Origin of the sequence: Vibrio genomosp. F10 str. ZF-129 (genome assembly GCF_000287055.2) — a bacterium.
In the GTDB taxonomy this organism is placed as follows: Bacteria; Pseudomonadota; Gammaproteobacteria; order Enterobacterales; family Vibrionaceae; genus Vibrio.
The window spans coordinates 1-43,205 of record NZ_AJYQ02000012.1 but is presented as its reverse complement, the minus strand read 5'-3'; the positions used below and the strand labels follow the sequence as shown (position 1 = coordinate 43,205).

Genomic DNA, 43,205 nt, shown 5'->3' with positions numbered 1-43,205 from the left:
TCGTGGCGGACGTAACGATTACGATTCACTCATTGAAGATGCGAGCGATCAATTGCGTGCGGCCGGTCTGCAACCTGATGAGATTTTCATCCGTGATGCTCAAACTCTGCAAACCATCACAAATGACACCGTTCAAGCTGTCATTCTGATGTCTGCCTTCTTAGGGCAAGCTCGACTCATCGATAATCAAGTTGTCGATTTAGTCACAGAGACCAAAGCAGACAACAAGTCCATTAACAAAGATGAGCAAAGCCAAGATACTCAGACTGCTGAATCAGAATAAACTGCCTGAAAGCACTCAAAAAGGTCGACATGTTATGTCGACCTTTTTCATAGAAGCAGAAGATACCGATGGAAAAAAGCCAGCTCTAGCTTCTTAAACCAATGCCTCGAGTCACCAGGTAATGCGCTACCGCATAAAGCCCAATAACAAACGCGATTAAAACCCCAAAAGAAGTCACGATATCAACGTCTGACACCCCTAAGAATCCGTATCGAAATGCATTAACCATATACACAATTGGGTTTATTTTTGACACGCTTTGCCAAAATTCGGGTAGTAAGCTGATGGAATAGAATACCCCCCCTAAATAGGTTAATGGCGTCAAAATAAAGGTTGGGATAATCGAAATATCATCAAAGGTTTTAGCAAACACGGCATTGATCAATCCGCCAAGAGCGAACACCACCGACGTTAAAAACACCGTCATGACAATGATCCCCCAATGTTCAACCTGTAAATCCACAAAGAACAGAGAAACAAAAGTCACAATCGCACCCACTAATAGCCCACGGGTGACTCCGCCCATCACGAAGCCCGCGATAATGACATAGTTTGGTACAGGCGCGACTAATAGCTCTTCAATGTTTTTTTGAAATTTGGCACTAAAAAACGACGAGGCAACATTAGAATAGGAATTGGTAATGACCGACATCATAATAAGCCCAGGAACGATGTATTCCATGTAGCTAAAGCCATTCATTTCACCAATTCTCGCACCGATAAGATTACCAAAAATGATAAAGTACAGTGTCATTGTTATTGCAGGCGGTACAAGCGTTTGCACCCAAATTCGGGTAAAACGATTCACTTCTTTGGTCACTAAGCTGCAAAACGCTGTCCAATAAATCTGATACATGATTATTGCTCCTTAGCTTTAGCTTTAGCTGAAGCTTGAGATTGAAGTGAAGCTTGGTTTTGCGATGACGCTTTCGATTGATCTTTCACGATATTAACAAAGAGCTCTTCTAGACGATTTGCTTTATTGCGCATAGAAAGTACTGTGATACCTTGTTCGGTCAGCTGACTAAAGACATGATTCAAACCCTGAGACTTATCCAGTTCGATCTCAAGTGACCCATTGTCTAATCGTTGTGAATTAACACCACTCAAAGGATCTAATGCCGTGACACCTTCAAGGTCGAGAATAAACGTCTCGACTTGGAGCTGATTTAACAACGCCTTCATCGTGGTGTTTTCTATCAACTCACCTCGGTTAATGATGCCAATATTACGACACAGCATTTCCGCTTCTTCCAGGTAATGCGTGGTCAAAATAATGGTAATACCCTGCTCTTTGTTGATGTTTTTTAAGAACTCCCACATGGAGCGACGCAGTTCTATATCAACCCCCGCGGTCGGTTCATCGAGTATCAGTAACTGTGGCTCATGCATCAGCGCACGGGCAATCATTAGTCGGCGCTTCATGCCTCCCGATAGGTTTCGTGCACGTTCGCTGCGTTTTTCCCATAAATCGAGTTGAGAAAGGTACTTTTTCGCTCTTTCTTTGGCGAGTACTCTTGGAACACCGTAGTAACCCGCTTGCTGTAGAACGATCTGCTCTACGGTTTCAAATGGATTAAAATTGAATTCTTGAGGAACCAAACCCAGGTTTTGCTTAGCCAGCTCTAGATCGCTATCGATATCAAAACCGAAGACTTTGACCTTACCTGAGGTTTTATTCACTAGCGATGAAACCACACCGATGGTGGTTGATTTGCCAGCACCGTTGGGACCAAGTAAGGCGTAAAAATCCCCTTTTTTGACATTTAAACTGATGCCTTTTAGAGCCTCAAACCCACCGGCATAAGTTTTTCGCAACTGTTCTATTTCTAATGCGTACATAATATGACATTGCTCTTTTGGTTTTATGGCTAACACATGACGCCGATGCGTCTGTTTTTCAACCCAACACCCAATATAAATTATCACTCTGCATAAGAAAACAAAGGCGCTGCAATAATATCGCAGCGCCTTGTAATTAATCAGTACAATCTTCTGAAATAAACCACTTATCTAAACGAGAGACACTGAGGTTTCATCAACATCTACATGCTTTAACGCGGCCTTTAGAGCCTCATACCTGAACGAATAGGTATTGTTTTGAGAGACCAAATCAAGCACATGAAACTTCTCTAATTGTCGGCGCGTGTGTTCGTTAGGACAAAGCAGTAACACTTCACATTCGGCGTCTTTTGCATCTTTAATTGCGTTTTCAAGAGCCAGTCCTACCGTGACATCAATCATTGGGACGTCGGTAAGGTCCAAAATCATCACTTCGTAATCAGAGATACTATTGTGCTGGCGAGAGATCGCTTTTGATACGCTGAAGATCATCGGTCCTGATAGATAAAAGAACAGAACCTTACCATTCGCTCGGTCAAGCAACCCTCTTTCACTATCGGTCAGTGGTACATCATTTTCATCGGCATCACTGATCGCTTTAACTTGTCTTGCTTGCTCTAGACTTAACCGCTCAATAATAAGGATATTGGAGATAAATACACCTAAACCCACCGCAACAATCAAATCAACAAATACCGTGAGTAACATGACGCCATACATGATCGCCATGCCCTGTACACTGACTTTGTGGGCGCGCTGAATGAAACTCCAGTCGAGAATATTAAATCCGACATAAACCGCAATACCCGCTAATACGGCCATCGGTATAGGTTCTGTCAATCCACCAGCCACCAGCACGACCAACATCAGTACCAGAGCTCGAATAATGCCAGAAAGCGGTGAACGAGCGCCAACCTGAATGTTCGTCACAGTCCCCATGGTCGCTCCCGCGCCAGGCAATGCGCCAAACAAGCCTGAAATCATGTTCGCCAACCCCTGACCTCTTAGCTCTTTGTCTGAGTCATGATCTTTACGCGTTAACGAGTCGCCAATAACCGCAGTAAGCAAGGTATCAATACACCCTAGCGTTCCCAATACTAAGGCATCAATCACCATTTCCATGAAGATGTCAGCGTTAATATGAGGAATGACCAGGGAAGGCAAACCAGCAGGAATCACACCAATACGTCGAATGTCATCGGCATCAAATAAAACCACTGAAACTAGGGTAACCGCAATCAGCGCCACTAGCTGAGCCGGCACGTATTTTCGATATTTTTTTGGAAAAAAGAACAAAATCGCAAGCGTTGCAAGGCCTAAAAATAGCTCACTGAATTTTAAATTGGCGAACGTTTCAGGAAGCGCATTTAAAGTGCCTATCACCCCACCAGAAGGAGCGGCATACCCCAATAATGGAGAAAGCTGCAAGATGATTAAAATAACACCTATGCCTGACATAAAACCTGAGATGACGCTGTAGGGCATTAAAGTAATGTATTTTCCAAGTTTCAATGTCCCTAACAAGATCTGAAATGCCCCTGCCATCATGACAACGGTAAATGCCATCGCCATTCCGGTTTCTGGGTACTTCGCCATCATACTGGTCAAAACGGCTGTCATGATCACCGTCATTGGCCCGGTAGGCTCTGAAATTAAACTCGTAGAACCACCAAACAATGCGGCAAAAAAACCAACAAAAATCGCTCCCCATAAGCCAGCCTCCGCGCCAGCGCCTGAAGCGACACCGAATGCCAACGCTAAAGGAAGTGAAATGATAGCGGTGGTGACACCACCAAATATGTCGCCTTTTAAGCGCATGTCTTCAAATCGATTTCCAAACAAAATTCAGATCCCTGCTGATACAAAAACAATTCACATCACTTTATCAAATAAAGTTAGTATTTTTCACCTTTATTAACATTAATCTTAATAATCCTTCCGCACCTGCCTTTTATAAGTATGTGAAATTTCTTGATTTAGCTCATTAGACAAGTCGGTATGACACTATTTTAACAGATAGAAATTGTAACATTGTGTATAGTGTGGCGAATGATAGAAGGGAAGTAAGATGCCAGAAATAAAACAGCTCTTTGAAAACAATTCAAAATGGTCGGATTCCATCACCTCAGAGCGCCCCGAGTATTTCACTAAACTCGAAGAAGGACAAAACCCCGGCTTCTTGTGGATCGGCTGCTCAGACAGTCGCGTTCCCGCCGAGCGATTAACCGGATTGTATTCCGGCGAGTTATTTGTTCACCGAAATGTTGCCAACCAAGTTATTCATACCGATTTAAACTGCTTATCCGTTGTTCAATACGCTGTGGATGTTTTGAAAGTGAATCACATTATCGTTTGTGGTCATTATGGCTGTGGCGGTGTTAATGCCGCTATCGATAATCCTCAGCTTGGTCTCATCAACAACTGGCTACTGCATATTCGTGATTTGTACTTAAAGCACCGTAACTGGTTAGGTGAAATGCCCCAAGCCGCACGAGCAGATAAGCTGTGTGAAATTAATGTAGCAGAACAAGTGTATAACCTTGGGAACTCAACGGTATTACAAAGCGCTTGGGAACGAGGCCAGCATGTAGAAATTCATGGGGTGGTTTACGGCATCGGAGATGGAAAACTCTTGGATTTAGGCGTTAGATGCTATAGCCGAGAAACGCTTGAGGTGTCGTATCAAGCAGCAATGGCCAAGATACTCAACAATGGTCACAAAACAAACGGATAAATGAACAATGCTCATCAATAAAATGCTCACCAAATTAGGTGAGCATTTCTCGTTCTGATCAATTATTCCTGCGGAACAACCTTACCAATATACGGAAGGTGGCGATATTTCTGTGCGTAATCGATACCTACACCCACCACAAATTCATCTGGGATAGCAAAACCAATCCATTTAGCATCAACTTCAATTTCACGCTTTACTGGCTTGTCTAGTAACGTGCACACTTCGATTGAGTTTGGCTCGCGTAGCGACAAGATTTCAATCACTTTGCTTAGCGTATTTCCGGTATCAATGATGTCTTCAACGAGAAGAACATCTTTACCTTTAATATCATCATCCAGATCTTTCAAGATTCGAACATCGCGGCTACTTTCCATCGTATTGCCATAGCTAGACGCCGTCATAAAGTCGACCTGGTGCGTAATATCAATGGCACGAGCAAGATCAGCCATAAAAACGAATGATCCGCGCAACAAACCAACCATAACCAAGTTTTCACTGCCTTGGTAATGCTCGGTAATTTGCTTGCCTAGCTCTTTTACTCGTTTCTGAACTTCCAATTCAGAAATCATAGGTTCAACTGTATGTTTCATAGCATTCTCAATTAATCGGTGATGACAGAATGACAAAGCCTTTTGGCCCACATCAAACGCTGAATTTTGCCGCTATAGTACCACTCCTCTCTTTGTGAGTTAAATTTTTCATTCTTTCTCATTTATTAGAGGGTCTATAAAATTAAGCACATTGAATCTAATCACTATCCACATTATTGACTATTATATAAGCATAAATCATTGACCAACCTCATATGCACCATTACACTCATTGTGTTATTTAAATAACAAAAACAACATTAGAGCAAAGACTCTAAGTGCAACTTTAATAAATACAATACGTCAATTGGTAAGGAAAAAACGATATGGACTCTATAGCAAAAAGACCACGAACAAGGCTGTCTCCACAAAAGCGTAAATTACAACTAATGGAAATTGCATTAGAAGTATTTGCAAGGCGCGGAATTGGGCGTGGGGGGCATGCTGATATAGCAGAAATCGCGCAAGTCTCTGTCGCAACGGTCTTCAACTACTTCCCAACACGTGAAGATCTTGTCGATGATGTACTCAACTACGTAGTACGTCAGTTTTCAAACTTTTTAGCTGATCACATCGATTTAGATTTACACGCAAAAGATAACTTACGTAACGTTACCGGTGGAATGGTGAATCTTGTTATCCAAGATTGCCATTGGTTGAAAGTATGGTTTGAATGGAGTGCGTCAACCAGAGACGAAGTATGGCCTCTGTTTGTGTCATCCAATCGTACTAACCAAATGTTAGTCAAAAATATGTTCATCAATGCAATCAATCGTGATGAAGTGTGCAGTGACCACGATCCTGATCATCTCACTAATCTATTTCATGGCATCTGTTATTCATTATTTGTTCAATCAAACCGCCTCCAAAGTGAGGCTTCGATGGAACAACTCACCAACAGCTATTTAGATATGTTGTGTATTTACAACCACGACAACCAACAATAAGTTACGGCTAACCATAAAAAAACCGCTGAATCCATCAGCGGTTTTTTTATTATTTAAAGCGCTGATAGATTCAGCGCCTTAGTGTTATTTTCTTTTCACTGCTTTGGCATTTGGTAGGTCAGTAATCGTACCTTCAAACACTTCGGCTGCTAAACCAACTGATTCATGCAACGTTGGGTGAGCGTGAATCGTTAACGCGATATCTTCCGCATCACAACCCATCTCAATCGCTAGACCAATCTCGCCCAATAGTTCACCACCATTAGTACCAACGATAGCACCACCAATGACACGGTGAGTTTCTTTGTCGAAGATAAGCTTAGTTACACCATCTGCACAATCTGAAGCGATTGCACGACCCGATGCAGCCCAAGGGAATGATGCAGTTTCGAAGTTAAGACCTTCTTCTTTCGCTTCTTTCTCTGTTTTACCAACCCACGCGACTTCTGGCTCAGTGTACGCTATAGAAGGAATTACTTTAGGATCAAAGTAGTGCTTCTTACCTGAAATAACTTCAGCGGCCACATGCCCTTCATGCACACCTTTATGTGCAAGCATTGGTTGACCAACAATATCGCCTATCGCATGAATATGAGGAACGTTAGTGCGCATTTGCTTATCGACATTAATGAAACCACGTTCATCAACTTCAACACCCGCTTTCTCAGCATCCATCAACTGACCATTTGGTACACGACCGATAGCAACAAGAACGGCATCGTAACGTTCAGCTTCAGCTGGCGCTTTCTTGCCTTCCATTGAAACGTAAATGCCGTCTTCTTTTGCTTCAACAGCCGTTACTTTGGTCTGAAGCATTAAGTTAAATTTGTTTTTGATGCGCTTGGTGTAGACTTTAACAATGTCTTTATCAGCCGCAGGAATCAATTGATCGAACATCTCAACAACGTCAATCTTAGAGCCTAGAGAGTGATAAACCGTTGCCATTTCAAGACCGATGATGCCGCCACCCATGATAAGCAGTTTCTCTGGTACTTCTTTTAACTCTAGCGCATCCGTTGAATCCCAAATACGAGGATCATCATGCGGAATAAATGGCAGTTTAATTGGACGAGAACCTGCGGCAATGATGGCATTGTCAAAGTTCACCGTCTTCTTGCCGTCTTCGCCATCAACTTCGATAGAGTTAGGGCCAGTAAACTTACCGAAGCCATTCACTACCGTGACTTTACGCATCTTAGCCATACCACCAAGACCGCCAGTCAATTGGCTAATCACTTTTTCTTTCCACAAACGAATCTTATCAATGTCAGTTTGAGGCTCACCAAATACGATACCGTGCTCTGCAAGTGCTTTTGCTTCTTCGATAACTTTTGATACGTGAAGCAGTGCTTTTGATGGGATACAACCCACATTCAGACACACACCACCAAGAGTGCTGTAACGTTCAATAAGAACGGTTTCTAGACCTAAGTCTGCACAGCGGAATGCAGCCGAGTAACCAGCAGGACCTGCGCCAAGTACTACCACTTGGGCTTTAATTTCGTTGCTCATGTTGACCTCTTGTAGTCATAATCCCTAACAGGCTAAGTAGGTATTGATTTTAATTATTTAACATTGGTGCATTTAAACCATGATTTTCAGACCACAAACAGTTTACAGAGATGTTAATGATGTGAAAAGTAAATCAATTTAGCCTGTGAGCTAGACAACAATTCATTTTTTTCAGGCCGAGATTTATGCTCAAAACCTGTAATAAATTGTCATTAATTTGTAGCAAGAGCGACACTAAGGCCGCTCTTCTATTGTTATCGTTCTATAGTACCAAGCGACGGATGTCGGATAGAGCACCATTTAAGAAGGTAATAAAGCGAGCGCCTTCTGCACCATCGATCACTCGGTGATCGTATGACAGTGATAATGGCAACTGTAGGCGCGGTTTAAACTCTTTACCGTTCCATACTGGCTTCATTTCAGACTTAGATACGCCTAGGATACCGACTTCTGGCGCATTGACGATTGGCGTAAATGCCGTGCCGCCGATACCACCAAGGCTAGAGATGGTGAAACACCCACCTTGCATATCTGCCGCTGTTAGCTTACCAGAACGTGCTTTCTTAGAGACAGCCATTAGCTCTTCAGATAGCTCGTAAATGCCTTTCTTGTTCACGTCTTTGAAGACTGGAACAACAAGACCATTTGGCGTATCAACCGCGATACCCACGTTTACGTATTTCTTAAGAATGATGCTTTCACCATCGTCAGAAAGAGAAGAGTTAAACGCAGGGAATGCTTCTAGTGCCTTAGCAACTGCCTTCATGATGAACACAAGTGGCGTGATCTTCATGCCAGTATCTTTCTTCGCTTCGATTGCGTTCTGTTCTTTACGGAATGCTTCTAGCTCAGTGATGTCAGCGTTGTCCCACTGTGTAACATGAGGAATCATTACCCAGTTACGGTGCAGGTTAGCGCCAGAGATCTTCTTGATCTTAGAAAGTTTCTGAACTTCCGTTTCGCCAAACTTGCTGAAGTCAACTTTTGGCCATGGTAGTAGACCAAGAGCAGAACCGTCACCGCCTTTGCCAGATGCTGCAACGCCAGACTCTAAACGCTTCAGTGCATCTTTCACGTAAGACTGAACGTCTTCTTTTAAGATGCGGCTCTTACGGCCTGTGCCTTTGACCTTAGCAAGGTTAACGCCAAATTCACGAGCGATACGACGAACAACCGGTGAGGCGTGTGCATACTCATGGTTATCTTGGAAATCGCCGGTTGCTGCTGGAGCCGCCGCTTCTACTTTAGGAGCCGCTGCTGGAGCTGGAGCTGCCGCTTGTGTAGGAGCGGAAGCTGCTACTGGAGCCGCGCCTTCAACAACAAACGTCATGATTAGAGAGCCCGTTGACACAGTATCACCAGCGGCAATCTTGATTTCTTTAACCGTACCAGCGAATGGTGCAGGCACTTCCATTGATGCTTTGTCGCCTTCAACAGTAATCAGAGATTGCTCTTCTTCTACTGTATCGCCAACCGCTACCATGATTTCAGTGACTTCTACTTCGTCACCACCGATATCAGGAACGTTCACTTCTTTTTCAGCCGATGCTGCTGGAGCCGCTGCAACGGGTGCCGCCGCTGCTGCAACTGGAGCGCCTGAACCCGCTGCTTCACCTGTTTCTACAGAGAAAATCATGACTAGAGAACCAGTCGATACTGAGTCACCAGAAGCGATCTTGATTTCTTTAACGATGCCAGCGAATGGTGCAGGAACTTCCATTGACGCTTTGTCGCCTTCAACAGTAATCAGAGATTGCTCTTCTTCAACGCTGTCGCCGATAGCTACCATGATTTCAGTGACTTCAACTTCATCACCGCCGATATCTGGAACATGAACTTCTTTCAGTTCTGTAGCCGATGCCACAACAGGAGCAGCAACAGTTGCCGCCGCTTCAACTGCTGGAGCAGCCGGTGCTGCTGCAGCACCTTCCGCTTCGAAGATCATGATTAAAGAACCAGTAGACACTGAATCGCCTTCAGAGATCTTAATTTCTTTAACAACACCCGCTTGAGACGCAGGAACTTCCATTGAAGCTTTATCGCCTTCAACAGTGATCAGTGACTGTTCTTCTTCAACCTTGTCGCCAACGTTAACTAGAATCTCAGTAACTTCAACCTCATCAGCACCAATGTCAGGTACATTAATTTCGATTGTCATGTTTTGCTTCCTTAACTAATGTCAGTCTTATGCGTATTGCGGGTTAGTTTTGTCAGTGTCGATACCGAACTTAACAATCGCTTCTGCAACAACAGATTTTTCAATATCACCACGTTTAGCCAATTCAGTCAGTGCCGCAACAACAACGTAGCCAGCGTTAACTTCAAAGTGACGACGCAAGTTTTCACGGCTATCAGAACGACCGAAGCCATCAGTGCCCAGTACTTTGTACGACTCAGCAGGAACGAAAGCACGGACTTGTTCAGCGTAGTTTTTCATGTAATCCGTAACGGCAATAGCTGGCTCGCTGCCAAGAACTGTCGTGATGTACGGTACTTTATCTTCTGCTTCTGGATGAAGCATGTTGTCACGCTCAACGTTTTGACCATCGCGAGTCAGTTCGTTGAAAGAAGTCACAGCAAAGACGTCTGATGCTACATCGTATTCTTCGCTTAGAATGACAGCAGCTTTACGTGCTTCATTCATGATAGTACCAGAGCTCATTAACTGAACTTTAGACTTAGAACCTGCGTGAGATTCAAGCTTGTAGATACCTTTACGAATGCCTTCTTCAGCGCCTTCTGGCATTGCTGGCATTGCGTAGTTCTCGTTCATTACTGTTAAGTAGTAGTACACGTTCTCTTGCTCAGGACCGTACATGCGACGAATACCGTCTTGCATGATAACCGCTAGCTCGTAAGCAAACGTTGGGTCGTAAGAGATACAGTTAGGAATCGTATTCGCTTGAATGTGTGAGTGACCATCTTCGTGTTGCAGACCTTCACCGTTTAGCGTTGTACGACCGGCAGTCGCACCTAATAGGAAACCACGTGCTTGTTGGTCACCTGCTAGCCATGCCATGTCACCAATACGTTGGAAACCAAACATCGAGTAGTAGATGTAGAATGGAATCATTGGCAGATCGTTGGTGCTGTAAGACGTTGCCGCAGCCACCCAAGAAGCCATTGAACCAAGTTCATTGATACCTTCTTGTAAAACCTGGCCCGATGTTTCTTCTTTGTAGTAAGAAACAACGCCGCGATCTTCTGGTGTGTACTCTTGACCATCTGGGTTGTAGATACCAACCTGACGGAACAGACCTTCCATACCGAACGTACGCGCTTCATCACAGATAATAGGAACAATGTTTTTACCAATGTTCTTATCTTTAAGTAGGATGTTTAACGTACGGACATAAGCCATCGTTGTAGAGATATCACGTTTCTGCTCACCCAGTAGAGGGGCAAATGCGTCTAGCTCAGGAACTTTGAACTCTTGAGTGAACTTAGGCAGACGCGCTGGTGTGTAACCGTGAAGTGCCTTACGACGAGCATGCATGTATTCATACTCAGCGGTGCCTTCTTCAAGCTTCAAGTAAGGAAGCTCAGACAATTTCTCATCTGAAAGAAGGTCTTCTAGGCCTAAGCGATCGCGTAGGTGTTGGATATGTGTCATATCCATTTTCTTCACACCGTGTGCAATGTTCTTACCTTCTGCTGCATCGCCCATGCCGTAACCTTTAACCGTCTTAGCTAGGATTACCGTTGGCTTACCGCTTGTCTCTTTCGCATTGTTGAATGCCGCGAACAGTTTAGACGAGTCGTGACCACCACGCTTAAGTGCGAAGATTTCATCATCGGTCATGTCAGCAACAAGCGCTGCTGTTTCTGGGTACTTACCAAAGAAGTGCTCACGGACATAAGCGCCATCTTTAGATTTGAATGTTTGGTAGTCACCATCAACAGTTTCGTTCATCAGTTGAAGAAGCTTACCTGTGGTGTCTTTTGCTAATAGAGCATCCCAGTTACTACCCCAGATAACTTTAACAACATTCCAACCTGCGCCTTTAAATAGACCTTCAAGTTCTTGAATGATGCTACCGTTACCCATTACCGGACCGTCTAGACGCTGTAGGTTACAGTTGATGAGGAAACATAAGTTGTCCAGTTTTTCACGAGAAGCGAAAGAGATCGCACCGCGTGATTCTGGCTCATCCATCTCACCATCACCTAGGAAAGCGTAAACTCGTTGAGCCGTCGTATCTTTCAAGCCACGACCGTTCAAGTATTTCAAGAAACGCGCTTGATAGATCGCAGAAATTGGACCAAGCCCCATAGATACGGTAGGGAACTGCCAGAATTCAGGCATCAATTTAGGGTGTGGGTAAGAAGGAATACCTTTACCATCCACTTCTTGACGGAAGTTATCTAGCTGCTCTTCAGTTAGACGACCTTCAACGAATGCACGAGAATAGATACCTGGAGATATGTGACCTTGGTAATACACCAAATCACCGCCGTCCGTCTCATTTGGAGCACGGAAGAAGTGGTTGAAACATACTTCGTAGAATGCCGCTGCTGACTGGTAAGAAGCCATATGACCGCCAAGGTCTAGGTCTTTCTTAGAAGCGCGCAATACAATCATGATTGAGTTCCAGCGAATGATTGAGCGAATACGACGCTCAAGTGTTACATCACCTGGATAAGCGGGCTCTTGCGCTGCTGGAATAGTGTTGATGTAGTTCGTGTTAATGCCCGTTGGCATATCTACACCGTCTAAACGTGCTTTATCTAAAACTTGCTCTAATAAAAACTGAGCGCGCTCTACACCTTCTTCACGAACAACTGATTCAAGGGCCTGTAGCCAATCTTGAGTTTCTACTGCGTCTACGTCATGCTTCATGTCAGACATGGCGATCTATCCTTCTATTGGTTGGATTTTAGATAAACTGTCAAAAAGCCGTACTATGACGACTCTTTGCCTTGTTGAATTCTGCGTAATGAACGCTCTCTTCGAGATTCTTCACGCGTGATGTCCAACAATGTTTCTTCGATATAAGCTAAATGTGAATGAGACATCTCACGTGCCATTTCAGGCTCACCAGAGACAATAGCATCCACAATATTCGCTCTATGTTTACTTACTTTTTCGACCACTTCATCGCGGCGATGTAACAACTCTAAATTCTGTAAAATATTCTGTTCTAGCAACGGGCCAAGACTACGAACAATGTGCAACAACACCACATTATGGGCCGCTTCCGTCAAAGCCACTAAAAACTTCATAACGGCACTGGCTTCTGCTTCAATGTTTTTGTTGCTTTGTTCTTTGGTGATTATGGCTAAACATCCCTGAATTCGCGCAAAATCTTCATCGGTTCCGCGCAACGCAGCAAAGTAAGCTGAAATCCCTTCCATTGCATGCCTTGCTTCAAGCAAATCCAGCTGAGTTTCAGAATGACTCGATAGTAAATTTAGCAGAGGATCCGAAAAGCTCTTCCAAATACTTTCACTAACGAACGTTCCCCCGCCTTGACGACGAGTTAATAACTGGCGTGCTTCAAGACGTTGAATCGCTTCTCTAACCGAAGGTCGAGACACATCGAATTGTTTTGCTAATTCACGCTCAGGAGGCAGTTGCTGCCCTGGAGTTAAAGAGCCTTCTGCGATCAAACGCTCTAGTTCTTTCTCGATAACATCAGAAAGTTTTGGCTGACGAATCCTTTGATAAGCCATATTGATTGCTACCCTTAACTCCAAGTAAATTGGTATTACCAATTATTTATTGGGGTGAAAATTAACATATCAAAAACGTCACTGTCCAGCACTTTATTGATTCAGGTCAATAAACAGAGGTAGTGGTAACAAAACCATAACTTGCAATATTCATTTACAAAAACTATCTGAACAATATTGGTCAGACCAATTAAAGATTAACCAAATTAGCGTTGTACCAATAAACCGAGTGGGTGATTGAATGCCGACAAAAGAGCATTAAAAGCAGTATCAAAGACGAGAAAAAACGAAGGAAACAGAAGGAAACAGAAGGAAACCAGAGCAACATTGATAACAATCACTCTGGCATAAGTTCAGGTTAGTTATATAGCTTCAATATAATCAATCATTAACTGAAGAGATTGGTTCCCTCTAAATTCATTGATATCGAGTTTAAACGCCACTCTTGCTGTTTTTACCGATGCATCAGGCCAACGCTTAAGATCAATATTAAAGGCAATGCCATCAACCATGATGTTTGTAGGGTGCCCTTTGTAAAGAGGTTCCAACATCAGTTTTAGGTGTTTTTCCCCCACCAGCTTCTGGTGCAATATTTTAAACTCACCATCAAACATGGGTTCAGGGAAGGCTTGCCCCCAAGGCCCACCAGCCCGTAATGATTCAGCCGTGTGCATAGAAAATTGCTCAGGCAGCAGCTCCCCATCAGACAAAATCACCCCTTTTAATGCGTTATCATCGAGTTCTTGTTTCACCACTTGATCAAACAAACGGGAAAAGCGTTCAAAGTCCGCTTCAGCAATACTCAAACCGGCCGCCATAGCATGACCACCAAACTTAGCAATCAAACCTGGGTTCTGCGTATCAATGCGGTCAAGAGCGTCTCTCATGTGTAATCCCGGAATCGAACGACAAGATCCTTTGATCATCCCTTCTCCGCCATCGGCGAAGGCAATCACGGGTCTATGGAATTTCTCTTTAATACGAGAAGCCAAAATGCCGATCACTCCTTGGTGCCAATCTCGCTGGAACAGAACTAAACCATGGGGCAATTGCGTATTGTCACCAAATTGTAAGCGCTCACAAAAGGCCATCGCCTCTTGCTTCATTCCCTCTTCAATCTCTTTACGAGTTTGATTTAAGCCATCCAACTCACTGGCCATGCGTCTTGCTGCGTGAATGTTGTTACACATTAATAGCTCAACACCAAACGACATATCATCTAAGCGCCCTGCCGCATTGATTCTTGGCCCTAAGGCGAAGCCAAAATCGGTGGCAATCAGTCGATGTGCGTCTTTTTTCGCCACTTCAATGAGTGCTTGAATGCCGGGTCTGGCTTTACCTGCTCGGATACGCTGGAGCCCTTGGTGAACCAAAATTCGATTGTTTTCATCCAAAGCAACCACATCCGCGACCGTGCCCAGCGCCACTAAATCGATCAGCTCCATCAATTTAGGCTCAGCCATGTTGTTCGCATTAAACCAGTCTAGCTTTCGCATTTGTACGCACAGGGCCATCATCAGGTAAAAAGCCACCCCAACACCCGCTAACGATTTAGAGGGAAAATCGCAGGATTCTAGATTGGGGTTGACCATCGCGTCAGCAATTGGGAGTTCATGACCGGGTAAGTGATGATCCGTCACCAGCACTTGAAGACCTTTTTCTTTGGCATAACGAACCCCTTCTATTGAAGAGACACCGTTATCCACCGTCATGATCACTTCGGCCCCCAGCGTTATCGCCTGATCAACCACTTCAGGGCTTAATCCGTAGCCGTCTTCAAAACGGTTAGGCACCAAGTAGTCGACATTACTGCAACCGAGCATGCGAAGGGCCAAAACCGATAACGCTGAGCTGGTCGCGCCATCGGCATCAAAATCTCCGACAATGATAATGCGTTGATTGTGTTTAATCGCGTCAAACAGCAGCTCAACCGCAAGCTGAATACCATCCAGTTTCTGATAGGAATGGAGAGCTTTGGCGGTTTTATCTAATTGCTTAGCCGAACGAATGCCACGATTAAGATAAATTTTCTTAAGCAGTGGATCCATGGGTTCAGCAAGAAGAGAGAGATCAACATCAGGGCGACGAAGAATTTCGATCATAGATACGCACTTAGCAGGCGATGATTCGCCTGCTCCTTGTTATAAATGAATAGACTTAGCGTTAATGAGATAATGATTACTGAGCTTGTAACTGCTCTAGCAATTTAGCGGGTGGTAAGTAGCCGCCAATCATTTCTCCACTCGGAAGGAATATCGATGGTGTTCCGCTGATGCCTAATGATTTTCCTAGTGTGAAATGCTTCACCACGGTGTCTAAACACTGACCAAAGTTGGCGTTTTTTTCAGGGAAACTGCGGTTAATTTTAGCGTCGTGCATCGCGGCTTTAGGGTCATCAGCACACCAAACAGCGGCCATTTGCTCGCCAACTTCTGAACGAGGCCCCTGACGTGGGTACGCCATGTAACGCACCGTGATGCCTAGATCGTTATAGCCATTCATTTGGCTATGTAATCGTACACAATACCCACACGTGGTATCGGTAAAAATAGTGACCACGTACTTCTCGTTATCGGCCTTAAACTCAATAACGCTGTCACTGAGTGCCGCAAGTTTTGCTGCATTCAATGGCGCTTGACGCTTGGCAAGGACATCTTCATACCCGCCACCGGCTTTGTGCTGGTAGAGCGTCCCAGACATAAAAAATTCACCATCGACAGAAGAATACAACACCCCGCCACTGGTTTGAACTTCGTATAGCCCCGCAATTTGAGTCGGTAAAATATCCAACACCTTCAGCTGTAGTTTGGCGAAATTGTTGATGATCTTCTGTTTCGATTCATCCGTTAAGCTTGTTTCTTCAGTCGCTAGCGTTGGTTCTAAAGCCACTGCTTGTTGAACTTCCGCTTGAACGGTTGATGCTTCTTCGGTCTTAACCACTTCTTCAGCATTACAAGCCATCACAAAAAACGGCAGTGTCAGTATAGATAGTCGGCGTAATACGCTCATTAAAATCACCTTTATATTAAGCCCTAGGATGGTGCTCACTATGAATTTTTTTTAGCCTTTCAGTGGCGACGTGGGTATAGATTTGCGTCGTCGATAAATCACTGTGGCCCAATAGCATTTGTACAACGCGTAAATCGGCCCCGTAGTTGAGCAAATGAGTCGCGAAGGCATGCCTTAATACGTGCGGAGACAAAAGCTCGGTATCAATCTCTGCGATCACCGCATAATGCTTTATCCTATGCCAGAATGTCTGACGAGTCATCTGTCTCGCACGGTTACTTGGAAAAACAACGTCTGATGTTTTCTCACCAAGTAGTGTAGACCTTCCTTGCTCTATAAAAGTTTCAATCCAATCAACAGCATTTTCTCCCATCGGCACCAAACGCTCTTTTCCGCCTTTGCCTGTTACGCGCACAACCCCTTGGCGTAAACTGAGATTTTCCATCGTCAGACTCACCAACTCTGTAACACGTAAACCTGTCGCGTACAGTAACTCAAGCATCGCTTTGTCTCGAAGCTGTATCGGATCATTAGGATCCGGCGCTTCTAATAACGCATCCACTTGTGCTTCCGAGAGATCTTTGGGTAAACGCTGCGGCAACTTAGGGCTCACCAGTAACGCACTGGGATCATCTGCTCTCACTTTTTCACGATGTAAATATTGAAACAGACGTCGAATAGCAGACAGCATACGTGCCCGTGACGTCTGTTTATATTCCTTGCCCACCAGCCAAGCTTGGTACTCTTGTAGACCTGACAGATTGATCGCATTCAAGCGGTAATTGTGTTCATCCATCCAATGCAGCAGCTTTTGTACATCCGTCCGATACGACAGTAACGTATTTTCAGACAATCCTCGTTCCATCCACATAGCGTCGAGAAACTGCTCGAGAATACCCTGTTCTGGCGATTGAGGGCCTTGATTAGTCGAGTTTAATTTTGACACGGTAAACCTCTTTAACAACAACACGTTCAGGTTATGTGAGTCCTGACATTAAAGCCACAAATTTGTCCATTTGATGAAATTCTAACTGCATTACTGGTGTGTTTATGGTTAAAATCCCTCATCGCACATCAAGACTATAACATTATGAAGATTGGTTTATTTTACGGCTCAACAACTTGCTACACCGAAATGGCAGCGGAGAAAATACGCGCTATTATTGGAGAGGAGCTTGTGGATATTCACAATATCAAAGAGAGCCCTATCTCGCTGATGGCTGATTACGACCTGTTAATTCTCGGCATCTCCACTTGGGACTTCGGTGAAATCCAAGAAGATTGGAGCGAAATATGGCAAAAAATCGCTGGCGTGTCGTTAAACGGCAAGTACGTAGCACTATTCGGCTTAGGCGATCAAGAAGGCTATGGCGAGTGGTATCTCGATGCGATGGGAATGCTTCATGATGAAATACAACAAGTGGGTGCGAACCTCATCGGATACTGGCCCAACCAAGGTTATGAGTTTGAAGCCTCTAAGGCTCTAACTGAAGATGGCTCCCACTTTGTTGGGCTAGCGCTTGATGAAGACTCTCAATACGAATTAAGTGATGAGCGTATTGCTACTTGGGTCGAGCAAATCCTTGTTGAGTATCAAGCCGCACTGTAACTAGGGCGTGTTGATCAACGCTGCTAACTTTCTCCAATCGAATGACAATCCAGGATCGGTTTTTCTCAACGGGGCGATATATTGATGCCCCGTTATTCTCTGTTTGGTGATATTTGGATAGCTCTTCATGAGTTCTTTGGTGAGCAAAGCCAGCGACTGGTACTGTGCCTCGGTATAAGCACTGTAATCATCGCCTTCTAATTCAATGCCAATGGAGTAATCATTACACTTGCTCCTTCCTGCAAACGACGAAACGCCTGCATGCCATGCACGTTGTTGAAAAGGCACAAATTGAATCACCTTTCCTTCGCGATCAATCAAGCAGTGCGCAGAGACCCTCATGTTCTCAATCACTTTGAAAAATGGATGGTGTGACGCGTCTAATTTACCAGTAAAAAACTGCTCTATATAGCCACCGCCAAACTGGCTAGGCGGTAAGCTAATATTGTGGATCACCAGTAACGATATATCACTGGGATCTTCTCGGTGATCGCAATGAGGCGATGGTAACGACTTGGCCTTTGCATACCAGCCTTGCTGATCAATCATTGAGCGTTCCTTATTTAACGATTCTCCCTTCGATTTTATCCATTCCGAGATGAAAAGCGAGATTAATGGCTGAATTTCATTCCGACTCCGAGTATCATGCCCCCTCCCCTAAGCCAACGATTAAATTTGCGATGAAAAACACACATAACAGCCAACAACGTCTTGATTATTTAAAAACGCAACTGCCGACAGAAATCACTCGCGCAGTCGCAGAAACACTCAAAGAAGATTTGGGTGGTTCGATTGATGTCAACGCTGATATTACCGCAAGTTTAATTCCTGAAGACGCGCACAATGTGGCCACGATTATTACTCGTGAACACGGTGTATTTTGTGGTCAAGCATGGGCTGACGAAGTCTTCAAGCAAATTGGTGGCACCGTCAATATTGAGTGGCACGTAAAAGACGGCGACACCGTTGAGCCAAATCAAACTCTTTGTACTCTTTCTGGCCCATCGCGCGCATTGTTAACGGGCGAACGTAATGCTATGAACTTCATTCAAACACTGTCGGGATGCGCAACGGTAACGGCAACCTACGCCAAACAATTGGAAGGTACGGATTGTCGTTTGCTTGATACACGAAAAACCATTCCTGGCCTGCGCAGCGCACTAAAATATGCCGTCGCGTGTGGTGGCGGCTACAACCATCGTATTGGCGTGTTTGATGCATATTTGATCAAAGAGAATCACATCATCGCCTGTGGCGGGATTGAACAAGCCGTAAAAACAGCCAAACTGCTCAACCCGGGTAAGCCTGTTGAGATCGAAACTGAAAGTTTAGCCGAACTGCAATCGGCGATTGATGCGGGTGCTGACATCATCATGTTAGATAATTTCACCACCGATATGATGCGCGAAGCGGTCAAACTAAATGCAGGACGTGCAGCACTTGAAAATTCAGGCAACGTAACACTAGACACCATTCGTGAGTTTGCTGAAACCGGTGTTGATTATATTTCCGTTGGCGCGCTGACGAAACATTTAGTGGCATTGGATTTATCAATGAGATTCCAAGCTTAGTCGTTATTTAAGTTCCATCGATTTAATATCTATGACGTATTGTTAAAGAGAGGCTTTGTCTCTCTTTTTCCGTTTATTATCCGCGTTCAATCTCACCCCTCTCACTTTATATGCCACTCGTCGAACATTTCTGCAGTGTGAATGTAATACAGGTTTAACTTCAACTATTTGCCTCGCGCTAGCCTTTTTAGTTTATTTCTAGTTCTCCGGACTCTCTTTACTCTTTCTGCACCCTTATACATCGCAATAATGGAGAACATAATGAAAGCGATTAATAAGAAACAGAAAGGCTTTACCTTAATTGAATTGATGATTGTTGTGGGAATTATTGGAGTGTTGAGCGCAATTGCCGTCCCTGCATATCAAAGCTATCTTTTAAAAACGGAAGCTAATACAGCCGTAAGCATACCTAGAGCTCTACTAACAAATATTGATTTATATATTCAAGAAAATGGTAAATTCCCAACAACTGCTCAAATGGATAAAGTCGGGGCTGCCAGTAATATGAGTGCTATGGGAACAATCGGATTTACGCCAACAGCCGATGATTCAGCTACAGGGGATGTATTATTTACTATAGGAAGCACTGCTTCTTTAAAAGATAAAAAAGTCAAATTTGCTAAATTAGATAGTGGGTGGAAATGTACTCATGATACAGGACAAACGTTAAAAGGATGTGAGCAAGGCACAATCAATTAATGCTTACCAACCTCCCTGCCATCTTGCGCCAGGCTGACTTAATCAGCGTGGTGCAAGAGCAAAATATCATCGAACACGTGATCGCTTCGGGCATGTCGGTACCCGAAGCACTGCTTGATCTCGAGCTGTTCGACCACCATCAACTCACTGGCCACCTAAGTGCACTCTTTGGCCTAACGCCCACACCATTATCTCAATTCGACTACGCTACGTTGTGTCACTCGTTGGGGCTTAGGGCACTGATCAGCCGTTATCAAGCCCTGCCCCTACAAAGTGATGGGATGGTGCTTTCTTTGGCTGTTTCAGACCCCACCCGCAGCGAAATAGAAGATGAATTTCGCTTTGCGACAGGGTTGCAAGTTGACTTGGTATTGGCCGACTTAAACGACCTTAAATCCGCGATTCGTCGTTTATACGGTCAGACAATGACCACATCCACCTCATCAACTAAAGACATCAGTCAGGACGAACTGGCCAGTCTGGTCGATGTCACAGAAGATGAAATACAAACGATAGAGAACCTCAGTCAAGACGATGCGCCTGTGAGCCGCTTCATCAACCAGATACTGCTCGATGCGGTGAGAAAAGGCGCTTCAGATATTCATTTTGAACCTTACGACGAGAGCTATCGCATCCGCTTACGTTGTGATGGCCTATTGGTGCAAACCCAAGCACCCGCAAATCACCTCAGTCGCCGCCTTTCTGCACGGCTTAAGATACTCGCAAAGTTGGATATCTCTGAACGTCGTTTGCCACAAGATGGGCGAATCAAGCTTCGGCTCAATGAAACAACGGCCATTGATATGCGCGTTTCGACATTACCCACGTTATGGGGTGAAAAGATTGTATTGCGCCTACTCGACAGCAGCAGTGCTAGCCTTAATATCGATAAACTGGGCTACAGTGACCAACAAAAGCAGCTCTACCTCAAGGCACTCAAGCAGCCACAAGGCATGATCCTCATGACGGGGCCAACGGGCAGTGGCAAGACCGTTTCTCTGTATACGGGGCTGAGCATCCTCAACACCCCTGAAGTGAACATATCAACCGCAGAAGACCCCGTTGAAATCAATCTATCGGGCGTGAATCAAGTTCAGGTTCAACCTAAAATTGGCTTTGGTTTTGCTCAGGCACTTCGATCTTTCTTACGACAAGACCCTGATATTGTGATGGTGGGTGAAATTCGTGATTTGGATACCGCACAAATAGCAATAAAAGCCGCCCAAACTGGCCACCTAGTGCTCTCCACATTACACACAAATTCCGCCTCTGAAACCATTGTTCGCCTCGGCAACATGGGCATTGAAGGTTTTAACCTGGCTTCTTCGTTAAGCCTAATTATCGCCCAACGCCTTGCTAGAAAGCTTTGTTCCCATTGTAAAATACCGCATTACCAACCCGCTGAGTTTGACGTATCTCGGTTTGAAGCATCTCAGTTTAAAGCATCGTCGTTGGACACATCGTTATTTGAAACACTCAACCTCTCCCCAAACGATACCCTCTTTAAAGCTAATCCTGATGGCTGTAACGAATGCAACGCTGGATATTCAGGAAGAACGGGAATTTACGAAGTGATGCCATTCAACCATGAATTGGCTGATGCGGTGATAAAAGGCGCATCCATGATTGAAATTGAATCACTAGCAAAATCACAAGGTATGCAAACGCTGCAACAATCTGGCATAGAAAAACTGAAACAGGGCATTACCAGCTATGCCGAATTGCAAAGAGTGCTCTACTTCTAAACTATTTGGTAAAAAAATTTAGGCTTTAAATAATTCCATTTAAGTCATTCTTTTCCGAGTAGTTCAATTCCAAGCATCCAGTTCCATACCGTTTAAGCTATGTACAGAAAGAGGCCATCGATGATAAAAATCAAACAAATGCAATTGAAAAACTATCGTTGGAAAGGCCTGAATACGTCCGGAAAGCGCGTGTCGGGGCACATGTTGGCTCTGTCGGAATTGGAAGTGCGAGATAAGCTCAAAGATCAGCACATTCAAATAAAAAAAATTAAGAAAGGCAGTATCTCTGCTTTTACACGAATATCCCACCGAGTCAAAGCCAGAGATATTACGGTCTTGACCCGTCAACTTGCAACCATGTTAGGGACAGGCGTTCCTATCATACAAGCGCTCAAACTGGTGGCCGACAACAATCGAAAAGCAGAAATGAAGTCGATATTGTCTCAAGTGAGCAAAGGTGTTGAGGCTGGCACTCCGATTTCGAAAGCACTTCGCACAGCCAGTACTCATTTTGATTCATTGTACGTAGATTTGGTCGCAACAGGTGAGCAATCAGGGAATTTATCCGAGGTTTTTGAAAGGCTCGCGACGTACCGAGAAAAAAGTGAGCAGCTCAGAGCCAAAGTCATTAAAGCGTTGATCTACCCGACTATGGTTGTACTGGTGGCTTTAAGTGTCTCTTACCTGATGCTCACGGTCGTTATTCCAGAGTTTGAGAGCATGTTCCAAGGATTTGGCGCTGATCTTCCTTGGTTTACCCAACAAGTACTATTGCTTTCCCACTGGGTCCAAGCGTATGGCTTAACCCTGGTTTTAATTTCTATTGTCTTAGTGCTACTGGTAAAAACCCTACGAAAAAAATCGTTTCGAGTGCGCTTGTCGACCAGCCGACTCGGGCTTAAAGTCCCTATTATTGGCGGCGTGTTTTCTAAAGCGGCTATTGCTAAATTCAGTCGCACACTGGCAACCAGTTTTAGTGCCGGCATTCCAATTTTAACCAGCTTGAAAACCACCGCTAAAACATCTGGAAATATCCACTACCAAACCGCTATCGAAGCCGTGTACAAAGACACCGCCGCTGGCATGCCGATGTACATTGCCATGCGAAACACCTGTGTTTTTCCTGAAATGGTTTTACAAATGGTGATGATCGGAGAAGAGTCCGGCTGCCTAGACGACATGCTCAACAAAGTGGCGACCATCTATGAATTTGAAGTCGACAACACGGTGGATAACCTAGGTAACATTCTCGAGCCATTAATCATCGTATTCTTGGGGACAGTGATTGGCGGGCTTGTCGTTGCAATGTATTTACCAATTTTTAACTTAATGAGTGTATTAGGGTAGTATTAAGCTTTAGTATTATGAAGCCTGAGATACGATCAGCGTTCATCCACTTTACATAGATAGCATTGCATCACTGATCGTTAAATTTTATTGTCTGTACCGACAATCTTCATCGTTCCACGACTGAGTAAAACTATGCAAGTGCTTGAGCTATACCCTTGGTTATTTACCACTTTTTCTGTCGTTTTTGGCCTGATTATTGGTAGCTTTTTAAATGTAGTGATCCATCGGTTGCCAATCATCATGGAGCGCGAGTGGCGCCAGGAGTGTGCCGACTCCTTCCCTGAATACAAGATTACACCGCCAGAAGGGCATTATTCTCTTAGTATTCCTCGCTCAACCTGCCCAAAGTGCCAGACCCAATTACGCCTCATCGATAATATCCCAGTTCTCAGCTGGCTCGCTCTCAAAGGGAAATGTCATAAGTGCAATAATGCGATTTCTGCTCGGTACCCGCTGGTCGAACTGTTGGCCGCCTTAATGAGTGGCGCTGTTGCAGCTGTTTTTGGCCCTAGCTACTTTACGATTGCACTTATCCTGTTCACTTTTGTTTTGATTGCTGCCACTTTTATCGACTTAGATACGATGCTGCTACCGGATCAACTGACACTTCCTTTGGTTTGGTCTGGTATTACACTCGCACTATTTCAAATAAGTTCTGTGCCTTTGCAAGATGCCGTGATTGGGGCCATTGCTGGATATCTATGTTTATGGTTGGTTTATTGGGGTTTCAAACTACTTACAGGCAAGGAAGGCATGGGGTATGGCGACTTTAAGCTCCTCGCTGCCCTTGGTGCCTGGCTTGGTTGGCAATACTTACCCATGATTATTCTACTCTCTTCATTAGTCGGACTCGTGTTTGGCGTTATTCAGTTAAGACTTCAACAAAAGGGAATAGACAAAGCCTTTCCGTTTGGCCCTTATCTCGCCATTGCTGGGTGGGTGAGTTTAATGTGGGGTGAACAGATTATGGCGTGGTACTTTCGTTCATTTTTAGGCATATAGCTATTTTCAGAATGTTGTATGTAAGCGCGTGGTTCTTTTTCAGTATGATCTTTTTTGTCGGTATTTAACTGACTTATAGAAAAGTTCGGTCATAGAGAAATTCAGTTGTGGGGAAGGTAAAATGGCCTATGTAGTCGGGATAACAGGTGGCATCGCCAGTGGAAAGACCACGGTGGCGGATCTGTTTCATCAGCATTTCGATGTTGATATTGTAGATGCTGATATCATTGCGCGAGAAGTCGTTCGACCTGGTAGTGAGGGCCTACATGCCATTATCGCTCATTTTGGACCCGACATCGTAAATAGCAACGGCGAGCTAAACCGTTCTCAACTGCGCACCAAAATCTTCTCTCAACCCAATGAAAAACAGTGGCTCGATGATCAACTTCACCCGTTGATTCGCAAAAAAATGGAGAAAGCCGTCAATGCAGCCAACTCTCCTTATGTGCTGTTGGTAGTGCCATTACTGGTAGAGAATAGCCTTCAATATATGACGGATCGAATCCTTGTTATTGACGCTGAAGAACACACTCAAATTGAACGCACGATGAAGCGCGATGGTGTTTCTAGAGAACAAGCCCAATCGATCCTATCCGCACAATCAAGTCGAGAGAAACGACTGAGCTTTGCCGACGATGTGATTAAAAATGATGCAGAAAACAAAAAAATTATGCTTCAAATCACAGAATTACATCAAAAGTATCTAGCTATTAGCACTCAAAATCGTGAGAATAACAAAGAGACACACGAAGGCGATAGTAATGACCACCCATAGATTTGAACATCCTCTCAATGAGAAAACGCGTATTTATTTGAGAGTAGAAGCCCTGCTCAACCAACTCAAAGTGTCCTCTCAGTTTTCAGACGATCTTCAGCATTTACTTTTCTTTCGTTCTCTTTTCGACTTGTTGGAAATCTTCGAGCAAATTCAGTTAAAAAGTGAGCTAGCAAAAGACATAGAAAAGCAGCGACTGGCTTATAAAAGTTGGCTCAATGTTGAAGGCGTCGACCAAGCTATGCTGCGTGATGTACTCAATGAAGTTGACGAGGTTCATGGCAGCTTAATGACCGCGGAACGGTTTGGTCAATCCTTAAAAGAAGACCGATTCATTAGTACCATTCGTCAACGTTTCAATCTGCCAGGAGGATCATGTTGCTTTGATTTGCCTGCATTGCACCATTGGCTCCATTTGCCTGCCACCCATAAAGAAAGTGATACTCATGCTTGGCTCAAGACGCTGGCTCCTCTCTCTGATGCCTTAACTCTCTGGCTCAAGTTGGCAAGAGAAACGGGCTATGCTAAATCTCAACTGGCGACGAATGGGTTCTTTCAAAGTGATGCTGAAGATGCCAACATTCTAAGGCTTGAAATCCCATTACAGTATGGGGTTTACCCAATGATATCGGGCCATAAAAATAGATTTGCGATTAAGTTTATCGATTTTAAATCAGGTCAGGCTTGCACTCAGGATATTCAATTCTCCCTTGCCGTCTGTAGCTAGCCATCGAGTTATCTAGTAATTAAGATCAGCGGAAGCTCGCGTTCTCTCAATCATTTTTGAGTCTAGAATCATCGACCTAAAATCAGGTTGCAATTACACGATCAACGCTCGACAATAACCAAGTATCAATAACCACATAACAATAATAGCAAACACTTTTATATGAGACTGACCCATGTCTAAAAAAATCACGGTAGTAAAATGTCCAAAATGCAGTACGGACGTTGAATGGGGAGATCAGAGCCCATTTCGTCCATTTTGCAGTAAACAGTGTCAGATGATTGATTTTGGCGAATGGGCCGATGAAGAAAATGCGATTGCAGGCGCGCCAGACATGTCAGACAGCGATGGATGGTCGGAAGATCCATATTAAAACGAACGGCTAACGGCTAACGGCTAACGGCTAACGGCTAACAAATTTTGAAGGTTGGTACTATCTGTATCAACCTTTTTTGTACGTTCGAATACCCTCACTAGAGGATATTTTACATTTGAGCGAAGGGATTATTCTTTCTGCTGAGAAGGTAGTGTGGTGTTTATAAGCATAAATGAGCACTGACGACGAAAGCGGAAAGAAAAGTCGCCAACACAAACTGGAAATATAAAAAAACGGAGCCCATGAGGACTCCGCTTTTCTTATGAGAACGCTAGTTATAGCATTACTTCTTAGTAAGTTTCTCGCGGATACGAGCTGACTTACCAGAACGCTCACGTAGGTAGTACAACTTGGCACGACGTACTGCACCACGGCGTTTAACTTCGATGCTATCAACCATTGGAGAATGTGTTTGGAATGAACGCTCAACACCTTCACCGTTCGAGATTTTACGAACAGTAAATGCAGAGTGTAGACCACGGTTACGAATAGCGATTACAACGCCTTCGAAAGCCTGTAGACGCTCACGGTCGCCTTCTTTTACCTTAACTTGAACTACTACAGTGTCACCTGGAGCAAATTTAGGTAGGTCTGATTTCAGTTGCTCTTCTTCAAGAGCCTTGATGATGTTACTCATTTTTTAAATTCCTAGAATAAACTGATACTTAATAAAATAGGTTACTGCTTACTTTTTACTAGAGCGATACGCCTTAATAAATTCGGCCAGTAATTGTTCCTGTTCGTCAGTCAGAGCTAGGTTTTCCAAGAGCTCTGGTCTTCTAAGCCAAGTACGGCCTAGCGATTGTTGTAATCGCCAGCGACGAATGTCCTTGTGGTTACCCGACATCAATACCGAAGGCACTGATTTATCGTCTAACACTTCAGGGCGCGTATAGTGAGGGCAATCTAACAGGCCATTAGCAAAAGAATCCTCTTCTGCTGACGCGAAATCACCCAATACACCCGGTATAAACCGCGATACTGAGTCAATCAACGTCATGGCTGGAATTTCACCACCCGTCATTACAAAATCACCAATTGACCATTCTTCGTCAACTTCAGATTGTATAATACGCTCATCTACCCCTTCGTATCGGCCACAAATAAGAACGAGGTTCTCATTGGTTGCCAATTCTTCAACCCCTTTTTGATCGAGTTTTCGACCTTGAGGTGAGAGGTAAATAACTTTCGTCTTTCCCGGTGAGGCTTTCTTAGCGTTATGAATGGCATCGCGCAAAGGCTGAACCATCATAAGCATTCCTGGGCCACCACCGTAAGGTCTATCATCTACAGTGCGATGTTTGTCGTGAGTGAAATCACGAGGATTCCATGTCTCTACCGACAAAAGACCTTTTTTAACCGCTTGACCTGTTACTCCAAAATCCGTAACGCTGCGGAACATTTCAGGAAACAGGCTTATAATGCCAATCCACATGTTTTCACCAATATAAACTTGGTTCTATTCGCTCAGTTACTTAGAGTTAGAATCCAGGATCCCAGTCAACTTCGATCCGTTGAGCTTTGCGATCAACTGATTTGATCACTTGCTCTTCAAGAAACGGGATTAATCGTTCCTTTTGTCCGAAAGCATCTTTTAGATTTGCCTTCACTACAAGAACATCATTTGAACCGGTTTCCATGACATCAGTCACTTTACCCAAATCGTAACCTTTCGTGGTGACAACTTGCATTCCAAACAATTCACGCCAGTAGAATTCTTCTTCTGACAATTCTGGTAACGATGCCGGGTCAATAGCAATTTCGAAATTAGTCAGTAAGTGCGCTTCTTCGCGAACTTCCAAACCAGCTAGTTTTGCTACCATAGCTTTACTATGACGCTTCCAGCTTTCTACTTTGTATTCTACCCACTCGCCCTTTTGTTTAATAAACCAAGGACTGTAATCAAAAATACTCTCAGCATTGTCTGTGTAGGAAAAAACTTTAAGCCAGCCGCGAATGCCATAGGTAGCACCAAACTTGCCCATAACAATTTTTTCGTTTTGCTCACTCATTGTTTCTTTTCCTTTCATCGACATAAGCTAATTTTCTAATAATAAAAATTATAGAATTAAGCCGCTTTTTTAGCGTCTTTTACTAGCTTAGCTACGCGGTCAGATACAGATGCGCCTTGACCAACCCAGTGGTTAACGCGATCTAGATCTAGACGTAGGCCTTCTTCTTGACCAGTAGCAGTAGGGTTAAAGAAACCTACTTTCTCGATGAAACGGCCAGTTGCTGCATTGCGGCTGTCCGCTACTACGATTTGATAGAATGGGCGTTTTTTTGCGCCGTGACGTGCCAAACGAATGGTTACCATGTCGTCCTCTTTGCTTTCTCAAAAATAAAATTAACCCCAATAACCGTACACAAAAGTGACAGTTTGGGGTCTCGTGCCAAAATAAAGCCTCGGAATTTTACTCTTATTCCGAGGCTTTGCAAGACATTTAGCTACTTTTTCGCCACCACAAATAGTCAACAGAATTTGTGATTTAGATAACAGCTTGATAATAAAGTTGGCTTAAAGTTTTGTTTGGTGAAAAAGAGACTAACGACCAAATGGATTGAAGCCACCGCCTCCGCCCATTCCACCCATGCCGCCCATTCCACCACCGCCCATCATGCCTTGCATATTGCGCATCATGCCTTTCATGCCGCCTTTTTGCATTTTCTTCATCATTTTCTGCATTTGAGTAAATTGCTTCAATAAGCGGTTTACGTCTTGCACTTGAGTACCAGAGCCGGCTGCGATGCGTTTTTTACGTGAACCTTTGATAAGTTCTGGGCGTTTGCGCTCTTTCATCGTCATTGAACAAATGATCGCTTCCATTTGCTTAAACATTTTATCGTCAACTTTATCTTTAACGTTGTCGGGTAAGTTACTCATTCCTGGTAACTTATCCATCATTCCCATCATACCGCCCATATTTTGCATCTGGCCTAGCTGTTCACGGAAATCTTCTAAATCAAAGCCTTTCTTCTCTTTAAACTTCTTAGCTAGCTTTTCCGCTTTATCGGTATCAACATTACGCTGCAGATCTTCAATGAGAGATAATACGTCTCCCATTCCTAGAATACGTGAAGCAACACGATCCGGGTGGAAAGGTTCTAGTGCATCCGTTTTTTCGCCAACACCTAAGAATTTAATCGGCTTGCCAGTAATATGACGAACAGACAGCGCTGCACCACCACGGGCATCACCATCAACCTTGGTTAAAATAACCCCGGTCAGCGGTAACATGTCACCAAACGCTTTAGCCGTATTGGCTGCATCTTGACCCGTCATCGCATCGACAACAAATAAGGTTTCGACTGGATTAATGGCCGTATGGAGATCTTTAATCTCAGCCATCATCTCTTCATCAATCGCTAAGCGACCTGCGGTATCGACAAGAAGCACGTCGTAGAACTTTTTCTTGGCATGATCAATAGCAGCATTCGCGATATCGATAGGCTTTTGATCTGCTGAGGATGGGAAAAAATCCACGCCCACATCACCCGCTAGCGTTTCTAGTTGCTTGATCGCCGCTGGGCGATAAACATCGGCTGATACGACCAAAACTTTCTTTTTATCTCGTTCGCTCAGTAGCTTCGACAGCTTACCAACACTGGTTGTTTTACCTGCACCTTGTAAACCGGCCATCAAAATAACAGCAGGAGGCTGAGCGGCAAGATCAAGGGCTTCATTAGACTCCCCCATCACGGCTTCAAGTTCTGCTTGAACGATCTTGATGAACTCTTGACCAGGAGTGAGAGATTTAGATACCTCTACACCTACCGCCCCTTCTTTAACGCGCTTTACAAAGTCACGAACAACAGGAAGCGCTACGTCAGCTTCCAATAGCGCCATACGAACTTCGCGTAGCGTCTCTTTAATATTATCTTCGGTCAGGCGACCTTTACCGCTGATATTTTTCAGCGTTTTGGATAATCGATCGGTTAAATTCTCAAACATCTCTCTACTCTTCGCTATCAGGCGACAAATTATCACGAGTATACATTAGCCATGGATGGAGTCATACCCGTTGTCATACCCTTCTTTGGTTTTGATATCTCATCTATTACAATTCGATCTCACTATACGATAGCCCACGCGCTTGATGCAGGTTATAATTCCTTAATTCAACGACAAAACTTGTGGTATTGATGGATAACTTAATCGCGGTTACCTCTGCAATTTTATATGCACTTTCGATCGCAACGATTGTTCCTGGATTGGTGCAACAAACTGGCATTCGTTCCAAAACTGTTTTTATAAGCGCAGCAGGCGCACTGGCCTTTCACGGCTTGTTATTAAGTGATCTTATTCTTGATGGCGGCGGCCAAAACCTCAGTATTCTTAACGTTGCCTCATTAATTAGCTTTATTATCTCTCTCGCGATGAGCGTCGCTATGCTCAAAACAAGACTGTGGTTTTTACTGCCTGTCGTCTATAGCTTTTCAGCCTTAAACTTAATGGCGGCGACGTTCTTATCCAGCGCCTTTATTACGCATCTAGAAAATGATCCAAAGTTACTCTTCCACATTTCATTAGCGTTGTTTGCCTACGCCACACTGTCCATTGGAGCCTTGTACGCGCTTCAACTAGCCTGGCTTGATCATAAACTCAAAACGAAAAACGCTTTTGCTATTAACCCTAATTTACCGCCTTTAATGATGGTAGAGCGCCAATTATTTAAGATTATCTTAATTGGAACATTACTATTAACCGGCACACTCGTTACTGGGTCCATCTTTGTTCAAGATATGTTTATTCAAGGCAAAGCGCACAAAGCGGTTCTGTCTTTTATCGCTTGGGTGATATATTCGACACTGCTGTGGGGACATTACCAAAAAGGCTGGCGAGGACGAAAAGTCACTTGGTTTGCCGTCGCTGGCGCAACGCTATTGACGCTAGCCTACTTTGGAAGCCGTTTCGTCAAAGAAATCATTCTTACTTAACTAGAGTAAGTTACTCTTCTCACTACTTTTAAACCGAATGACATGTTTTTTGCTTAATTGACATTCTACGTATCTTCGGTCATAAATTAATCTAGGCACAAAAAGGGAAAATTTAGTTTGGACGACATCTCCACTGTTTTTTTGTTCACGTTACTTGGCTGTTTACTGCTTATCTCAGGATACTTTTCAGGCACAGAAACGGGAATGATGTCCCTTAACCGCTATCGGCTAAAGCACTTAGCAGGTACCGGACACAAAGGCGCAAAGCGGGTTGAAAAACTGTTAAACCGACCCGATAGACTCATTGGTCTTATCCTGATTGGCAATAACTTAGTCAACATTCTGGCTTCAGCCATCGCCACAATCATAGGAATGCGCTTATATGGTGATGCTGGTGTCGCTATTGCAACGGGCTTACTGACTTTATTCGTCTTAGTGTTTGCTGAAGTGACCCCGAAAACCATCGCAAGTCTCTACCCTGAGCGAGTCGCATTTACTAGCAGTATCTTCCTCTCAATTTTAATGAAAGTTCTTTCCCCTCTGGTCATTTTAGTTAACTTTATTACCAATGGATTCATCCGATTATTAGGGGTAAGAGCTGATCATAATAAAGAAGAACACCTCAGTTCAGATGAATTACGTACGGTCGTCAATGAAGCGGGTAACCTTATCCCACAGCGACACCAAGATATGTTGGTCTCTATCCTGGATTTAGAGCACGTAACCGTAAACGACATTATGATTCCAAGGAACGAGATCACAGGCATCGATATCAACGATGACTGGAAATCCATCGTGCGTCAGCTGACTCACTCTCCCCACGGAAGAGCGGTACTCTACCGAGATCAAATCGACGAAGTCGTCGGGATGTTGAGACTTCGTGAAGCGTACCGTTTAATGCTTGAGAAGAATGAATTTAATAAAGAGACATTGTTACGAGCCGCTGATGAAGTCTATTTCATTCCAGAAAGCACGCCACTTAACGTCCAACTGCTTAAATTTCAGAGAAACAAACAGCGGATCGGCCTTATCGTTGACGAATACGGTGATATTAACGGACTTGTGACACTTGAAGATATTTTAGAAGAAATTGTGGGGGAGTTTACTACCTCAATCGCACCAAGTTTATCTGATGAAATCACGCCTCAAGTCGATGGTAGCTTCTTCATTGAAGGCAGTACCAACATACGTGATATAAATAAAGGGCTGCAATGGAAACTTCCAACCGATGGGCCTAGAACACTAAACGGTTTGCTTCTTGAGCACTTAGAGGATATCCCTGAAAGCCACATTAGTATTCAGATATCAGGGCACCCGATGGAAATCATCGAGCTGGAAGAGAACCGAATTAAATTGGTTCGAGTGTTTCCCAAATTACGCAAATAGCTTTTAACCGCAAATAGCTTTCAACATTGCGATAGAAAATAAAAAGCCTTGAGACAACCTCAAGGCTTTTTTTTACGTAAGAATGTTGGTATTAGTCTACTTTCAGCTCTTTTAGCATCGCTTCTGGCAACGCTAGCTCATCATTTTTATTGACTAAGATGCCTGCTGCAATGATGTTTTTTGCAATATCTTGGGCTTGAGATAGTGAATGCATTGCCGCGGTACCACATTGGTACTCATTAAGCTCAGGGATCTTGTTTTGATCAGTGACCTTCAATACATCTTCCATTGCCGCTAGCCAAGCCGTAGCAACCGCATCTTCACTCGGTGTACCTATCAGGCTCATGTAAAAGCCCGTACGACAACCCATTGGAGAGATGTCAATAATCTCGACAGAATCACCATTCAAGTGATTACGCATGAAGCCCGCGTAAAGGTGCTCTAATGTGTGGATGCCTTCTTCTGAAAGAATATCTTTATTGGGTGCAGTAAAACGTAGATCAAACACCGTAATCGTGTCGCCTTTAGGCGTCTGCATTGTTTTTGCAACACGCACTGCAGGTGCATTCATGCGAGTGTGGTCGACGGTAAAACTATCTAATAACGGCATTACTTTTTCCTCTGTCATTATGGTGTACAAACGGTTTTTCGTTCGTATCACTTATTTGTTCTTTATGTTTTGCTTACCAGCGTTGAGCGAGGTGAGAGCATTACACTATTTTAAATATGAGAAGTAATTCTCTAAATACTCATCAAAGCTCTCTGTATCTAGGCTCTCTTGATCGCGTTGAGCTTGTACAGAGCGAATGACTTCCTGCTCCATTAACTCTTGTGAGTATACTTTATATTGATGCTGCTGGTACTGCTCTCGATATTTCATGCCAAGACTACACCCAAGCTGACCAAGCCCACCCTGCTGTTTTGTCTGTTCAAGTAATTGGCCTGAAATCGTTAGCTCAGGGTTATCAATCCACTTAATCAACTTTTCACAAACATCTTGATATGCACGACCGCCTTGAGCGCTATCCATAGACTCGGCAATCAAAATGAGATCATCAAATACGCGCTTAGCCCATTCTTGCAGCTGTAAACGTTCTCCACGGCAACCTATCTGTAATTCGAGACCGGTTTTACGCCCTTCTAGAATGACTTTGTTCCAGTTATCTCTCCAACATTCCAGCTCACAGTTATCCATTGGCTCAGAATCGGTTAACGTTGCCCAAGTCAGGAAGAGGTCTAAAAAGCGCACTTGCTCTTCAGTAATACCAACAGAACTGAACGGGTTTACATCTAATGATCGGACTTCAATGTATTCAACCCCTGCTCGTGCTAACGCTTCAGACGGTTTTTCATCACTTTTGGCCACTCGTTTCGGACGAATAGGAGCATAAAGCTCATTTTCAATCTGTAGAACATTGCTGTTTAACTGTTGGTACTTACCATCCACTTTTACACCAATGTCAGCAAACTCGTCTGAAGGGGTGCGTATCGCTTTATTCAGCCCTTCTAAATACTGGTCTAAGCTATTAAAGCCAATTCTAAGTATGCTTTGCGCGCTGTTGGTATAACCTAGATCACTGAGTCTCAATGCGGTTGCGTGGGGCAAATACAGTGTTTGGTTAATATTTTCAAAAGGCAGCTTCGTTTCTCGACCTTTTAAGAAAGATGAGCATAACGCTGGAGAAGCACCAAAGAAATATGGTATTAGCCAACCAAATCGGTAGTAATTACGGATTAAACCAAAATAAGCATCTGATTTACTGGCTTCACGTTCTTGCTGTGGTTGCTCACCAAACAGAGCATCCCAATACGATTCAGGGAATGAAAAGTTGAAGTGTACACCCGAAATAATTTGCATCAGGCTACCATATCGATGCTTCAAACCTTCTCGGTATAAGGTTTTCATTTTTCCTGAGTTTGACGTTCCATAGTACGCTAAGTTTATGTCGTCTTCAGAGCTGACGTAGCATGGCATTGAAAGAGGCCACACTTTTTCATCACCAAGTTTAGTTTGAGCAAAATGATGAATGTCTTCCAGTTGATACAATAACGTAGAGACGTCATTTGAGACCGGAGTAATGAACTCGAGTAACGATTCAGAAAAATCGGTTGTAACCCATTTATTTGAATACGCTGATCCTAATCCTTCGGGGTGTGGCGTTGTCGCAAGGTGGCCATCAAGGCGATAGCGTAACGTCTCACGCTCTACACCACGTCCATATTGCTTAAACACTTCCGGTTTTTTAGCTATTAATTCTAGCCTAGCAGCAAAATCAGTCAAAATAAGGGTCGCTTATGTTCATATTTAACACACCAAAGGGTAAACCCATTACGACTCTGGCGCTAAATAAGTGATTAGAATTAGAGCGGAGATATCCGCCCCTTATTAATGTGTACTCTAACGGATGATTTCAAGCTCTTCTATCGGAATATCCAATTTTTCTAACTCCGATTTCAGGCTTTTCGCATCACCGACAACAATTATTTGATAATCGCTTGGGTCAAACCATTTCGCTGCCAATGTGTTCAGCGTTGCTTTATTCACCGTATCTACGATTTGATTTCTCTGCTCAAGATAATCTTCATCAAGACTGTACGTTAATATGTTTCTCAATAGCGCCGCTTTTTGGGAAGGCGTTTCATATTTAAGTGCGTCTTGTTGGCCCACCGCTAAACGAAGAAACTCCAGCTCATTTGCCGTCATACCTTTGTCGCTATAGAGCGCTAACTCTTTTTGCATCTCTTGAATGGAAGCCAAGGTGGTATTGGCTCTGACTTGAGCACTGAACACGATGACACCGACTTCTCTGTTGGAGGCTAAATAACCACTCGCACCGTAGGTATACCCTTTATCTTCACGTAAGTTTTGATTGATACGGCTGTTAAAGTTTCCAGCTAAATTAAAGTTGGCCAATTGAGCCAAATAAGCTTCGCCGGTAGCATCAAATGACATGCCCTTTCTTACCAGTCTGACAAGACTTTGAGGAGCATGTGGTTTATCAACTAAATAAAGCTTCTGTTCAGTTAGAGGGGTAACGACCTGAGGTCGAAGAAGTGGAGAGGCTTCCCCTTGCCAGTTTGATAAAAATGCTAACTCTCGTTTGATCTCTTTCTTCGTAACATCACCCACTACCACAATCTGAGCGCCATTCGGAGTGTAGTGTTTTTGATAAAACTCAGTCACATCCGCCAGCGTTATACTCGATACAGACGCTTCAGTTCCATCGCTAGAGCGAGAAAAAATGGATCGTCCAAAGACCACTTGTCGTGTCGCTTGTGATGCCAGCCAATTAGGTGTCTGATGACGATAAACGATCCCTTCCATCATCTGCTGTTTGATTCGATCAAAGTCCTCTTGAGCAAACTTAGGGGAAAGCAACACTTCTTCCACGATCTTGAGTGTGGGTGTGAGGTTTTTCGTTAACGTTGAAATACTCAGAGTGGTCGAATAAGTGCCGGCACTAACGCTGATATCGCTCCCCAGTTTATCCAGTTCAGCCTGAAGTACCTCAAGAGTCCGGTATTGCGTACCTTCTCCCAGTAAGGAAGCCGTTAGATTAGCCAACCCTTCCTTTCCTTTGGCAACATGCCTTTCACCCGCAGGCAAATAAATTTCGATCTGCACAGTCGGTGTTTCACTGGTCACGGTGCCTAGCAGCTCAGACCCATTGTCAAAATAGAGCTCATACAAACTCGGCATTTGGGCTTTCACTCCACCCGCGACTAAAGGCATGACTGAGCGATCAAAGTTATCTTCTGCTTTGCGCAGCTCTAGTTCATTGTCTGAGATTTTTTGGTAACCTGGAAGCGTACGTTGTGCCGGTGTAAAATCGGCCTCTCTGACAGTTAAGTCCATTTTGCCTTTCGGGATAACACTCAAAGTCACCTTCGGCTTGCCTTCGATGTAGTCTTTAAAGGACGCCATTATGGATTCAGGAGACACCGCATTAATTTGCTGTAATCGAGTTTCAATGCGATCTGGCTGGCCATAGAAGGTTTGGTTCGAGGCAAGCTGAGTGACTTTCCCGCGCACACTTTCGAGTGCGAACACCGCATTCGCTTCAGCCATTCCTGTAATCTGATCTAACCTTGCTTGTTCAACACCTGTCTTAGCAAATTCATCAAGAGTCGCCAGTAATTCCTCATAGAGAGGGGTTAAATCACCATTGTCGCCCGATGTACCCATTGCATACACGTAGAACGTACACGCCAACTCAGCACAATCTTGAAATGAGCCAGCATCAACCGCTTTTTGAGTTTTAACTAAGCGTTGATATAGCAGGCTATTTGCGCCACCGCCGAGCACATTAGCTAAAGAATCGAGTGAAGCTTGCTGAGCATGGCCTCGGTACTCGGTAGGCCACCCTATAACGACCATAGGTTGCTGAATACGATCCTCAAGGGTCAAGTATCGATCTTCCGTCAATATGGCCGGTTGTTTTTCCGCTTTTTTGACCTCTGGTCCTTTGGGAATTGAGCCAAAATACTGAACGATCCACTCCAGAGTCTCATCTTGATCAATATCACCACCGATGGTGATCACCGCATTATTCGGGCCATACCAACGCAAAAAGAAGTCTTTGAGATCATTGACATCCACACGATCAAGGTCTTCGACATACCCGATAGGTTGCCACGAATATGGGTGTCCTTCGGGATAAATGGCTTCTCCCATTCTCTCCCACATCAGGCCATATGGGCGATTATCGTAACTCTGTGCTCTTTCATTTTTTACTGTATCACGTTGAATTTCAAACTTTCTTTGGGAAACTGCATCCAGTAAAAAGCCCATTCGATCCGACTCTAACCAAAGAACTTTCTCAAGTTGATTGGACGGAACGGTTTGAAAATAATTCGTTCTATCTCGATTTGTTGTACCGTTTAACGTTCCCCCTGCCTCAGTAATGATCCTAAAGTGCTCCTGATCACCGACATTTTCGGAACCTTGGAACATCATATGCTCAAAGAAATGCGCAAAACCCGACTTACCAACATCTTCACGGGCTGAGCCAACGTGGTAGGTCACATCTACGTGTACAAGCGGATCAGAATCATCTGGGGATAAAATAACCGTTAACCCGTTCTCCAATTGATACTTAGAATACGGAATCATCACCTTGCCCGATGTCGGTTCGACTTCTTCAATGAGAGTAACGCCTTCTGGCAATGACGAGAAAAAAGGAACGGAAGGAATTGTATAGCTCGAACAGGCTGTAATAGTAAGGAGTGAAAGCGCCCCTAACCAAATGTTTCTCATGACATTTCCTTAAAAAAAACCAAAATAAATGGCGGATAATAGGCTATAACGAAGCGCTTTTCCGATCAAAATGAGTGCAAAGCAGGGCAAGAATCGCATTCTTAACCACCCCGCAGCCAAGCACAAAGGGTCGCCAATAATGGGCAACCAACTAAATAATAACGTCCAGTAGCCATAACGATTCAACCAGCGAATGGCTTTATGACCATGTTTTTCTTGTTGAGTTCGATTGGGTAGCCATAAACCTAGCCAATAGTTCGTCATCCCTCCAAGAGTATTACCTACAGTGGCAACCAAAATGATCACTAGAGTGGAATATTGATTAAGGCTTAACGTAGCAATTAAACCCGCTTCAGAGCCTCCGGGTAATAGTGTGGCACTAAGAAAACCACTGATAAAAAGCACCCATAAGGCCGAATCAGAAAACCACAGAGCAAAGCTTTCAAAGACACTGGTAAAGATGTCTAACACTGCATATCAAGTAGCACCTTGCCCCGCGTGCGCCCGGTTTCAACCTGCAAATGGGCATCTTGCGCTTGGGTATAAGGGAAAATTTGTTGAACCTCTGTTTTCAAGAGCCCAACACTGACCATATAGAGCATGGTATCGAGTTGTTCAGGGTTTGGATCCACAAGCATTCCTGTTGCTTTGAAGCCTAATAGCTGAGCTTTCTCACAAATCAGTTCCGCACTCAATGTTGGAACAGTCACCACTCTGGCACCGTCTTTTAAGCACTTCAAAGCATCAAGCGCTGCATCACCACCGACGAGGTCAATCAACACATCGACTTCTTCCACTCTCTCTGACACGGGAGCAAATTCATAGTTGATGGCATGGGCGCCCAGTGTCGCCAAATAGTCAAGATTAGCTTCACTGCATGTGGTAAACACTTCGGCTTTTGCGGCTACAGCAATTTGCACCGCTATGTGTCCAACCCCGCCAGCACCAGCAAGAATGAGGACTCTGTCTCCTTCAGCAACTTCGGCTTTATTCAATGCTTGAGCTGCCGTTTGCCCCGCCAAAGGAAGCACGGCTGCGGCTTCAAAAGTTACCGCATCGGGCACTAGGCTTAGTTCGCTTTCTGGAACACTGATATACTGGCTATAGCCTCCCCCTCTAAGTGGGAAACCAATAAACCCAGCAACCGTTGCCCCTTCTTTAAATCGAGATGCACCTTCTCCTAATGCGGTGACTTTACCTGCAATATCGTAACCTGGCACCCAAGGGAGATTATCTTTATTTTCCGCGGCAGCCCAACCCAGCCCAGCGCGTGTTTTAACATCAATAGGGTTTACGCCAGCAAAGGCAACTTTAATCACCACCTCTCCAGGCTGAGGCTCAGGCACTTGAGACGTAATGGTAGCGAGAACCTCTGCTCCACCAAAACGGGTAATTGCGATTTGCTTGTTTTCCATCTGTACTATCCCCTATTGAAAAAAGAAAAGGATGCCGAAGCATCCCTTTGAATATATAACATTTCTTTCAATTAAGTGAACTATTAGCTCGCAATTTCACCATCAATTGACTCAGTGATGACTTCTTAGTCTGCTAATCTAGCTCATCCACTGAACTAGCCAACCAATGCCAGTAGAATACCTGCCGCAACCGCAGAGCCAAGAACACCAGCAACGTTAGGACCCATGGCGTGCATTAACAAAAAGTTTTGCGGGTTTGCTTCCAAGCCAACTTTATTCACGACTCGCGCAGCCATAGGAACAGCCGAAACACCAGCTGCGCCAATAAGCGGGTTAATGTCTTCTTTAGAGTATTTATTCAGCACTTTCGCCATTAAAACGCCGCCTGCCGTACCAATACTAAATGCCACCGCGCCAAGTCCAAGAATCCCTAATGTTTCAAGGTTCAAGAACTCTTCAGCTTGCAATTTAGAACCGACACCTAGCCCCAAGAAAATGGTCACAATGTTAATCAGTTCGTTTTGAGCGGTCTTAGATAAGCGGTCAACCACACCCGCTTCTCTCATTAGGTTACCCAAACAGAACATGCCGACCAGCGGTGTTGCCGATGGAAGGAACAAGATCGTCATTAACAGTACCGCGAGTGGGAATAGCACTTTCTCGGCTTTACCCACATGACGTAACTGTGCCATTTTAATCTTACGCTCTTCTGGCGTTGTCAGCGCTTTCATTATTGGTGGCTGAATGATTGGAACCAGCGCCATATAACTATACGCAGCGACCGCAATAGCGCCCAGTAAGTCTGGTGACAGTTTACTTGCTAAGAAAATCGCAGTTGGGCCATCCGCTCCACCAATAATCGCAATAGACGAAGCATCGGCCATCGTAAATTCCATACCAGGAATATAGTTCAGTAAAATGGCACCAAATAGGGTAGCGAAAATACCAAACTGAGCGGCTGCACCTAACCAAAGCGTTTTAGGGTTCGCAATCAGAGCACCAAAATCGGTCATTGCGCCTACTCCCATGAAAATGAGTAGTGGGAAAATCCCTGTTTCGATACCAACGTAGTAAACGTAGTAAAGCAACCCGCCCGGATCGGTAAACCCAGCGTTAGGTATGTTAGCCAGTACAGCACCAAATCCGATAGGCAACAGCAATAGAGGTTCAAAACCTTTACGAATGGCTAAAAATAACAACAAGCAACCAATGAGCATCATGCACAGTTGACCGAACTCGAAATTTGCAATCCCTGTTTCAGACCATAAGGTCATCAATCCTTCCATGGTACTCCCTTACGCCAAGCTTAATAATGGTGAGCCTACAACGACAGAATCACCTTCTTTAACATGAAGATCTTGGACGATACCACCACGTGCAGCTCGTACTTCTGTTTCCATCTTCATCGCTTCTAGGATCAATAACACATCCCCTTCAGCCACTTGAGCACCCGCTTGAACGTTGACTTTAAAAATATTACCCGCCAGAGGCGCAGGAACGGCTTCAGCATTACCAGAAGGAGCACTTGCCTGTGCTGCTACTGGAGCCGCCACGTTAGAAGCAACAACAGAAGTCAACTCACCTTGAGGGCCCACTTCGACGTCATAGACTTGACCGTCAACTTTTACGCTGTATGTCTCTATGCCACCTTGAGGCGCGCTAGCGACAGCTTTAGGTTGTGCCGACTCTAAAGTTGGAGCAGGTTCAAAGGCTTCTGGGTTACGACGGTTTTTAAGGAACTTCAAACCCACTTGAGGGAATAGAGCGTAAGTTAAAACATCGTCCACCGTGTCTTCAGCGAGAGAGATACCTTCAGATTTCGATTTCTCTAAAAGCTCAGTAGTCAGTGATTCCAGTTCATTATCGAGTAAATCAGCAGGGCGACAGGTGATCGGATCTGCACCGTCGAGAACTCTGGCTTGCAAAGCTTTATCCACTTCAGCAGGCGCTGCACCATACTCACCTTTGAGTATACCTGCCGTCTCTTTGGTAATGCTCTTATAGCGCTCTCCAGTCAATACGTTAATGACGGCCTGCGTACCAACAATTTGCGAGGTTGGTGTGACAAGAGGGATATACCCTAGCTCTTTACGTACGCGAGGAATCTCTTCAAGCACTTCGTCCAGGCGATCCGCTGCGCCTTGTTCTTTTAGCTGACCTTCCATGTTGGTGAGCATGCCGCCAGGCACTTGAGCAATTAGAATGCGAGAATCCACACCTTTAAGTTGCCCTTCCCACTTCGCGTATTTTTTACGGACTTCACGGAAATAAGCAGCAATAGGTTCAATTTGATCGAGTTTTAAGTTTGTATCGCGATCAGTGCCTTCAAGCATAGCCACTACCGTTTCGGTTGGGGTATGCCCGTAAGTACAGCTCATCGAAGAAATCGCAGTATCTAAAATGTCGACACCCGCTTCAACCGCCTTAATAGCTGTCGCGGTTGAAAGACCCGTTGTTGCATGACAATGCAACGCCAACGGCACATCACAAGACGCTTTGATACGTGATACAAGTTCTTCCGCTTCATAAGGTTTCAGCAGGCCAGCCATGTCTTTAATACACAGAGAGTGACAACCTAGGTCTTCTAAGCGCTTCGCCAAATCAACCCAAGTATCCGTGTTGTGCACAGGGCTAGTCGTGTAAGACATGGTACCTTGTGCATGCGCACCTACATCAACCGTTGCTTTAACGGCGGCTTGGAAGTTACGCACATCGTTCATTGCATCAAAGATACGGAACACGTCCATGCCGTTGGTATGAGCACGCTCAACAAACTTCGCAACGACATCATCACCGTAATGGCGGTAGCCCAGAAGGTTTTGCCCACGCAATAACATTTGCATAGGGGTATTTGGCATCGCTTTCTTTAACTCTCGTAAGCGTTCCCAAGGGTCTTCACCTAAGAAACGAATACAAGAATCGAACGTTGCACCACCCCAAGTTTCTAGGGACCAGTATCCGACTTTATCCAACTCTGCCGCAATAGGCAGCATATCTTCAATACGCATACGCGTAGCGAATAGTGACTGATGGGCGTCACGAAGGACCACATCCGTAATTGCTAGTGGTTTAGACATGCTCATTAACTCCTTTTAATCCTTTAAAAAAACCTATTTTGCTGTAGAAGTCCGATATTGATGTACTGCCGCTGAGATTGCCGCAACAACCTTAGGACTAATCGCAGAAGGATTTGATTGAACTGTATTATTTTGATTGGGCGTAGCGAATGATTCTGGCACTTCTGTTGGCACCAGTTTAGACATCAAACGAACGAGATATACTAGAATAGTTAGGAAAATAAAGACGACAGCCATCCCTGTTAGCATAAGGGTTGCAGCGTCTCCTAGCAGGCTTCCAATGTTTGTCATGTTGCTTCCTTTCTATGTCATCCTGACAATTGTTTGTCGAATAATTCCATAATTAATCTCGACAAGTGGTCTAGGATTATCTCGATTGGTAAAAGATTGTCAATTTTGTTTAATCAACTCTTAATGATAAAGCACAAATTTGGTTAATATTTTACCGATCATATAACATAACTCTAAAAAAATGGGCTTTTTAGAAGATTAAACTAGTCGTTTAGAGGACATTAATCGAAGAATGAATTGAATACTGAGATGCAGATAAAGAAAATGAAATTTACATTTAAAAACAATAGGTTGTGATTTTAAAGTTACAAGAATGATAACGAGATGTTAACAAAAAAGCCTCGCTAATTAGCGAGGCTTTTGTATAGTGGCGCGTCCTGGAGGATTCGAACCT

The 43,205-nt window shown here is 44.2% G+C and carries 39 protein-coding genes; 14 read left to right on the top strand and 25 right to left on the bottom strand.

Going from position 1 to position 43,205, the window contains the following annotated elements; genetic code table 11:
• Positions 1-283: pantoate--beta-alanine ligase (locus tag A1QO_RS02120; RefSeq protein ID WP_038131945.1), on the top strand; the 283-nt coding region annotated here is incomplete at its 5' end.
• Between the two features lie 85 nt (positions 284-368).
• Here A1QO_RS02120 and A1QO_RS02115 read toward each other — a convergent pair.
• From A1QO_RS02115 to A1QO_RS02105, 3 genes are all read right to left on the bottom strand, one after another.
• Positions 369-1,139 (bottom strand): ABC transporter permease, encoded by a 771-nt coding sequence (locus tag A1QO_RS02115; protein ID WP_017036672.1) that lies wholly within the window; start codon positions 1,137-1,139, stop codon positions 369-371.
• A gap of 2 nt (positions 1,140-1,141) precedes the next feature.
• On the bottom strand, positions 1,142-2,125 hold the full coding sequence (locus A1QO_RS02110) for an ABC transporter ATP-binding protein (protein ID WP_017037185.1): 984 nt from the start codon (positions 2,123-2,125) through the stop codon (positions 1,142-1,144).
• A 171-nt stretch (positions 2,126-2,296) separates the two neighbouring features.
• Positions 2,297-3,967, bottom strand: a complete 1,671-nt coding sequence (locus A1QO_RS02105; protein WP_026026504.1) for a SulP family inorganic anion transporter — start codon at positions 3,965-3,967, stop codon at positions 2,297-2,299.
• Positions 3,968-4,193: 226 nt separating this feature from the next.
• Here A1QO_RS02105 and can point away from each other — a divergent pair, with 226 nt between their 5' ends.
• On the top strand, positions 4,194-4,859 hold the full coding sequence (gene can / locus A1QO_RS02100) for a carbonate dehydratase (protein ID WP_017036669.1): 666 nt from the start codon (positions 4,194-4,196) through the stop codon (positions 4,857-4,859).
• Between the two features lie 62 nt (positions 4,860-4,921).
• Here can and hpt read toward each other — a convergent pair whose 3' ends face one another.
• The gene (hpt, locus tag A1QO_RS02095) at positions 4,922-5,488 is read right to left on the bottom strand and encodes a hypoxanthine phosphoribosyltransferase (protein WP_276203914.1); all 567 of its coding nucleotides are present in this window, start codon (positions 5,486-5,488) and stop codon (positions 4,922-4,924) included.
• 290 nt (positions 5,489-5,778) lie between these two features.
• Between hpt and A1QO_RS02090 the strand changes: the two genes are divergently transcribed.
• Complete coding sequence (locus A1QO_RS02090; protein ID WP_017036667.1) at positions 5,779-6,399, top strand: LuxR/HapR/OpaR family quorum-sensing transcriptional regulator; 621 nt, start codon at positions 5,779-5,781, stop codon at positions 6,397-6,399.
• An 84-nt stretch (positions 6,400-6,483) separates the two neighbouring features.
• Here the strand turns inward: A1QO_RS02090 and lpdA are convergent, their stop codons facing one another.
• The 7 genes from lpdA to xerD all read right to left on the bottom strand — a co-directional run bounded on the left by lpdA (position 6,484) and on the right by xerD (position 17,539).
• Positions 6,484-7,911, bottom strand: a complete 1,428-nt coding sequence (lpdA, locus tag A1QO_RS02085) for a dihydrolipoyl dehydrogenase (RefSeq protein ID WP_017036666.1) — start codon at positions 7,909-7,911, stop codon at positions 6,484-6,486.
• 262 nt (positions 7,912-8,173) lie between these two features.
• Positions 8,174-10,069 carry a pyruvate dehydrogenase complex dihydrolipoyllysine-residue acetyltransferase gene (gene aceF, locus A1QO_RS02080; RefSeq protein ID WP_017039554.1) on the bottom strand — a complete coding sequence of 632 codons (1,896 nt, stop codon included), beginning with the start codon at positions 10,067-10,069 and terminating at the stop codon, positions 8,174-8,176.
• Positions 10,070-10,096: 27 nt separating this feature from the next.
• A complete protein-coding gene (gene aceE, locus A1QO_RS02075; protein WP_017037181.1) occupies positions 10,097-12,760 on the bottom strand; it encodes a pyruvate dehydrogenase (acetyl-transferring), homodimeric type in 2,664 nt (887 codons plus the stop codon).
• Positions 12,761-12,813: 53 nt separating this feature from the next.
• Positions 12,814-13,584, bottom strand: coding sequence for a pyruvate dehydrogenase complex transcriptional repressor PdhR (pdhR, locus tag A1QO_RS02070; RefSeq protein WP_017036663.1), 771 nt, complete (start codon positions 13,582-13,584; stop codon positions 12,814-12,816).
• Positions 13,585-13,946: 362 nt separating this feature from the next.
• Entirely contained in the window at positions 13,947-15,686 is a 1,740-nt protein-coding gene (recJ, locus tag A1QO_RS02065; RefSeq protein ID WP_017039555.1) for a single-stranded-DNA-specific exonuclease RecJ, read from the bottom strand.
• Positions 15,687-15,762: 76 nt separating this feature from the next.
• On the bottom strand, positions 15,763-16,593 hold the full coding sequence (locus A1QO_RS02060) for a DsbC family protein (RefSeq protein ID WP_017036661.1): 831 nt from the start codon (positions 16,591-16,593) through the stop codon (positions 15,763-15,765).
• Positions 16,594-16,609: 16 nt separating this feature from the next.
• Complete coding sequence (gene xerD, locus A1QO_RS02055; RefSeq protein WP_017041595.1) at positions 16,610-17,539, bottom strand: site-specific tyrosine recombinase XerD; 930 nt, start codon at positions 17,537-17,539, stop codon at positions 16,610-16,612.
• A 144-nt stretch (positions 17,540-17,683) separates the two neighbouring features.
• Between xerD and fldB the strand changes: the two genes are divergently transcribed.
• Complete coding sequence (gene fldB, locus A1QO_RS02050) at positions 17,684-18,202, top strand: flavodoxin FldB (protein WP_017036659.1); 519 nt, start codon at positions 17,684-17,686, stop codon at positions 18,200-18,202.
• Here fldB and ampD read toward each other — a convergent pair whose 3' ends face one another.
• Positions 18,203-18,751: a 1,6-anhydro-N-acetylmuramyl-L-alanine amidase AmpD gene (ampD, locus tag A1QO_RS02045; RefSeq protein WP_017037178.1), complete on the bottom strand. Its 549-nt coding sequence runs from the start codon at positions 18,749-18,751 to the stop codon at positions 18,203-18,205.
• A gap of 131 nt (positions 18,752-18,882) precedes the next feature.
• Between ampD and nadC the strand changes: the two genes are divergently transcribed.
• From nadC to yacG, 8 genes are all read left to right on the top strand, one after another.
• Positions 18,883-19,773 (top strand): carboxylating nicotinate-nucleotide diphosphorylase, encoded by an 891-nt coding sequence (gene nadC / locus A1QO_RS02040; RefSeq protein WP_026026503.1) that lies wholly within the window; start codon positions 18,883-18,885, stop codon positions 19,771-19,773.
• Between the two features lie 261 nt (positions 19,774-20,034).
• Positions 20,035-20,472 carry a type IV pilin protein gene (locus A1QO_RS02035; protein ID WP_017041594.1) on the top strand — a complete coding sequence of 146 codons (438 nt, stop codon included), beginning with the start codon at positions 20,035-20,037 and terminating at the stop codon, positions 20,470-20,472.
• On the top strand, positions 20,472-22,217 hold the full coding sequence (gene pilB / locus A1QO_RS02030; RefSeq protein ID WP_017041593.1) for a type IV-A pilus assembly ATPase PilB: 1,746 nt from the start codon (positions 20,472-20,474) through the stop codon (positions 22,215-22,217). Before A1QO_RS02035 ends, pilB begins: the two co-directional genes overlap by 1 nt.
• 120 nt (positions 22,218-22,337) lie before the next feature.
• Positions 22,338-23,564 carry a type II secretion system F family protein gene (locus A1QO_RS02025; protein ID WP_017041592.1) on the top strand — a complete coding sequence of 409 codons (1,227 nt, stop codon included), beginning with the start codon at positions 22,338-22,340 and terminating at the stop codon, positions 23,562-23,564.
• A 135-nt stretch (positions 23,565-23,699) separates the two neighbouring features.
• Positions 23,700-24,569 carry a prepilin peptidase gene (locus A1QO_RS02020; protein WP_017041591.1) on the top strand — a complete coding sequence of 290 codons (870 nt, stop codon included), beginning with the start codon at positions 23,700-23,702 and terminating at the stop codon, positions 24,567-24,569.
• A 121-nt stretch (positions 24,570-24,690) separates the two neighbouring features.
• On the top strand, positions 24,691-25,344 hold the full coding sequence (gene coaE / locus A1QO_RS02015; RefSeq protein ID WP_017041590.1) for a dephospho-CoA kinase: 654 nt from the start codon (positions 24,691-24,693) through the stop codon (positions 25,342-25,344).
• On the top strand, positions 25,331-26,071 hold the full coding sequence (gene zapD, locus A1QO_RS02010) for a cell division protein ZapD (RefSeq protein ID WP_017036651.1): 741 nt from the start codon (positions 25,331-25,333) through the stop codon (positions 26,069-26,071). Before coaE ends, zapD begins: the two co-directional genes overlap by 14 nt.
• 175 nt (positions 26,072-26,246) lie before the next feature.
• Positions 26,247-26,444, top strand: coding sequence for a DNA gyrase inhibitor YacG (gene yacG / locus A1QO_RS02005; protein WP_017036650.1), 198 nt, complete (start codon positions 26,247-26,249; stop codon positions 26,442-26,444).
• Positions 26,445-26,730: 286 nt separating this feature from the next.
• On the opposite strand, the gene rplS is transcribed toward yacG, so the two are convergent.
• From rplS to ffh, 5 genes are all read right to left on the bottom strand, one after another.
• Positions 26,731-27,084, bottom strand: coding sequence for a 50S ribosomal protein L19 (gene rplS / locus A1QO_RS02000; RefSeq protein WP_017036649.1), 354 nt, complete (start codon positions 27,082-27,084; stop codon positions 26,731-26,733).
• Positions 27,085-27,132: 48 nt separating this feature from the next.
• Complete coding sequence (gene trmD / locus A1QO_RS01995) at positions 27,133-27,882, bottom strand: tRNA (guanosine(37)-N1)-methyltransferase TrmD (RefSeq protein WP_017036648.1); 750 nt, start codon at positions 27,880-27,882, stop codon at positions 27,133-27,135.
• Positions 27,883-27,928: 46 nt separating this feature from the next.
• Complete coding sequence (gene rimM / locus A1QO_RS01990; RefSeq protein ID WP_026026502.1) at positions 27,929-28,483, bottom strand: ribosome maturation factor RimM; 555 nt, start codon at positions 28,481-28,483, stop codon at positions 27,929-27,931.
• Between the two features lie 32 nt (positions 28,484-28,515).
• A complete protein-coding gene (gene rpsP, locus A1QO_RS01985) occupies positions 28,516-28,764 on the bottom strand; it encodes a 30S ribosomal protein S16 (protein ID WP_017036646.1) in 249 nt (82 codons plus the stop codon).
• 228 nt (positions 28,765-28,992) lie between these two features.
• Positions 28,993-30,399, bottom strand: a complete 1,407-nt coding sequence (gene ffh, locus A1QO_RS01980) for a signal recognition particle protein (protein ID WP_017036645.1) — start codon at positions 30,397-30,399, stop codon at positions 28,993-28,995.
• 191 nt (positions 30,400-30,590) lie between these two features.
• On the opposite strand from ffh, the gene A1QO_RS01975 reads away from it, so the two are divergent.
• Positions 30,591-31,385 carry a cytochrome C assembly family protein gene (locus tag A1QO_RS01975; protein WP_017036644.1) on the top strand — a complete coding sequence of 265 codons (795 nt, stop codon included), beginning with the start codon at positions 30,591-30,593 and terminating at the stop codon, positions 31,383-31,385.
• 117 nt (positions 31,386-31,502) lie between these two features.
• The gene (locus A1QO_RS01970) at positions 31,503-32,771 is read left to right on the top strand and encodes an HlyC/CorC family transporter (protein WP_026026501.1); all 1,269 of its coding nucleotides are present in this window, start codon (positions 31,503-31,505) and stop codon (positions 32,769-32,771) included.
• 91 nt (positions 32,772-32,862) lie between these two features.
• On the opposite strand, the gene luxS is transcribed toward A1QO_RS01970, so the two are convergent.
• The 8 genes from luxS to A1QO_RS01930 all read right to left on the bottom strand — a co-directional run bounded on the left by luxS (position 32,863) and on the right by A1QO_RS01930 (position 42,811).
• Positions 32,863-33,381: an S-ribosylhomocysteine lyase gene (gene luxS / locus A1QO_RS01965; protein ID WP_017036642.1), complete on the bottom strand. Its 519-nt coding sequence runs from the start codon at positions 33,379-33,381 to the stop codon at positions 32,863-32,865.
• A gap of 105 nt (positions 33,382-33,486) precedes the next feature.
• The gene (gene gshA, locus A1QO_RS01960) at positions 33,487-35,052 is read right to left on the bottom strand and encodes a glutamate--cysteine ligase (protein ID WP_017039657.1); all 1,566 of its coding nucleotides are present in this window, start codon (positions 35,050-35,052) and stop codon (positions 33,487-33,489) included.
• Between the two features lie 117 nt (positions 35,053-35,169).
• Positions 35,170-38,028 carry a M16 family metallopeptidase gene (locus A1QO_RS01955; RefSeq protein ID WP_017039656.1) on the bottom strand — a complete coding sequence of 953 codons (2,859 nt, stop codon included), beginning with the start codon at positions 38,026-38,028 and terminating at the stop codon, positions 35,170-35,172.
• A gap of 9 nt (positions 38,029-38,037) precedes the next feature.
• Entirely contained in the window at positions 38,038-38,499 is a 462-nt protein-coding gene (locus tag A1QO_RS01950; protein WP_017036639.1) for a YqaA family protein, read from the bottom strand.
• The gene (locus tag A1QO_RS01945) at positions 38,493-39,443 is read right to left on the bottom strand and encodes an NADP-dependent oxidoreductase (RefSeq protein ID WP_017036638.1); all 951 of its coding nucleotides are present in this window, start codon (positions 39,441-39,443) and stop codon (positions 38,493-38,495) included. Before A1QO_RS01945 ends, A1QO_RS01950 begins: the two co-directional genes overlap by 7 nt.
• A 155-nt stretch (positions 39,444-39,598) precedes the next feature.
• On the bottom strand, positions 39,599-40,729 hold the full coding sequence (locus tag A1QO_RS01940; protein ID WP_017036637.1) for a sodium ion-translocating decarboxylase subunit beta: 1,131 nt from the start codon (positions 40,727-40,729) through the stop codon (positions 39,599-39,601).
• A 9-nt stretch (positions 40,730-40,738) separates the two neighbouring features.
• The gene (oadA, locus tag A1QO_RS01935) at positions 40,739-42,520 is read right to left on the bottom strand and encodes a sodium-extruding oxaloacetate decarboxylase subunit alpha (protein ID WP_017036636.1); all 1,782 of its coding nucleotides are present in this window, start codon (positions 42,518-42,520) and stop codon (positions 40,739-40,741) included.
• Positions 42,521-42,553: 33 nt separating this feature from the next.
• The gene (locus A1QO_RS01930) at positions 42,554-42,811 is read right to left on the bottom strand and encodes an oxaloacetate decarboxylase subunit gamma (RefSeq protein WP_017036635.1); all 258 of its coding nucleotides are present in this window, start codon (positions 42,809-42,811) and stop codon (positions 42,554-42,556) included.
• Positions 42,812-43,205: the final 394 nt, after the last annotated feature.

Excerpts from the sequence above, each read along its gene's own strand:
- A1QO_RS02115 (WP_017036672.1), bottom strand. The coding sequence starts at position 1,139 with ATGTATCAGATTTATTGGACAGCGTTTTGCAGCTTAGTGACCAAAGAA.
- A1QO_RS02110 (WP_017037185.1), bottom strand. The coding sequence starts at position 2,125 with ATGTACGCATTAGAAATAGAACAGTTGCGAAAAACTTATGCCGGTGGG.
- can (WP_017036669.1), top strand. The coding sequence starts at position 4,194 with ATGCCAGAAATAAAACAGCTCTTTGAAAACAATTCAAAATGGTCGGAT.
- A1QO_RS02090 (WP_017036667.1), top strand. The coding sequence starts at position 5,779 with ATGGACTCTATAGCAAAAAGACCACGAACAAGGCTGTCTCCACAAAAG.
- lpdA (WP_017036666.1), bottom strand. The coding sequence starts at position 7,911 with ATGAGCAACGAAATTAAAGCCCAAGTGGTAGTACTTGGCGCAGGTCCT.
- aceF (WP_017039554.1), bottom strand. The coding sequence starts at position 10,069 with ATGACAATCGAAATTAATGTACCTGACATTGGTGCTGATGAGGTTGAA.
- aceE (WP_017037181.1), bottom strand. The coding sequence starts at position 12,760 with ATGTCTGACATGAAGCATGACGTAGACGCAGTAGAAACTCAAGATTGG.
- pdhR (WP_017036663.1), bottom strand. The coding sequence starts at position 13,584 with ATGGCTTATCAAAGGATTCGTCAGCCAAAACTTTCTGATGTTATCGAG.
- recJ (WP_017039555.1), bottom strand. The coding sequence starts at position 15,686 with ATGATCGAAATTCTTCGTCGCCCTGATGTTGATCTCTCTCTTCTTGCT.
- A1QO_RS02060 (WP_017036661.1), bottom strand. The coding sequence starts at position 16,593 with ATGAGCGTATTACGCCGACTATCTATACTGACACTGCCGTTTTTTGTG.
- fldB (WP_017036659.1), top strand. The coding sequence starts at position 17,684 with ATGAAGATTGGTTTATTTTACGGCTCAACAACTTGCTACACCGAAATG.
- ampD (WP_017037178.1), bottom strand. The coding sequence starts at position 18,751 with ATGATTGATCAGCAAGGCTGGTATGCAAAGGCCAAGTCGTTACCATCG.
- nadC (WP_026026503.1), top strand. The coding sequence starts at position 18,883 with ATGAAAAACACACATAACAGCCAACAACGTCTTGATTATTTAAAAACG.
- A1QO_RS02035 (WP_017041594.1), top strand. The coding sequence starts at position 20,035 with ATGAAAGCGATTAATAAGAAACAGAAAGGCTTTACCTTAATTGAATTG.
- pilB (WP_017041593.1), top strand. The coding sequence starts at position 20,472 with ATGCTTACCAACCTCCCTGCCATCTTGCGCCAGGCTGACTTAATCAGC.
- A1QO_RS02025 (WP_017041592.1), top strand. The coding sequence starts at position 22,338 with ATGATAAAAATCAAACAAATGCAATTGAAAAACTATCGTTGGAAAGGC.
- A1QO_RS02020 (WP_017041591.1), top strand. The coding sequence starts at position 23,700 with ATGCAAGTGCTTGAGCTATACCCTTGGTTATTTACCACTTTTTCTGTC.
- coaE (WP_017041590.1), top strand. The coding sequence starts at position 24,691 with ATGGCCTATGTAGTCGGGATAACAGGTGGCATCGCCAGTGGAAAGACC.
- zapD (WP_017036651.1), top strand. The coding sequence starts at position 25,331 with ATGACCACCCATAGATTTGAACATCCTCTCAATGAGAAAACGCGTATT.
- yacG (WP_017036650.1), top strand. The coding sequence starts at position 26,247 with ATGTCTAAAAAAATCACGGTAGTAAAATGTCCAAAATGCAGTACGGAC.
- rplS (WP_017036649.1), bottom strand. The coding sequence starts at position 27,084 with ATGAGTAACATCATCAAGGCTCTTGAAGAAGAGCAACTGAAATCAGAC.
- trmD (WP_017036648.1), bottom strand. The coding sequence starts at position 27,882 with ATGTGGATTGGCATTATAAGCCTGTTTCCTGAAATGTTCCGCAGCGTT.
- rimM (WP_026026502.1), bottom strand. The coding sequence starts at position 28,483 with ATGTCGATGAAAGGAAAAGAAACAATGAGTGAGCAAAACGAAAAAATT.
- rpsP (WP_017036646.1), bottom strand. The coding sequence starts at position 28,764 with ATGGTAACCATTCGTTTGGCACGTCACGGCGCAAAAAAACGCCCATTC.
- ffh (WP_017036645.1), bottom strand. The coding sequence starts at position 30,399 with ATGTTTGAGAATTTAACCGATCGATTATCCAAAACGCTGAAAAATATC.
- A1QO_RS01975 (WP_017036644.1), top strand. The coding sequence starts at position 30,591 with ATGGATAACTTAATCGCGGTTACCTCTGCAATTTTATATGCACTTTCG.
- luxS (WP_017036642.1), bottom strand. The coding sequence starts at position 33,381 with ATGCCGTTATTAGATAGTTTTACCGTCGACCACACTCGCATGAATGCA.
- A1QO_RS01955 (WP_017039656.1), bottom strand. The coding sequence starts at position 38,028 with ATGAGAAACATTTGGTTAGGGGCGCTTTCACTCCTTACTATTACAGCC.
- A1QO_RS01945 (WP_017036638.1), bottom strand. The coding sequence starts at position 39,443 with ATGGAAAACAAGCAAATCGCAATTACCCGTTTTGGTGGAGCAGAGGTT.
- A1QO_RS01940 (WP_017036637.1), bottom strand. The coding sequence starts at position 40,729 with ATGGAAGGATTGATGACCTTATGGTCTGAAACAGGGATTGCAAATTTC.
- oadA (WP_017036636.1), bottom strand. The coding sequence starts at position 42,520 with ATGTCTAAACCACTAGCAATTACGGATGTGGTCCTTCGTGACGCCCAT.
- A1QO_RS01930 (WP_017036635.1), bottom strand. The coding sequence starts at position 42,811 with ATGACAAACATTGGAAGCCTGCTAGGAGACGCTGCAACCCTTATGCTA.